The 56856-nt window shown below is 73.6% G+C and carries 45 protein-coding genes, 3 tRNA genes and 3 pseudogenes (2 of these 51 running past the window's edge); 31 read left to right on the plus strand and 20 right to left on the minus strand.

The features are described 5' to 3' along the window. Positions 1 to 1033 carry the 5' portion of an arabinosylfuranosidase ArfA gene (gene arfA, locus AC0VYN_RS28735; RefSeq protein WP_475533299.1) on the minus strand. Its footprint begins 473 nt before the window's first position, so the window shows 1033 of its 1506 coding nt (coding positions 1-1033); the start codon lies at positions 1031 to 1033; its stop codon lies beyond the left edge, outside the window. Between the two features lie 495 nt (positions 1034 to 1528). Between arfA and AC0VYN_RS28740 the strand changes: the two genes are divergently transcribed. The 4 genes from AC0VYN_RS28740 (at position 1529) to AC0VYN_RS28755 (ending at position 5957) form a co-directional block, all read left to right on the plus strand. Next, positions 1529 to 2053, plus strand: a complete 525-nt coding sequence (locus AC0VYN_RS28740) for a toxin (RefSeq protein WP_385466598.1) — start codon at positions 1529 to 1531, stop codon at positions 2051 to 2053. After that, positions 2050 to 3249 carry an MAB_1171c family putative transporter gene (locus tag AC0VYN_RS28745; protein WP_475533300.1) on the plus strand — a complete coding sequence of 400 codons (1200 nt, stop codon included), beginning with the start codon at positions 2050 to 2052 and terminating at the stop codon, positions 3247 to 3249. The genes AC0VYN_RS28740 and AC0VYN_RS28745 overlap by 4 nt, the downstream gene beginning before the upstream one ends. Positions 3250 to 3310: 61 nt before the next feature. After that, positions 3311 to 4498 (plus strand): MAB_1171c family putative transporter, encoded by a 1188-nt coding sequence (locus tag AC0VYN_RS28750; protein WP_475533301.1) that lies wholly within the window; start codon positions 3311 to 3313, stop codon positions 4496 to 4498. Between the two features lie 55 nt (positions 4499 to 4553). Continuing rightward, entirely contained in the window at positions 4554 to 5957 is a 1404-nt protein-coding gene (locus AC0VYN_RS28755) for an NAD(P)/FAD-dependent oxidoreductase (protein ID WP_475533302.1), read from the plus strand. A gap of 20 nt (positions 5958 to 5977) precedes the next feature. Here the strand turns inward: AC0VYN_RS28755 and AC0VYN_RS28760 are convergent, their stop codons facing one another. Continuing rightward, complete coding sequence (locus AC0VYN_RS28760) at positions 5978 to 6826, minus strand: SMP-30/gluconolactonase/LRE family protein (RefSeq protein ID WP_475533303.1); 849 nt, start codon at positions 6824 to 6826, stop codon at positions 5978 to 5980. Beyond that, positions 6823 to 7596, minus strand: a complete 774-nt coding sequence (locus AC0VYN_RS28765) for an IclR family transcriptional regulator (RefSeq protein WP_475533304.1) — start codon at positions 7594 to 7596, stop codon at positions 6823 to 6825. The genes AC0VYN_RS28760 and AC0VYN_RS28765 overlap by 4 nt, the downstream gene beginning before the upstream one ends. 162 nt (positions 7597 to 7758) lie before the next feature. Here AC0VYN_RS28765 and AC0VYN_RS28770 point away from each other — a divergent pair, with 162 nt between their 5' ends. The 3 genes and pseudogenes from AC0VYN_RS28770 (at position 7759) to AC0VYN_RS28780 (ending at position 11265) form a co-directional block, all read left to right on the plus strand. Next, positions 7759 to 8355, plus strand: a complete 597-nt coding sequence (locus AC0VYN_RS28770) for a hypothetical protein (protein ID WP_475533305.1) — start codon at positions 7759 to 7761, stop codon at positions 8353 to 8355. Positions 8356 to 8446: 91 nt separating this feature from the next. Next, on the plus strand, positions 8447 to 9892 hold the full coding sequence (locus tag AC0VYN_RS28775; protein WP_475533306.1) for an acyl-CoA synthetase: 1446 nt from the start codon (positions 8447 to 8449) through the stop codon (positions 9890 to 9892). Next, positions 9885 to 11265 (plus strand): annotated as a pseudogene (locus tag AC0VYN_RS28780) (carboxyl transferase domain-containing protein). The gene AC0VYN_RS28775 and the pseudogene AC0VYN_RS28780 overlap by 8 nt, the downstream one beginning before the upstream one ends. Positions 11266 to 11517: 252 nt before the next feature. On the opposite strand, the gene AC0VYN_RS28785 reads toward AC0VYN_RS28780, so the two are convergent. Next, a complete protein-coding gene (locus tag AC0VYN_RS28785; RefSeq protein WP_475533307.1) occupies positions 11518 to 15129 on the minus strand; it encodes a S8 family serine peptidase in 3612 nt (1203 codons plus the stop codon). A gap of 322 nt (positions 15130 to 15451) precedes the next feature. Here AC0VYN_RS28785 and AC0VYN_RS28790 point away from each other — a divergent pair, with 322 nt between their 5' ends. The 4 genes from AC0VYN_RS28790 (at position 15452) to AC0VYN_RS28805 (ending at position 19056) form a co-directional block, all read left to right on the plus strand. Next, the gene (locus tag AC0VYN_RS28790) at positions 15452 to 16489 is read left to right on the plus strand and encodes a rod shape-determining protein (protein WP_475533308.1); all 1038 of its coding nucleotides are present in this window, start codon (positions 15452 to 15454) and stop codon (positions 16487 to 16489) included. Between the two features lie 21 nt (positions 16490 to 16510). Beyond that, positions 16511 to 17986, plus strand: a complete 1476-nt coding sequence (locus tag AC0VYN_RS28795) for a GAF domain-containing sensor histidine kinase (protein ID WP_475533309.1) — start codon at positions 16511 to 16513, stop codon at positions 17984 to 17986. A gap of 167 nt (positions 17987 to 18153) precedes the next feature. Then, a complete protein-coding gene (locus AC0VYN_RS28800) occupies positions 18154 to 18831 on the plus strand; it encodes an ANTAR domain-containing protein (RefSeq protein ID WP_475533310.1) in 678 nt (225 codons plus the stop codon). Between the two features lie 81 nt (positions 18832 to 18912). Then, on the plus strand, positions 18913 to 19056 hold the full coding sequence (locus tag AC0VYN_RS28805; protein ID WP_385463390.1) for a hypothetical protein: 144 nt from the start codon (positions 18913 to 18915) through the stop codon (positions 19054 to 19056). 35 nt (positions 19057 to 19091) lie between these two features. On the opposite strand, the gene AC0VYN_RS28810 is transcribed toward AC0VYN_RS28805, so the two are convergent. The 3 genes from AC0VYN_RS28810 to AC0VYN_RS28820 form a co-directional block, all read right to left on the minus strand. Beyond that, positions 19092 to 19165 (minus strand) — tRNA-Ile (locus AC0VYN_RS28810). 208 nt (positions 19166 to 19373) lie between these two features. Further along, positions 19374 to 19446: transfer RNA gene (locus tag AC0VYN_RS28815), tRNA-Asn, on the minus strand. Positions 19447 to 19451: 5 nt separating this feature from the next. Further along, positions 19452 to 19524: transfer RNA gene (locus tag AC0VYN_RS28820), tRNA-Asn, on the minus strand. Between the two features lie 147 nt (positions 19525 to 19671). On the opposite strand from AC0VYN_RS28820, the gene AC0VYN_RS28825 reads away from it, so the two are divergent. From AC0VYN_RS28825 to AC0VYN_RS28840, 4 genes are all read left to right on the plus strand, one after another. Beyond that, positions 19672 to 19977 (plus strand): YtxH domain-containing protein, encoded by a 306-nt coding sequence (locus AC0VYN_RS28825; RefSeq protein WP_451685901.1) that lies wholly within the window; start codon positions 19672 to 19674, stop codon positions 19975 to 19977. 59 nt (positions 19978 to 20036) lie between these two features. Continuing rightward, positions 20037 to 21488 carry a xylulokinase gene (locus tag AC0VYN_RS28830; protein WP_475533311.1) on the plus strand — a complete coding sequence of 484 codons (1452 nt, stop codon included), beginning with the start codon at positions 20037 to 20039 and terminating at the stop codon, positions 21486 to 21488. A 138-nt stretch (positions 21489 to 21626) separates the two neighbouring features. Then, entirely contained in the window at positions 21627 to 23360 is a 1734-nt protein-coding gene (locus AC0VYN_RS28835; RefSeq protein WP_475533312.1) for an ABC transporter ATP-binding protein, read from the plus strand. Continuing rightward, positions 23360 to 25291 (plus strand): ABC transporter ATP-binding protein, encoded by a 1932-nt coding sequence (locus tag AC0VYN_RS28840; RefSeq protein ID WP_475533313.1) that lies wholly within the window; start codon positions 23360 to 23362, stop codon positions 25289 to 25291. Before AC0VYN_RS28835 ends, AC0VYN_RS28840 begins: the two co-directional genes overlap by 1 nt. Before the next feature lie 30 nt (positions 25292 to 25321). Here the strand turns inward: AC0VYN_RS28840 and AC0VYN_RS28845 are convergent, their stop codons facing one another. The 5 genes from AC0VYN_RS28845 to AC0VYN_RS28865 form a co-directional block, all read right to left on the minus strand. Then, complete coding sequence (locus tag AC0VYN_RS28845; RefSeq protein ID WP_475533314.1) at positions 25322 to 26554, minus strand: RNA polymerase sigma factor; 1233 nt, start codon at positions 26552 to 26554, stop codon at positions 25322 to 25324. A 95-nt stretch (positions 26555 to 26649) separates the two neighbouring features. Continuing rightward, positions 26650 to 28581: a DNA primase gene (gene dnaG / locus AC0VYN_RS28850; protein WP_475533315.1), complete on the minus strand. Its 1932-nt coding sequence runs from the start codon at positions 28579 to 28581 to the stop codon at positions 26650 to 26652. Positions 28582 to 28610: 29 nt separating this feature from the next. Beyond that, positions 28611 to 29876: an NAD(P)/FAD-dependent oxidoreductase gene (locus AC0VYN_RS28855; RefSeq protein WP_475533316.1), complete on the minus strand. Its 1266-nt coding sequence runs from the start codon at positions 29874 to 29876 to the stop codon at positions 28611 to 28613. A 95-nt stretch (positions 29877 to 29971) separates the two neighbouring features. Then, positions 29972 to 31246, minus strand: a complete 1275-nt coding sequence (locus AC0VYN_RS28860) for a deoxyguanosinetriphosphate triphosphohydrolase (protein WP_475533317.1) — start codon at positions 31244 to 31246, stop codon at positions 29972 to 29974. Between the two features lie 138 nt (positions 31247 to 31384). Continuing rightward, positions 31385 to 32164 carry a sirohydrochlorin chelatase gene (locus AC0VYN_RS28865; protein WP_475537011.1) on the minus strand — a complete coding sequence of 260 codons (780 nt, stop codon included), beginning with the start codon at positions 32162 to 32164 and terminating at the stop codon, positions 31385 to 31387. A gap of 179 nt (positions 32165 to 32343) precedes the next feature. On the opposite strand from AC0VYN_RS28865, the gene AC0VYN_RS28870 reads away from it, so the two are divergent. Beyond that, positions 32344 to 33030 carry a SanA/YdcF family protein gene (locus AC0VYN_RS28870; RefSeq protein WP_475533318.1) on the plus strand — a complete coding sequence of 229 codons (687 nt, stop codon included), beginning with the start codon at positions 32344 to 32346 and terminating at the stop codon, positions 33028 to 33030. Between the two features lie 103 nt (positions 33031 to 33133). Continuing rightward, positions 33134 to 35242 carry a molybdopterin oxidoreductase family protein gene (locus tag AC0VYN_RS28875; protein WP_451685919.1) on the plus strand — a complete coding sequence of 703 codons (2109 nt, stop codon included), beginning with the start codon at positions 33134 to 33136 and terminating at the stop codon, positions 35240 to 35242. Between the two features lie 3 nt (positions 35243 to 35245). Here the strand turns inward: AC0VYN_RS28875 and AC0VYN_RS28880 are convergent, their stop codons facing one another. Further along, positions 35246 to 35674 (minus strand): gamma-glutamylcyclotransferase family protein, encoded by a 429-nt coding sequence (locus tag AC0VYN_RS28880; protein WP_475533319.1) that lies wholly within the window; start codon positions 35672 to 35674, stop codon positions 35246 to 35248. Positions 35675 to 35809: 135 nt separating this feature from the next. Between AC0VYN_RS28880 and AC0VYN_RS28885 the strand changes: the two genes are divergently transcribed. Continuing rightward, positions 35810 to 37453 carry a M4 family metallopeptidase gene (locus AC0VYN_RS28885; RefSeq protein ID WP_475533320.1) on the plus strand — a complete coding sequence of 548 codons (1644 nt, stop codon included), beginning with the start codon at positions 35810 to 35812 and terminating at the stop codon, positions 37451 to 37453. Between the two features lie 176 nt (positions 37454 to 37629). Here the strand turns inward: AC0VYN_RS28885 and AC0VYN_RS28890 are convergent, their stop codons facing one another. Beyond that, complete coding sequence (locus tag AC0VYN_RS28890; protein WP_475533321.1) at positions 37630 to 38214, minus strand: NADPH-dependent FMN reductase; 585 nt, start codon at positions 38212 to 38214, stop codon at positions 37630 to 37632. A 292-nt stretch (positions 38215 to 38506) separates the two neighbouring features. Between AC0VYN_RS28890 and AC0VYN_RS28895 the strand changes: the two genes are divergently transcribed. Continuing rightward, a complete protein-coding gene (locus tag AC0VYN_RS28895; RefSeq protein WP_475533322.1) occupies positions 38507 to 39034 on the plus strand; it encodes a hypothetical protein in 528 nt (175 codons plus the stop codon). Between the two features lie 113 nt (positions 39035 to 39147). Next, on the plus strand, positions 39148 to 39783 hold the full coding sequence (locus tag AC0VYN_RS28900) for a class F sortase (protein WP_475533323.1): 636 nt from the start codon (positions 39148 to 39150) through the stop codon (positions 39781 to 39783). On the opposite strand, the gene AC0VYN_RS28905 is transcribed toward AC0VYN_RS28900, so the two are convergent. After that, entirely contained in the window at positions 39721 to 40110 is a 390-nt protein-coding gene (locus AC0VYN_RS28905) for a winged helix-turn-helix transcriptional regulator (protein WP_386922274.1), read from the minus strand. The two genes, AC0VYN_RS28900 and AC0VYN_RS28905, sit on opposite strands and share 63 nt — an antisense overlap. 107 nt (positions 40111 to 40217) lie before the next feature. Between AC0VYN_RS28905 and AC0VYN_RS28910 the strand changes: the two genes are divergently transcribed. Then, the gene (locus AC0VYN_RS28910; protein ID WP_475533324.1) at positions 40218 to 41108 is read left to right on the plus strand and encodes an NAD(P)-dependent oxidoreductase; all 891 of its coding nucleotides are present in this window, start codon (positions 40218 to 40220) and stop codon (positions 41106 to 41108) included. A 75-nt stretch (positions 41109 to 41183) separates the two neighbouring features. Here the strand turns inward: AC0VYN_RS28910 and AC0VYN_RS28915 are convergent, their stop codons facing one another. After that, complete coding sequence (locus AC0VYN_RS28915) at positions 41184 to 41966, minus strand: sulfite exporter TauE/SafE family protein (RefSeq protein ID WP_475533325.1); 783 nt, start codon at positions 41964 to 41966, stop codon at positions 41184 to 41186. A 198-nt stretch (positions 41967 to 42164) separates the two neighbouring features. Between AC0VYN_RS28915 and AC0VYN_RS28920 the strand changes: the two are divergent. From AC0VYN_RS28920 to AC0VYN_RS28940, 5 genes and pseudogenes are all read left to right on the plus strand, one after another. Continuing rightward, positions 42165 to 43383, plus strand: a pseudogene (locus AC0VYN_RS28920) (NAD(P)/FAD-dependent oxidoreductase). Then, positions 43383 to 45995, plus strand: coding sequence for a nitrite reductase large subunit NirB (gene nirB / locus AC0VYN_RS28925; protein WP_475533326.1), 2613 nt, complete (start codon positions 43383 to 43385; stop codon positions 45993 to 45995). Before AC0VYN_RS28920 ends, nirB begins: the two are co-directional and overlap by 1 nt. Further along, positions 45992 to 46357, plus strand: coding sequence for a nitrite reductase small subunit NirD (gene nirD, locus AC0VYN_RS28930; protein WP_385463451.1), 366 nt, complete (start codon positions 45992 to 45994; stop codon positions 46355 to 46357). The genes nirB and nirD overlap by 4 nt, the downstream gene beginning before the upstream one ends. Before the next feature lie 78 nt (positions 46358 to 46435). Next, on the plus strand, positions 46436 to 46579 hold the full coding sequence (locus AC0VYN_RS28935; RefSeq protein ID WP_475537066.1) for a hypothetical protein: 144 nt from the start codon (positions 46436 to 46438) through the stop codon (positions 46577 to 46579). A 38-nt stretch (positions 46580 to 46617) separates the two neighbouring features. Then, the gene (locus AC0VYN_RS28940; protein ID WP_470534466.1) at positions 46618 to 47709 is read left to right on the plus strand and encodes an IS630 family transposase; all 1092 of its coding nucleotides are present in this window, start codon (positions 46618 to 46620) and stop codon (positions 47707 to 47709) included. Positions 47710 to 47792: 83 nt separating this feature from the next. Here the strand turns inward: AC0VYN_RS28940 and AC0VYN_RS28945 are convergent, their stop codons facing one another. Both AC0VYN_RS28945 and AC0VYN_RS28950 read right to left on the minus strand, forming a co-directional pair. Further along, positions 47793 to 48725: an oxidoreductase gene (locus tag AC0VYN_RS28945; protein WP_475533327.1), complete on the minus strand. Its 933-nt coding sequence runs from the start codon at positions 48723 to 48725 to the stop codon at positions 47793 to 47795. Positions 48726 to 48980: 255 nt separating this feature from the next. Beyond that, the gene (locus AC0VYN_RS28950; RefSeq protein WP_475533328.1) at positions 48981 to 49538 is read right to left on the minus strand and encodes a hypothetical protein; all 558 of its coding nucleotides are present in this window, start codon (positions 49536 to 49538) and stop codon (positions 48981 to 48983) included. A gap of 133 nt (positions 49539 to 49671) precedes the next feature. Between AC0VYN_RS28950 and AC0VYN_RS28955 the strand changes: the two genes are divergently transcribed. Genes AC0VYN_RS28955 through AC0VYN_RS28970 form a run of 4 tightly spaced genes read left to right on the plus strand, consistent with a single transcriptional unit; the run spans position 49672 to position 51708 of the window. Further along, on the plus strand, positions 49672 to 49965 hold the full coding sequence (locus AC0VYN_RS28955; protein ID WP_475533329.1) for a hypothetical protein: 294 nt from the start codon (positions 49672 to 49674) through the stop codon (positions 49963 to 49965). A 57-nt stretch (positions 49966 to 50022) separates the two neighbouring features. After that, entirely contained in the window at positions 50023 to 50277 is a 255-nt protein-coding gene (locus AC0VYN_RS28960) for a hypothetical protein (RefSeq protein WP_475533330.1), read from the plus strand. 13 nt (positions 50278 to 50290) lie between these two features. Continuing rightward, positions 50291 to 51184 (plus strand): MbnB/TglH/ChrH family RiPP precursor modification enzyme, encoded by an 894-nt coding sequence (locus AC0VYN_RS28965; RefSeq protein WP_475533331.1) that lies wholly within the window; start codon positions 50291 to 50293, stop codon positions 51182 to 51184. Further along, entirely contained in the window at positions 51181 to 51708 is a 528-nt protein-coding gene (locus AC0VYN_RS28970; protein WP_475533332.1) for a hypothetical protein, read from the plus strand. Before AC0VYN_RS28965 ends, AC0VYN_RS28970 begins: the two co-directional genes overlap by 4 nt. Positions 51709 to 51768: 60 nt before the next feature. On the opposite strand, the pseudogene AC0VYN_RS28975 reads toward AC0VYN_RS28970, so the two are convergent. Both AC0VYN_RS28975 and ppdK read right to left on the minus strand, forming a co-directional pair. After that, positions 51769 to 51876: pseudogene (locus tag AC0VYN_RS28975) on the minus strand (dehydrogenase); the annotation flags it as partial. A gap of 288 nt (positions 51877 to 52164) precedes the next feature. Further along, entirely contained in the window at positions 52165 to 54912 is a 2748-nt protein-coding gene (gene ppdK, locus AC0VYN_RS28980) for a pyruvate, phosphate dikinase (RefSeq protein ID WP_475533333.1), read from the minus strand. A gap of 518 nt (positions 54913 to 55430) precedes the next feature. On the opposite strand from ppdK, the gene AC0VYN_RS28985 reads away from it, so the two are divergent. After that, positions 55431 to 56856, plus strand: partial view of an alkaline phosphatase family protein gene (locus AC0VYN_RS28985; RefSeq protein ID WP_475533334.1) — the 5' portion only. It continues 455 nt past the right edge of the window; only the first 1426 of its 1881 coding nucleotides appear in the window; the start codon lies at positions 55431 to 55433; the stop codon falls past the right edge of the window.

A 56856-nucleotide genomic window follows, 5' to 3' on the forward strand; every position in this document is an offset into this window, starting at 1 on the left:
CGCGGTCGGCGTGCCGCAGCAGGGCGATCAGCAGCGAGCCGAGGACGACGGCATCGGTGACGCCGTAGCTGTCCTCCAGCAGCCGCGGGGCCTCGGGCCAGTCCAGGGCGCTCACCTCGGACAGGGACCGGGACATGTACCAGACGTTCCACTCGTCGAAGGAGAGGTTGATCCTCTTCTTCGACTTGAGGCGGGCGCCGACGTGGTCGCAGGTGGCGACGACGTTCTCGATGAAGGACTCCATGTCCACGGCGGAGGCCAGGAAGGAGTCGACGTCGCCGTCGAGCGGCTCGTAGTAGGCGTGCAGGGAGATGTGGTCGACGAGGTCGTACGTCTCCTCGAGCACCGTCGCCTCCCACGCGGCGAAGGTCTCCATGGACTGGCCGGAGGACCCGCAGGCGACGAGTTCGACGCCGGGGTCGATCTGGCGCATGGCGCGGGCCGTCTCGGCGGCGATGCGGCCGTACTCCGCGGCGGTCTTGTGGCCGGTCTGCCAGGGGCCGTCCATCTCGTTGCCGAGGCACCAGAGCCTGATGCCGAAGGGGTCCTTGTCGCCGTGCTCGGCGCGCAGGTCCGACAGGGCGGTGCCGGAGGGGTGGTTGGCGTACTCCTGGAGTTCGAGGGCCTCGGCGACGCCCCGGGTGCCGAGGTTGACCGCCATCATCGGTTCGGCCTGGGGGCCGATCCTCCTGAGGAAGGCGATGTACTCGGACAGCCCGAAGCGGTTGGTCTCCGTCGAGCGCCAGGCCAGGTCCAGGCGGCGGGGGCGGTCCTCCACCGGGCCGACGGAGTCCTCCCACTTGTAGCCGGAGACGAAGTTCCCGCCGGGGTAGCGGATGACGGTCACCCCGAGTTCGCGGACCAGTTCGAGCACGTCCTGCCGGAGGCCGTCGGCGTCCGCGGTGGGGTGGCCCGGCTCGTGGATGCCGGTGTAGACGCAGCGGCCGAGGTGCTCCACGAACGAGCCGAAGAGGCGGGGGTCGACCGTGCCGACGGTGAAGGCGGGGTCGAGGGTGAAGCGGGCTGTTCGCATGAGTTCCTTCCGGAGCGGGGTTCGGTCACTGGCCGGCGAGGCCGGTGTTCGCGCGACCGCCGGACCACCCGCCGCGGCCGGGAAGCGCCCGCGGCGCGGACCGGGCCGTCCCGTGCCTCGCCTCGCCTCGCCTCGCCTCGCCTCGCCTCATTGTTCGAGATTTCGGATCATGCTCGTCACTTCGAACGGAACGTAAGGTGGGAGCGCGCCCACGTCAATAAGCCGAGCGGGACTTTCCGTTCGGGCGGCGGAGGTCGTTTCTTATGGAACGACGGTCTCCGGATCGCGGGACGCGGGCGGACCCCGGCGCGTAACCTCGGCAGGGCCGCGGACCGGTCCGCCGGACCCCGGGCCGGGCAGCCGCGGCACCCGCCCGCCGGGCACCGGGACCACCCGGTCGCGGAGGTGGCCGGGCGGACCGGAGTCTTGGCATATTGCAGGGGGGCGGGATCGCGCGGCACCCCCGCGAGCGGAACGGAACCCGGGAGGAGAACGGTGCGCACGAGCAGGCAGATGCGTCGCCTCGCCGACGCGCTCATCGACCCCATCCGGGTACCCGTCCCCGCGGACCCGGAAGCCCTGTTCGACGCGCTCGTCGCGTCCGTCGCCCAGTGGCGGGGCCGCGAGATCGTGGTCCGCCGGGAGACCTTCCCGCCCCACACCGCCAGCGGGCTCTGGCTGGAGGCCGGTACGCACGACGTCGTGGTGGTCGACCGGCGGGCCGCCGTGTGGCACCAGATCGTGATCCTCTGCCACGAGGTGTGGCACATGAGCCGGCACACGCCGCACGCGGACCCGTCCCCGGCCGGGGACGCCCCGCCCCGGCCCGTCGCCGCGCGCACCGACTTCAGCCTGACCGAGGAGCAGGAGGCCGACCGCTTCGGCATGCTGATGGGCCGTCGGCTGCGCGGCTGGCTGGAGGCCCCGCGGGACTCCGTGTACGCGGCGCGGGACGACGACGCCGAGGGACTGGCCGGGCGCATCGGAGCCGCGCTCAACTACCGCGGACCCCACCGGTGAACGGCCTGGCCAACTACATCAGCTGCGCCGTGCTGTGGCTCGGCCTGGCCGCCCGGACCCCCGATCTCGTGCGTCACCGCCACGATCCCTACCTGCGCTCCCTCTGCGCGGTGCTGGGGCTGGCCGGGCTCTGCTTCCTCCTCGGCGCCCCGCCCACCGTCGGCGCCGTCAACCGGCTCAGCGGCATCCCGAACCTGGCCGCGCCGCTCACGTACGCGTCGATCACCGCGTACGGCGCCGCCGCCCTGGTGCTGGTCGTCCACTGGCGGGGCGGGCCCCGGGTGCGCGTCGTCGCCCGCCGCTGGATCCTCGCCCACACGCTCGTCGTCCTCGGCATCGCGGTCACCTTCGCGCTGGGCGACGCGCCCGTGGAGCGCCGGACCGACCTGGACACCTACTACGCGACGACGCCGTACATCGGCCAGATGATCGTGCTGTACCTGGCCGGGCACCTCACCGCGGTCACGGTCACCACGGTGTCGGCGCTGCGCTGGGCCCGGCAGGTGCACGGCCCGCTGCGGGTGGGGCTGACGGTCCTGGGGGCCGGCACGCTGTGCAACGCCGGGTACAGCGTCGCCAAACTGGCGGCGGTGGCCGCGCGCTGGAGCGGGCGGGACTGGGCGGTGCTCGTCACCGGGATCTCCCCGGCGGCGGCCGCGGTGAGCGCCTTCCTGACCGTCGCCGGGATACTGATCCCGCTGGTCGTCCCGCGGGCCGCCGAGTGGCGCCGGGCCGGGCGGGCGTACGCGCGGCTGGCCCCGCTGGAGCGGGTGCTCGACGACGTCCTCACCCGGCGCTCACTGCGGCTGCCCCGGCCCCGTCTGTCCTCCCCCGCGACCCGGCTGGTGTGGCGGCAGACCAGCATCCACAACGCCCTGAGCCACCTCGCCCCGCATCTCGACGGCGCGCTGTACGACCGCACGCACGAGGCCGTGCTGCGGGCCACCGGCGACCGGGAGCGGGCGGAGGCGCACGCGTGGGCGGTGGTGGTGGCCTCGGCGGCACGCGCGAGGGAACTCTGGGACACTCCTGCGGGCAGGACGCACGGCGGCGCCCGCCCCGGCCCGGCCGGCCGGCTGCCCGAGCGGCTGCCCGGACCGGCCGCGCTGGTGTGTGTCGCCGACGCGCTGGCCACCGCCCGTCCCGCCGCCGCGGCCCGGGAACGCGGCGCCGCGGCCACGGCGGGCGGGGCATGAACCGCACGCGAGTGGACCGGGCGCGCCTGAACCGGCCGACGAGGGAGGGAAGTTGTCCGGCATGAGTCTCGTCGTGTATCTGGCGGCCGGGGCGTTCGGGCTGTCCTGCCTGGTGCTGCTGCGCCGGCCGCGCGGGCCGGTCCGCAGCCCGCTGGCCCTGTCCACCTGCGCGGCGATCGTCCTCGGCTCCCTGGTCCTCGTCTGCGCGGCCCCGCTGACCCTCGCCGCCGTCAACGACCTCACCGGCGTACCCAACTTCGGGGCGCCCCTGACGTACGGGATGCTGTCGGCCTACAGCTGCGCGCTGCTCGTGCTGCTGATCAACTGGCGGGGCGGCTCGCGCGCGCGGATCCGGCGCCGGGTGCTGCGCAGCATGGCCGCCTACGGGCTGCTGATCGTCGCGCTCGTCGCCCTGTTCGTGCTCGCCGACGCGCACACGGAACGGCTCACCGACCTCGACACGTACTACGCGAACACCCCGTACATGCGGGAGATGATCCTGCTGTACCTGCTCGGGCACAGCGCCGCGACGCTGGTGATGTGCGCCGTGTGCGTCCGGTGGCTGCGGGAGGTCGACGGGCTGCTGCGGACCGGGCTGCGGCTGATCCTGGTTGGCAGCCTGCTGGACGTGGTCGGTTTCCAGCTCGCCAAGTACACCGCGGTCGTGGCCCGTTGGCAGGGGCACGACCTGGACTTCCTGTCCACGACGCTCGCCCCGCCCATGGCCTCGCTCGGCGCCCTGACCTGCTCGGCGGGGTTCGTGCTGCCGCGGCTGCTGCCGGCGCTCGTCGCCCAGTGGCGGGGGCTGGACGACTACCGCGGGCTCGGCCCGCTGTGGTCGCTGCTGCGGTTCGTGCCGACCGCCCCGAAGCCGCCGGCCTCCTGGTGGCAGCTTCCCCGGGAACGGCTCCAGTGGCGCGAGGTGTCGATCCACGACGCGCTGCTCGCCCTGGCCCCGTACTTCGACGACCGGGTGCGGGAACGGGAACGGGACGCCGCCCTGCGCGCGGGCCGCTCCGCCCACGAGGCGCGGCTGGCCGCCGAGGCGGCGATGCTCGCCGACGCCGCGCGCCGCGCCGCCGAGCGGCAGGCGCCGCTGGACACCCCGAGCGCCTACCGGCTGCACGCCACGGAGGTCCCCGGCCCGGGCGGTCTGGTGGAGCTGGCCCGGGCCCTGGCGGCCTCTCCGGCCGGCGCCACCGTGCGCGAGGGTACGGTGAGGGCCGCCCACGGCTGGACCCACGGCTGAACCCGCCCGGGTCCGGCGGAAGTTGGCCGTGGCCCGGCCGAACCGGAGGAGACCCATGTCCCGTAGAGCTGTCGTCATCGGTGCCGGGCTCGCCGGCATGCTGGCCGCGGCGGCGTTGTCCACCGCGGTGGACGAGGTCGTCGTGCTGGAGCGCGACGAACTGCCCGACGGGCCGGAGCACCGCCGAGGCCTGCCGCAGGGGCGGCACGCCCATCTGCTGATGGCCGGGGGCCTGGCCGCCATGGAGGACCTCGTCCCCGGCGCCGGGATGCGCGAGCGCCTGCTCGCGGCCGGGGCGCACGAGATACCGCTGAGCTCGGGCATGCTGGCGCTGACGCCCGACGGCTGGCTGCGGCGCTGGCGCCACGAGGGCCCCGCCATGATCACGTGCAGCCGGGCGCTGCTGGACTGGTCGGTACGCCGGGCGGTCCTCGAACGGGCCGGGATCGACGTCCGCCGGGCCGTCGTGCGGGAACCGACGGGCGGTTCGCGGCGCGTCACGGGTGTCCGCGTCGCGGCGGCGGACGGCACCGGGGACGAGGTCCTCGACGCCGGCCTCGTCGTCGACGCGAGCGGTCGCGGCTCGCGGCTGCTCACCTGGCTGGACGGCCTCGGCGTGCCCGGCGTCCGGGAGCGGACGGTGGACTCCGGCCTGGTCAACGCCACCCGCGTCTACCGTGTGCCGGAGGGCGCCGGGCGGTTCCCGCTGACGGTCGTGCAGGCCGACCCGTACGTGTCCCGGCCGGGCCGCAGCGGCATGGTCCTGCCCGTCGAGGGCGACCGCTGGATGGTCAGCCTCGCCGGGACGCGGGGCGGCGAGCCCCCGGCGGACCCGGAGGGCTTCCTGCGGTACGCGCTGGAGCTGCCCGACCCGATCGTGGGCCGGCTGGTCTCGGGCGCCGAACCGCTCACCGGGGTGCACGTCAGCCGCAGCACCAGCAACGTGCGGCGCTACGTGGAGAAGGCCCGGCACTGGCCCGAGGGCCTCGTCGTCCTCGGCGACGCGCTGGCCACCTTCAACCCGGCCTACGGGCAGGGCATGTCGGTGGCCGCGCTGGGCGCGCGCGTCCTGGCCGGGGAGGTGCGGCGGGCCGGCCCCACCGCGCCCGGACTCGCCCGCCGCGTGCAGCGCCGGGCGGCCCGGTCGGTCGACGCGGCGTGGGCCATGGCCGTCGGACAGGACGTCAGGTACCCGGACACGCGCGGCGGAAGTCCGAACGCCGCCGACCGTCTCGTCGCCGCGTACACCCGGCGCCTGACGCGGACGGCGGCCGGTTCCCCTCCGGCGGCCGCCGCCCTGTGGGACGTGACCAGCATCCTGGCGGGCCCGTCCCGTGTGCTGCGCCCGGCCGCCCTGCTGGCCGCGCTGGCCGGTCCCCCGCTGCCCCCGGCGACCGAGCCGCCGCTGACCCCGTCCGAACGGGACATCCTGCGCGCCCTGGACCGCACCGGCGCCTGATCCGCCGGGCAGGGCCCCGGTCAGCCGGCGAACGCCGGCTGCCGCAGCCCCCGGCCCGCTCCGGGCACCACCAGCACCGACCCGGCGAGCGGGTGCGGGGCGGTGAGGCCGGTACGGGCCGTGGTGACGTACAGGTCGGTCAGGCCGGCGCCGCCGAACGCGCAGGCCGTGACGAGCGGGACGGGCAGACCGACCACCCGGTCCAGGGCGCCGTCCGGCGTGTAGCGGCGCACCGCCGAACCGCCCCACAGCGCCACCCACACGCAGCCCTCGGCGTCGACGGCGAGCCCGTCCGGGAAGCCGGCGTCCTCCTCGACGGCGGCGAACGGGCGCCGGCCGGAGACCCGGCCGGTGGCGGCGTCGTGGTCGAGGACGTCGATCCGGCGGGTCGGCGAGTCGACGTAGTACATCAGCCGGCCGTCCGGGCTCCAGCCGGTGCCGTTGCTGACCGCCACGTCGTCCAGGACGGTCGTCACGGTGCCGTCGCCCGTGAGGCGGGAGAGCGTGCCGCCGCCGGGGGCCTCGTCGTAGCGCATGGTGCCGGCCCAGAGGCTGCCGTCGGGGGCGACGGCGGCGTCGTTGGCCCGGCGTCCGGGGACGGGGTCGTGGTGCAGCAGGCGGAAGGTCCCGTCGGGGTCGAGGACGCCGATGCCGTCGCGCAGGTTCAGGACGAGCCCGCCCCCGGCCCGCGGCTTGGCCGCGCCCACGTGCTGCCCGGTGGTGCGCACCGTCCTCCGTCCGGAGACGGGGTCGTAGGTGTGCACGCGGCTGCCCAGGATGTCCACCCAGATCAGCCGGCCCGCGTCCGCGTCCCAGGTCGGGCCCTCGCCGAGGGCGGCCTCGGCCCGTACCGCCACCTCGTAGGTCATGCCGGGCTCCGGTGGCCGAGGCGCTCGGACAGGTCGGCGGCGCCCTTCACGGCGAGCTCCTCCAGCTCGGCGCGGCGCTCCTCGCTCCAGCGGATCATGGGCACGGAGATCGACAGCGCGGCGACGACCCTGCCGGTGCGGTCCCGGACCGGGGCGGCCACGCAGGAGACGTCCGGGTTGGACTCGCGGTTCTCCACCGCGGTGCCGCGCTCGCGGATCCCGGCCAGGGCCGCGCGCAGCGACGCCGGGTCGGTGATGCTGTTCGGCGTCATCGCGGTCAGCTCGGCGCCGTCGGGGAAGCGGGCTGCGACCTCGGGCTCGGGCAGGGAGGCCAGCAGCATCTTGCCGACGGACGTGCAGTGGGCGGGCAGCCGGCGCCCGGCCGCCGACACCATGCGCACCGCGTGCGTGGAGTCGACCTTGGCGATGTAGATGACGTCGGTGTCCTCCAGGATCGCCACGTGCACGGTCTCGTCGCAGGTCTCGGCGACGCTCCGGGCGACCTGCTGGCCCTCGGCGGCGAGGTCGAGGTGCTCGGCGTAGCGGGCGCCGAGCTGGTACGGACGCACCCCGAGCCGGTACCGTCCGGGCTGGCCCGCGACGGGGACGATGTACTTGCGGGCGGCGAGGGTGGTGACCAGTTCGTGCACGGTGGTGCGCGGCAGCTGGAGCCTGCGCACGATGTCGGGGGCGGAGAGCGTGCCGTCCCCGTCGAGGAAGAGCTCCAGTATGTCGAGAGCCCGGGTCACGGCGGGTACGAGACGTCCCATGTCCGGCCCCCTCCCTAGGTGTCTCAGGCGCCTGCGGTCGCGATACCCGATGTTCGAGATATCAACAGGCGATCGGAATGGCGAACACAGGCTACTCATACTGCGTTTGCCCCGGCAATGGGCACGCGGGCCCGTCCTGCCCCGGTGCGCGACGATGGGCCCATGCCCTCCGCGAAGCGCCCCGCCGGCCCGTTCACGCCGCTCGACTTCCAGCTCGTGCTGCTGCGCCGCATGGCCGACCACAACCCGGGCCTGGTCGAGGACGCCCGCCGCGAACTGGGGGCCTCGATCGCGGACATGCGGGAGGCCAACCGGCGCTGGCAGGCGATGCTCCGCTCGCCGCGGGCCCGTTCTGCCGCCTCCCGCTACCGCTCGGTGCTGGGCGAGCCCGAGTCGGCGGCCCCGCGCCGCATCGGGGACCTGGAGTGCGAGGCCCGGCTGTGGCGGCTGCCCCTGTGGCCGGACCTGCGCTTCGAGGTGCTCGTGGCCGGCAGGGGCGTCGTCTGGAACGAGTGGCTGGTCCGCGCCCCCGGCGCCCAGGGACCGCCGCTGCGCACGCTGGACGACCTGACCCCGTGGTCCTGCACGGTCGACGAGGCCGCCCGCGCCTTCGCCCCGGCCCGGCCGCTCCAGGGCTCGGCGCCCACCCGGTGGGGGCTCGCCCTCACCGCCCCGGACGCGCACGGGGGGCGGCACGAGGTGGTCGCGGAGTTCACCTGGGGGCTGCTCCAGCGGACGGCGGCCGTGCCGCGGGGGTGACGTGACCGGCGTCAACCTCCCGCCGCGTCGGATCGCGGTGGGGCCGGGGTAGGAACCGGGTGTCCGTTCCCCGAGCCCCCAGGAGCAACGCGTGTCCTCCCTCTTCCCCGCCCTCACCGGCGCCCCGGACGGCCGCGCCGCCCTGCGCTTCGGAGAACGCTCCCTCACCTACGGGGAACTGGCCGCGGCGGCCGGGGCCGTAGGTGAGCGGGTACGGGGCGCCGGGCGGGTGGCCGTGTGGGCGACGCCGGCGCTGGAGACCGCCGTCGCCGTCGTGGGCACCCTGCTCGCCGGCGTCGCCGCCGTGCCGCTCAACCCGAAGTCGGGCGACCAGGAGCTCGGCCACATCCTGTCCGACAGCGGCCCGGCCCTGGTGCTGGCCGCGCCAGGCGACGAACTGCCCGGGCCGCTCGCGGGACTGCCGCGCGTGGACGTCGACGTGCGCGCCGCCGGCCCCGCCCCCGCGGACGACGGCGGTCCCGGGGACGCGGCGCTGATCGTCTACACCTCCGGCACCACCGGCCCGCCCAAGGGCGCCGTCATCCCCCGGCGGGCGCTCGCCGCCACCCTGGACGCGCTCGCCGACGCCTGGCAGTGGACCGGCGACGACGTGCTGGTGCACGGGCTGCCGCTGTTCCACGTGCACGGGCTGGTACTCGGGATCCTCGGACCGCTGCGGCGCGGCGGATCGGTGCGGCACCTCGGCCGGTTCGGCACCGAGGGCGTGGCGCGGGAGCTGAGCGCCGGCGCGACCATGCTGTTCGGGGTGCCGACGATGTACCACCGGGTCGCGGAGGCCCTGCCCGGCGACCCGGAGCTGGCCAAGGCGCTCGCGGGTGCCCGGCTGCTGGTGTCCGGGTCGGCCGCGCTGCCCGTGCACGACCACGAGCGCATCGCCGCCGCGACCGGCCGGCGCGTGATCGAGCGGTACGGCATGACGGAGACCCTGATGAACACGAGCGTCCGCGCGGACGGCGAGCCCCGCGCCGGGACCGTGGGCGTGCCGCTGCCAGGGGTGGAGCTGCGGCTCGTGGAGGAGGACGGCACGCCGATCACGGCGTACGACGGGGAGACCGTCGGCGAGATCCAGGTGCGCGGCCCGAACCTGTTCACGGAGTACCTGGGCAGCCCCGACGCCACCGCCGCCGCCTTCACCGGGGACGGGTTCTTCCGCACCGGCGACATGGCGGTGCGCGATCCCGACGGCTACGTCCGCATCGTCGGCCGCAAGGCCACCGACCTGATCAAGAGCGGCGGGTACAAGATCGGGGCCGGGGAGATCGAGAACGCGCTGCTGGAGCACCCGGGGGTGCGGGAGGCGGCCGTCACCGGGGAACCCGACCCGGACCTCGGCGAGCGGGTCGTGGCCTGGATCGTCCCGGCCGAGGCCCAGGCGCCGCCCACCCTGGAGGAGCTGGCCGCGCACGTCGCCGGCCGGCTCGCCCCGCACAAGCGGCCCCGCGTCCTGCGGTGCCTGGACGCCCTGCCCCGCAACGACATGGGGAAGATCATGAAGCGGGCGCTGGCCCATGACTGACCGGCTCCCGGCCCGCGCGTTCCTCGCCCTCCTCACCGACGACTTCGCCGAGCTTCCCCCGCCCGGGCGGCGACCCGGCGGGCGGCGGCCCGGAACCCGACGGCCCGCTCGGCTGGCCCGGCTACGGCGCCCAGCGCGCCCGCGCCGCCCGGCGCACCGGCGAGACGGAGTCCGTGGTCTGCGGGACCGGGCACGTCGAGGGGGTGCGTGCCGTGCTGCTCGCCTTCGAGTTCGGGTTCCTCGGCGGCTCGCTCGGCCGGCGCACGGGCGACCGGCTGGAGGCGGCGTACGCGTACGCGCGGGAGCACCGGCTGCCGGTCGTGCCGCTGGTCGCCACCGGGGGCAGCCGGATGCAGGAGGGGATGTTCGCGCTGACCCAGCTCCAGCGGGTGGCCCGCCAGTCGGCGCTCACCCGCGAGGCGGGCCTTCCGCAGATCGCCGTGCTGCGGGACCCGGCGACCGGGGGCGGCTGGGCGACGCTGGGCGCGGGCGCCGACGTGGTCCTCGCGCTGCCCGGCGCCCAGGTGGGCTTCGCCGGTTCCCGGGTCCGGCCGCCGGACGCCGACCCGGCGGCGTACACCGCCGAGGCGCAGGTGGCGGCGGGCAGCGCGGACGCCGTCGTGCCCTCCGGGGAGCTGCGCGGGACGCTGGGGCGCTGGCTGCGGCTGCTGACGGCGCCGTCGGACGCCCCGGCGCCGGTGCCCGAGCCGCTGGGCGCGACGGGCCTGCCGGACACGGGGTGGGAGGCGGTCCGGCGGGCCCGGGCGCCCGGCCGGCCGCGCGCCGGGGCCTACCTGGACGCCTACTTCACCCACCGCGTCGCCCTGTCCGGCGACCGCTGCGGCGGCACGGACGCCGGGGGCATGCTGTGCGGCTTCGGCGAGCACGCGGGGCGGACGGTCGCGTACGCCGCCCAGACCGGGGCGGCGACCAGGCCCGCCGGTTTCCGCACCGCCGCCCGGCTGGTCCGGCTCGCGGACCGGCTCGGCATCCCGGTGCTGACCCTGGTGGACACCCCGGGCGCGGCGAACGACGCGGAGGCCGAGCGCCAGGGGGCAGGGGCCGCGATCGCCGACCTGTTCGGTGCCGTGGCCGCGGCCCGGACGCCGGTGACCACGCTGGTGATCGGGGAGGGCGGTTCGGGCGGCGCGCTGGCCCTGGCCGCGCCCGGCAGCACCTGGGCCACGCCGGACAGCTACTTCTCCGTCATCGCGCCGGAGCTCGCCGCGGCCATCCTGAAGCGCGCCCCGGACGAGGTGGAGGCGACGGCCGGCCAACTTCGCCTGCGTCCGCAGGACTTGGCGGAGCTGGGCGTGCTGCGGCTTCGAACAGGGGAGCAGTTGTTCCCTGGAACAGGTGATCGTCGCTCATGAGATCGCACGGGGTTCGTGCGCCCGGAGATACTGACGGTGCGCGAGCGACGGGCTGCAGACCGTAGCCGAGCGCAGGTCCCACACCATGAACAGCGCAAGGAGCTGCACGATCATGAACCTTCTCACCGACATCCTCGCCGGCCTCGTCCACTTCGTCGGCTGGCTGGTCTGACGGTCGGAGAAACCAGGCGGCGCCGCCTCCCCGTCCCAGGGAGGCGGCGCCGTCCGCGTGTCACGGGCGCCCCCGGTGCGTCACCGGACGCCCACGGCCCGCACGATCTCCTGCGTGACCGAGCCGCCGCGGTCGTCACGCGCCGAGGCCCGCAGCGAGACGTGCTCGGCACCGCGCGGCACGTCCAGCGTCCCGTGCCAGGACGCGCCCTTGCCGGTCAGCCGGACCGGCTTCCAGGACTCGCCGTCGTCGTAGGACACCTGGAGCGTCCCGCCGCCGATCGTCCCGGTGTCCGGGGCACCCGCCACGTACTCGGCGCCGAGCCCGACCGACAGCTTCCGCCCGCCGCGCACCTCGCCCGCGAGGTCGGTGTCCACGTCGAAGGACAGGTTGATCAGGGGCAGGAAGGTCCACCGGTCCTCGGGGGTCGCGGCCGACCGGAAGGTCCACTCGGCTCGGCCCCTCGTCCCGAGCGTCCAGCGGTCCGCGTCCAGCGCGGTGTCCGTGACCAGCTTGTACGTGTGCTCGTCGGCGGGCGCGGCATCCACGTAGGCGGCGGACGACGGCCCCTCGTCGACCAGCTCCCCGTCCAGGTACACCGCCGTGGTCTGGGTCATCCCGCTGCCCTCGCTCCACACGTCGCCGAAGCCGGTGTGGTCGGGACCGGAATCCCCCCAGCCGGGGGCGTTGAACTGGAGCCGGTCGCCGGCGCGCTGCTGGCCCCAGCCCAGCCCGGTGCCGAGCCACGGGTGCCAGACGGGCTTGAACCAGTCGAGCACCGGGCGCGTCCCGCCCTCGTACCGCACCAGCCCGCCGCGCTGCTCCAGCGCGCCGTCGGCGGCGTCCACGGACTCGTGCCACAGCTGACCGGGCCCGGTCGAGACGTACTCGGTGCGTTCGGCCGGGTAGTCGATGCGCTCCTTGAAGCCGATACCGATCGGGAAGGTGCCGGTGATGGAGTACCGGAACCCACCCCCGGCCACCGGCTCGGCGGCGTGGTACTTCGTGTGCACGGCGGCCAGGTCACGGGTGCCGGGCTCGTACGTCAGGTCCCGGTCGGGCACCCCGCCGGGGTGTCCCTCGGACAGGTCGTACACGAAGGGCGTGTCGCGCGTGCCGGTCATGTCGACGCGGCCCGCCGCGCGCAGCCGGGCGGCGTCGGCGGCGTTCACCGTGGCGATCGTGAGCGGCCGGTCGGCGTTGTCGTCCGTGCCCCACCACGCCATCAGCCGGCCGGGCGCGTCGTCGGTGACGAACAGCGCCTTGGCGCCCGCGTCCTGGGCGGCCTGGGCGAGGGCGGCCGGTTCGGTGCCCCCGGTGAGCCGGGCGAGGACCGCCTTGCCCTTCGCCCCGGTGACCGGGCCGGCGCCGACGTCGACGAGCGGCAGCCTGGTCCGGCCCTCGGCGAGCGTGCCGCCCGGCTGCACGACGGCCTCGGTGATCCCCTTGGCCTCCAGCATCGGCCTGCCGAGCCGCCACACGGTCCGGTACTCGAAGCCGCCCTGGGCGACCTTCCCGGTGGGCGCCGCGAAGACGCTGTCGTACGTCAGGGGCACCTGCACCGCGCCGAACAGGTCGGAGCCGTTCGCACTGCGGTCGTACTCCATGAGGAGCTGCCGGGTCTCGGTGCGCCGGCCGACGTCCGCGCGGACCTCGCGCAGCTTCCGGCCGTCGAGGGTGATCTCCCGGTCCCGGTCGAGGACGACCTCGGGGGCCGCGAGGAAGCCGAGGCCGAGCGAGTCGGCGCCGTGGCTGCCGCGCACGTCGAGGAAGGAGGTCAGGCTGTACGTCCCCGGGGCGAGCCGCAGCCGGAGGGTGCCGGAGTCGCCGACGTGGGCGGGCACGGTGTCGACGCCCTCGGCCAGCCGCTGGACGGCGAGATCGGCGGCGGTCGCCGCGCCCGCGCGGTCCTTGACGTGGACGGTGAGCGTGTACCGCTCCTCCTCCTTGACCAGCCCGAACGCGGTGTGCGCGACGGGCGTGCCGCCGGTGGAGGCCACGATCTGCCCGCCGGTGTTCCCGACCGGCGCCTTCGCGCCGTCCCCGGTCACCGTGGTGGACGCCGTGCCGTGCGCGGGCACGGTGAGCGTGGTGTCGGCGAGGGCGGCGACGCCGTCGGGCGCCCCCTGCACGGACAGGTCCAGCGCGACGGGGGCGTCGGAGGAGTTGGTGTAGGTGACGGTGCGGGTGACCGGCTCGTTGCCGTCGTAGGGCCAGGAGTGGAAGCCGAGGTCGGCGCTGCCCGTCGCGGTGATCCGCGCGCCGACGGCGTCGGGCACGCTGACCCGGCCCGCGCCGAGCTGGTAGGCGGAGGCGTCGAGCCGCTTCGACGTGGACATCAGCGCGTCCTTGAGCTGCGCGCCGGTCCAGTCGGGGTGTTCCTCGGCGAGCAGGGCGGCCACTCCGGCGACGTGCGGCGTCGCCATCGACGTGCCGTCCATGGAGGTGTAGTCGCCGGTGCCCTCGCTGAGCCGGGACCGGGCGGCGAGGATGCCGACGCCGGGGGCGGACAGGTCGGGCTTGAGCGCGTTGTCCCCGTAGCGGGGGCCGGCGCTGGTGAACCAGGCCGCCCGGTCGGCGGAGTCGACGGCGCCGACGGTCAGCGCCGCGTCGGCGGCACCCGGCGAGCCTATGGAGGAGGGCGCCCCGGTGTTGCCGGCGGCGATCACGAACAGCGCGCCGGTCTCGCGGGAGAGGGTGTCGACGGCCTGCGCCATGGGGTCGGTGCCGTCGCTCGCCTCGGTCGACCCGAGGCTCATCGAGACGATGTCGGCGCCGACGTCCCGGGCGGCCCACTCCATTCCGGCGATGATCTCGGACTCGCTGCCCGAGCCCTGGTCGTTCAGGACCTTGCCGACGGCGAGCGTGGCGCCGGGCGCGACGCCCTTCTCCTTGCCGCCGGAGGCGGCACCGCTGCCGCCGACGGTGGAGGTGACGTGCGTGCCGTGGCCGTGCCGGTCGGCGACCTCCTCCCCCGCGATGAAGCTGCGGCTCCGCGCGATCCGCCCGGCGAGGTCGGGGTGGCCGGCGTCCACGCCGCTGTCCAGCACGGCGACGGTGACGCCCTTGCCGGTCAGCCCGGCCTGCCAGGCCTCGGGGGTGCCGATCTGGGCGTTGCTCTCGGCCATGGCCGCGGTGACCCGGCCGTCGAGCCACACGCCGTCGATGCCGTCCTGCCCGGTGAACGCCCGCCAGAAGGTGCGCCCCTTGTCCGCGTCGACGGCGGCGCCGCGCACGCTGGGCAGCGCCCGCGTCCGCTCGGCGCCGCGCGGGGTGAGGGTCCGCGCGTCCTTCCCGTACGTCACGATCAGCGGCAGCTCGCCGCTCTCGCCGTCGGCGAGGCCCTGGCGCAGCAGCTCGTCGACGTCGAAGAGCCGTTCGTCGAGCCGCCCGGCGCGCAGATAGGGCAGGGCCTCGTCCGGTACGACGCTGATCGCGCCGTTCGCGTTCTGGGTGCGCACGGCGCCGGTGGCGCCCGCCGGCCGTTCGACGGTGACGGTCCGCCGGCCGCCGCCGAGGTCGGTGACGGTCACCCGGTCGCCGGTGACGAGGGTGACGGTACGGGTGGCCGCCTGGATCCGGGGGCCCTGGGGAGCCTCGCGCGCCGTCGCGGCCGGTGCGGCCGGCAACAGTGCCAGCGCAAGCCCGGCCGACAGGAGGGTCGCCACGCGTCTGACTGGTCCTCTGCTCATCCTCGCCTCTCTTCTTGGAGTGCTGCGAAGAGTCTCAGGGGGCATGTGGTGCAAGGGAGTTGTCAGGACGTGGCGGGTTGGCGCCCCGGCAGGTTCCCGCCACGCGACGACGGCACGGCGCGGCGGCACGCGGCGTCCCCGCGCCCCGCCGCCGTACGCCGGAGCCGCGCACCGCCGGCGGGGTGCGCTCCGCCGCCCCCCATTCGGCGGCCCCCCGCCCGGCCCCCTCCGGGCGGCGCCCGCCGCCGCCCGCGCGCACGATGCCTAGAAGACCGGCCACCCCGCCGGACCCGTACGGTCCGCGCTCTCGGGAGGAACTGCCATGACCGCCACTCTGGAGCAGCTGCGCCGCTGCCACTTCGGCGTCGACCTCGGCGCGTCGAGGACCCGGGTCTATGTGAAGGGCACCGGGCTGGTCGTCGACCAGCCGTCCGCCGCCGCGGTCAACACGCGCACCGGCGCGCTCATCGCGGTGGGCGAGCTCGCGGAGAAGATGACCGGCCGCACCCCCGGCTACATCCGGGTCGTACGGCCGGTCTCCGGCGGCACGGTCGTCGACATCGAGATGGCCCAGCGCATGCTGCGCCACCTGCTCGGCGACAGGATCCGCCGGACGCTGCGCCGCAAGCCCCGGCTGCGCGCCGCCGTCTGCACGCCGCACGACGCCGATCCGCTGGCCCAGCGGGCGGCGATCGAGACGCTGGTCGGGCTCGGCGCCCGGCGGGTGGAGCTCGTCGACACCCTGATCGCCGCGGCGGTCGGCTGCGGGCTGCCCGTGGAACAGCCCGAGGCGACGATGATCATGGTGTGCGGGGCGCACTCCACGCAGGTCGCGGTGCTCTCCCTCGGCTCGACCGTCACCGCCGAGCGCATCCCGGTCGGCGGCGAGGCCGTGGACCACGCGATCGTGCAGCTCCTGCGCCACCAGCACGAACTGGTCCTGCCCAGCCAGTCGGTGCGGCCGCTCCAGCTCGCCCTGGCCGGGAACGGGCTCACCCCGCAGGGTCCTACGTCCACCGAGATCCACGGGCGGGACGTGGCGACCGGACTGGCCCGCAGTGTGAAGGTCGACACCGCCGCGGTGCGCAACGCGATCCAGACGCCGCTGACCGCCGTGCTCGACGGCATCGGCAAGGTGCTGCGCGACTGCCCGCCGGACCTGGTCGCGGACCTCGCCGACCGCGGGATCATGATGGTCGGCGGCAGTGCGCTGCTGCCCGGCTTCGACCAGATGCTGCGTGAGGCGACCGGCATGCCGGTGCACATCGCGGAGCGGCCCGACGTGTGCGCCGTCCAGGGGCTCGGCACGATGCTGGAGGGCCGGGTCGAACCGCTGGTGCTGGACCCGCTGGCCGACTGACCCGGCCGGGAGTCCGACGGCATGACCCCGCGGCCCGCGTCACGGCTGAACCGCCTCCTCGACGCCGTCCTCTGCGTCGGCACCGACCTCGACCTGCGCGGCACCCTGCGGAACGTCGTGGACGGCGCCGCCGAACTGACCGGAGCGGCCCGCGCGACCCTGACCCCCGCCGACCCGGACGCGACCGGCCTCCCCGAGATCCGCACCGGCCCCGGGGACGGCGCCGCGGGGACCGGGGACCGGCTCCGGGTGCCGATCCACGTGCGGGACGAGGAGTTCGGCGAGCTGCGGCTGGCCGGGCCGCCCGGCGGCGGTCCGTTCACGGCCGACGACGAGCAGTTGCTGCGGGTCCTCGCCGCGCAGGCCGGCATCGCCATCGGCAACGCCCGGCTGTACGAGACGGCGCGGCAGCGCGAACGCTGGATCGAGGGCGCCGCGGCCGTCACCACCGCGCTGCTCACCGGCGAGAGCGCGGAGGACGCCCTGACGACGGTCGCGGAACGGGCCCGGCTGCTCGCCGGCGCCTCGGCGGGGGTCATCCTCCAGCCGACCGCCGAGGGCGGCATGGAGATCGTGACCGCCTCGGCGCCCGACGACCCGGACGGCATCGTCGGCGCGGTCATCGCCCCGGGCAGCCCCGTCCTGGAGCAGCTCCTCGGCGGCGAGCCGGTGTTCGTCGCGGACTCGGCGACCGACCCGCGCATGACCACGCGCGTGCGGCACCGGTTCGGGCCCAGCATGATGCTGCCGTTGCAGGCGAACGGCCGGCTGATCGGCACGCTGGCGCTGCCCCGCCGCCGCGGCGGCCGCCCCTACACGGACGTCGAACGGCTGCTCGCCACCCAGTTCGCGTCCCAGGCCGCCCTGGCCCTGGTCCTCGCCGACGCCCGGCGCGGCCGGGAGCGCCTCGCGGTCTACGAGGACCGCGACCGCATCGCCCGCGACCTGCACGACCTGGTGGTGCAGCGGCTGTTCGCCACCGGCATGATGCTGGAGTCCACCCTGCGCCGCCCCGGGGCGGACGAGGTCGGCGACCTGCTCGGCCGGGCGGTGGACGAACTGCGGTCCACGGTCCAGGAGGTCCGCACGGCGATCCTCGCGCTCCAGCAGCCCCCGGCCGGACCGCCGGCCGGCCTGCGCGGCCGGGTGCTGCGCGAGACCGCGTCCGCGGCCGCCCGGCTCGGCTTCCCGCCCTCCACCCACTTCAGGGGCCCCGTCGACAGCCGCGTGCCGGACGGGGTCGCCGACGGCCTCCTCGACGCCCTGCGCCGCGCCCTGGCCGCCGCGTCGCGCGGGCACGGCGTCTTGCGCGTCGAGGTCTCCGTCGACGCGACCGCGTCGCTGCCGGACGGCCGCGACGCCGTGCGGCTGACGGTCACGCACGACGGCACGCCCGAGGGGACGTACGGCGCCCCGGTGTCCGGCGGGGACCCCGGCGGCACGGCCCCCGCGGGCGGCACCCCGGTGACGACGGCCACCTGGCAGTCGCCCCTCTGAGCGGGCGGCCCGGCCGGGACCCGCACAGCCTTTACCCGTCCGTGGGCCGGTCATTCCCCGCAACGGGGTGTACCGCCCGCGGACGGGGGGCAGGCGCTCCGGCAGACGGCGGCCGGGTGACGTCGCGGTCGTCGTCGGGCAACAACGAGGACGCACAAGGCGGTGACATGACCTCAGGGGCACCACCACGTCCGGCGGGGAGGCCGGCCGCCCTGGTGATCGACGGCCGAGCGGAGGAGGGCCGAGCGCTGCTCGTCGCGCACGGAGAGCTGGTCCACGGGTGTGCGGACGTCCTGGCCGAGGCCCTGGCCGCACTGCCCGCGGGCATCGACCGGGTCGACCTGGACATGAGCGGCGTGGTCTTCATGGACACGGCCGGACTGCAGTTCCTGGAGCTGCTGCGCGGCTACGGCGACCGGTGGGCGGTGCCGGTGACGGCACGGAACTGGACCGGCCAGCCGCGCAGGATCCTCGAACTGCTCGGCCTGGACACCACCGCTCCCCTGCGCGGCACGCCCCGCCCCTCCACCGCGGAGCCGGTGGGCTCGGCGGTGGCGGCGGAGCGGTCGGAGCGGCTGCACCGGCTCCAGGAGGAGGTGGAGCAGCTCCGCCAGGCCATCGCCTCCCGTCCGGTCATCGACCAGGCGAGGGGCGTCCTGATGGCGCTGCACGCCTGTACGCCGGACGAGGCGTGGCACATCCTGCGGGAGGCCTCGCAGCTGTCCAACACCAAGCTGCGGACGGTGGCCGCGGCGGTGACCGACGGCGCCCGCGACGACGGCCCGCCGCCACCGCCCGAGGTGCGCGCGGCGCTGCGGACGGCCCTGGACCGGGCCGGCCGCTGAGACCGGTCCCGGTGGGCGTGGTACCGACACGGCGGGCGGGGGTACTCGGCGCGGGAGAGCGGCCCGGCAGGAGGTGCCACGATGAGCGAACAGACCCCGTCCCAGGCCGAGGGCGAACGCGACGACGAGCGGACGGACGTCCCGAACCCGTCGCAGACGACCCCGTCCCAGGCCGAGGGCGAACGCGACGACGAGACCGAGGAAGGCGGCGAGGGAGGCCGGTGATCCGGCGTCCCCCGCGCGGGGTGGGTGGTGCTCAGTGGGGCGGGTGGGACTCGAACCCACGGCCGACGGATTATGAGTCCGCTGCTCTAACCGGCTGAGCTACCGCCCCATAACGGCGTGTCGCGTACATGTGTGCGCGCCGTCTGCCGCAGCATAGCCGCTCATACGATCTCCTGCCTCGGCTGGTCGGCTCACCACGGCGCCTTCACGACCTTGGGACACCGCAGCGTGCCGCGCGGTTCCCGTGGCTTCCCGGCAGTTGCGGGAGCAAGCGTCCGGACATGAAAAAGGACCCCGAAGGGTCCTCGTTCATCATGCTCCCCCGACTGGACTCGAACCAGTAACCTGCCGGTTAACAGCCGGCTGCTCTGCCAATTGAGCTACGGAGGACCGAGCTCCCCCGACTGGACTCGAACCAGTAACCTGCCGGTTAACAGCCGGCTGCTCTGCCAATTGAGCTACGGAGGAATGCCTCGTTGCATCGAACGCACCCACCCGGGTATTCGCCAGGGGGCGCGCGCTCGCTGCGACACATACATTAGCGCAAGCAGGGGGGTGCTTCGCCAATCGGTACTCCCCGGCACCTACGGAGCTACGCAAGGGAAGGTGGCCGCCATGCGATACCGGCTCACATTCGTCGTCGGACTCGCCCTCGGATACGTGCTCGGCACGAAGGCCGGGCGGGAGCGTTACGAGCAGTTGAGGAAGTCCGCCCGGCAGGTCGCACAGAACCCGGCCGTCCGCAACACCGCGGAGTCGGCGGCGCAGCAGGGCCGCCACATCGCGGACAAGGCCTACCACGTGATGAGCGACAAGGTCGGCGACCGGATGCCGGACTCGGTGGCCCAGCGGGTGCGTTCGCTGCGCGAGCGCAACGCGGGCGGCAGCGCCTCGGACGACTGGGGCACCAGCAACACCTGAGGCGCGTGCGCGTGACCCCACCCGGTACGGACACCTCCGCCGTGCGGCAGAATTTCCGCATGGGGATAGTCGCCGGGTTGGACAGTGCGCCCGATTTCACTCGTATCGTCGTCTGTGATGCGGACACGGGTGCCGTGCTCCGGCAGGGATACGCGCCGCATCCGGTCGAGAGCCCCGAGGGCGGCGGCCGGCCCTCCGACGTCGACCCGCAGGCCTGGCTGCTGTCCCTCGGGGAGGCCGCCGGCGGCGGGTTGCTGGAGGGCGTGCAGGCCATCGGGGTCTCGGCCCAGGCCAACTCGGTCGTGCCGCTGGACTCGCAGGGCAACACCGTGCGCCCGGCCATGGTGGGCGGCGACAAGCGCTCGCAGGTGGCGGCGGCCGACCTGATCGACGCGCTCGGCGGACGCGAGGAATGGGCGCAGGCGGTGGGCTGCGTGCCCGCAGCGCCGCAGCCGGTGACCAAGCTGCGCTGGCTGGCCAGGTCCGAGCCCGAGGCCGCCGCGCGGACCGCCGTGCTGCTCCAGGCCCACGACTGGCTGGTGTGGCAGCTCCTGGGGCGGCCGGCCCGCCGGACCACCGACCGGGGCGGCGCCTCCGGGACCGGCTACTGGTCGGCGGCGACCGGCGGGTACCGGCCCGATCTGGTCGAGCTGGCGCTCGGGCACCAGGCGATGCTGCCGGAGGTGATCGGCCCGTCCGACGCGGCCGGCACGACGCCGGAGGGCCTGCTGATCTCCGCGGGGACCGGCGAGACGATGGCCGCCGCCTTCGGGCTCGGCATCGGGCTCGGCGACGCGGTCGTCTCCCTCGGCGCCTCCGGGTCCGTCATGGCCGTGCACCCCGAGGCGCTCGTCGACCGGAGCGGCATGATCACCTCCCTGGCCGACGCCACCGGCATGCACCTGCCGGTCGTCACCACCCTGAACGCCGTACGGACCCTGCGCGGCACCGCCGAACTGCTCGGTCTGCCGGACCTGGAGAGCCTGTCCGACCTGGCGATGAAGTCGACGCCGGGCGCGCACGGGCTGGTCCTGCTGCCGTACCTGGAGGGCGAGCGGACACCGAACCTGCCGCACACCGCCGGGACGCTGGCCGGGCTGCGGCGCGAGTCGATGAAGCCCGAGCACCTGGCGCGGGCCGCGTTCGAGGGCATGCTGTGCGGCCTCGCCGACGCCCTGGACGTGCTGCGCGGCCGGGGGGTGGACGTACGGCGGGTGTTCCTGCTGGGGGCGGCGGCGGAGCTGGCGGCCGTGCAGGCGGTGGCACCGGCGCTGTTCGGGGTGCAGGTCGTCGTACCGCAGCCCGCGGACTACGCGGCGACCGGCGCGGCCCGGCAGGCGGCCTGGGCGCTGGGCGTGTCGCAGGGGACGCTGGACCCGCGCACTCCCCCGGCCTGGCAGGGCGCGGTCGCGCAGGTGCTGGAGCCGGGCGAGGAGCTGGCCGTGGGCCAGGCGGTGCGCCAGCAGTACGTGTCGGTGCGGGAGCAGACCCACCCGGGGGCGCTGCGCTAGGCGGCGGTCCGGGGGCGCCCGTGCGGCCGGAAGTACGACGCTGTCGGCTTAATCGGTTGAGGTAACGCGGGTGGAGTGTCCGACGATAGGTGCCAGGGGCGACCGACCGCCCCTGTCGCCGACTCCGAGAGACCCAGCGTGCTCATACGACTCCTGCGGACCTGTCTCAGGCCCTACAAGAAACCCATCGCCCTGCTGGTGGCGCTGCAGTTCCTGCAGACCTGCGCCAGCCTCTACCTGCCGACCCTGAACGCGGACATCATCGACAACGGTGTCGTCAGCGGTGACTCCGGCTACATCCTGGGCTACGGCGCCCTGATGATCGGCATCTCGCTGGTGCAGGTCGTGTGCAACATCGGTGCCGTCTACTACGGCGCCCGTACCGCCTCGGCGCTCGGCCGGGACCTGCGGGGTGCCGTCTTCGACCGGGTGCAGTCCTTCTCCGCGCGGGAGGTCGGCGGCTTCGGCGCGCCCTCGCTGATCACGCGGACGACGAACGACGTGCAGCAGGTCCAGATGCTGGCCCTGATGACGTTCACGCTGATGGTGTCGGCGCCCATCATGTGTGTGGGCGGCATCGTGATGGCGCTGGGCCTGGACGTGCCGCTGTCCGGGGTGCTCGTCGGGGTCGTGCCGGTGCTGGCGGTCTGCGTGACGCTGATCGTGCGGCGGCTGCGGCCCCTGTTCCGGGCCATGCAGGTGCGGCTGGACACGGTGAACCGGGTGCTGCGCGAGCAGATCACCGGCAACCGGGTCATCCGCGCCTTCGTGCGGGACGAGTACGAGCAGCAGCGGTTCCGGAAGGCCAACGCGGACCTGACGGAGGTGGCGCTGGGCACCGGCAACCTGCTCGCGCTGATGTTCCCGGTGGTCATGACGGTGGTGAACCTGTCGTCGATCGCGGTGGTCTGGTTCGGCGCCCACCGGATCGAGAGCGGCGGGATGCAGATCGGTGACCTGACCGCGTTCCTGGCCTACCTGATGCAGATCGTCATGTCCGTGATGATGGCCACCTTCATGTTCATGATGGTGCCGCGCGCCGAGGTGTGCGCCGAGCGGATCCAGGAGGTCCTGGACACGGAGAGCAGCGTGGTGCCGCCCCTCGCGCCGGTCACCGAGCTGCGCCGGCACGGGCACCTGGAGGTCCGCGGTGCCGGGTTCCGGTATCCGGGGGCCGAGGAGCCGGTACTGAAGGGCATCGACCTGGTGGCCCGGCCGGGCGACACGACCGCCGTCATCGGCTCGACCGGCAGCGGCAAGTCCACGCTGCTGGGGCTGGTGCCGCGGCTGTTCGACGCCACGGACGGGGAGGTGCTGGTCGACGGCGTGGACGTGCGGACCGTCGACCCGAAGGTGCTGGCCCGGATCGTGAGCCTGGTGCCGCAGAAGCCGTACCTCTTCGCGGGCACGGTCGCGACCAACCTGCGCTACGGGAATCCGGACGCCACGGACGAGGAGCTGTGGCACGCGCTGGAGGTGGCCCAGGCGAAGGAGTTCGTCGAGCGGCTGGAGGGCGGGCTGGACGCGCCGGTCTCGCAGGGCGGGACCAATGTGTCGGGTGGCCAGCGGCAGCGGCTCGCGATCGCCCGGACGCTGGTGCAGCGCCCGGAGATCTACCTGTTCGACGACTCCTTCTCGGCGCTCGACTACGCCACCGACGCCGCACTGCGCGCCGCGCTGTCGCGGGAGACGGCCGAGGCGACCGTGGTGATCGTGGCGCAGCGGGTGGCGACCATCCGGGACGCCGACCGGATCATCGTGCTGGACGAGGGGCGGGTGGTCGGCGTGGGCCGGCACCACGAGCTGATGGCGGACAACGAGACCTACCGGGAGATCGTGCTCTCCCAGCTCACGGAAGCGGAGGCTGCCTGATGGCGGGGCCCGGGGGGCGCATGATGGCCGGGGGCGGTCCCGACCAGCGGTCGATGGACTTCAAGGGGTCGGGCAAACGGCTCGTCGCCCAGTTCCGGCCGGAGCGCGCGACGATCTACGCGCTGCTGGCCTGTGTGGTGCTCAGCGTCGGTCTCAACGTGGTCGGGCCGAAGATCCTCGGCAGGGCCACCGACCTGGTCTTCGCGGGCATCGTCGGGCGGGACATGCCGTCCGGGGCGACGAAGGAGCAGGTCCTCGCGTCCATGCGGGAGCGCGGTGACGGGGACGTCGCCGACATGCTGCGCGGCACGGACTTCACGCCGGGCGAGGGCATCGACTTCACCTCCGTGGGACACGTGCTGCTGCTGGCGCTGGCGGTGTTCGCCGTGGCCGGGCTGCTGATGGCGGTGGCGACGCGGCTGGTGAACCGGGCGGTGAACCGGACGATGTTCCGGCTGCGCGAGGACGTGCAGACGAAGCTGTCGCGGCTGCCGCTGTCGTACTTCGACAAGCGTCAGCGCGGCGAGGTGCTGTCGCGTGCGACGAACGACATCGACAACATCGGGCAGACGCTCCAGCAGTCGATGGGCCAGCTCATCAACTCGCTGCTGACCATCATCGGCGTGCTGGCGATGATGTTCTACGTGTCCTGGATCCTGGCGCTGGTCGCGCTGGTGACGGTGCCGCTGTCCTTCGTGGTCGCCACGCGGGTCGGCAAGCGGTCGCAGCCGCAGTTCGTGCAGCAGTGGCGCTCGACGGGGCAGCTGAACGCGCACATCGAGGAGATGTACACCGGGCACGCGCTGGTGAAGGTGTTCGGCCGGCAGGAGGAGTCGGCGAAGCAGTTCGCCGAGCACAACGACGCGCTGTACGAGGCCGGGTTCAAGGCGCAGTTCAACAGCGGCGTCATGCAGCCGCTGATGATGTTCGTGTCGAACCTGAACTACGTGCTCGTCGCGGTCGTCGGCGGCCTGCGGGTGGCCTCGGGCTCGCTGTCGATCGGTGACGTGCAGGCCTTCATCCAGTACTCGCGGCAGTTCTCGATGCCGCTGACGCAGGTGGCGTCGATGGCGAACCTGGTGCAGTCGGGCGTGGCGTCGGCGGAGCGGATCTTCGAGCTGCTGGACGCGGAGGAGCAGTCGGCGGACCCGATCCCCGGCGTCCGGCCCGAGGAGCTGCGCGGGCGGGTGGAGCTGGAGCACGTGTCGTTCCGCTACGACCCGGAGAAGCCGCTGATCGAGGACCTGTCGCTGACGGTGGAGCCGGGGCACACGGTCGCCATCGTCGGCCCGACGGGCGCCGGCAAGACCACGCTGGTCAATTTGCTGATGCGGTTCTACGAGGTGTCCGGCGGCCGGATCACCCTGGACGGCGTCGACGTCGCGAAGATGTCCCGGGACGAGCTGCGGGCCGGGATCGGCATGGTGCTCCAGGACACCTGGCTGTTCGGCGGCACCATCGCGGAGAACATCGCGTACGGCGCGTCCCGCGAGGTCACCCGGGGCGAGATCGAGGAGGCGGCGCGGGCGGCGCACGCGGACCGGTTCGTGCGGACGCTGCCCGACGGCTACGACACCGTGATCGACGACGAGGGCACGGGGGTGAGCGCCGGTGAGAAGCAGCTCATCACCATCGCGCGGGCCTTCCTGTCCGACCCGGTGATCCTGGTGCTGGACGAGGCGACGAGTTCGGTGGACACCCGGACCGAGGTGCTGATCCAGAAGGCGATGGCCAAGCTGGCGCACGGGCGGACCTCGTTCGTCATCGCGCACCGGCTCTCCACCATCCGGGACGCGGACACCATCCTCGTCATGGAGAACGGGTCGATCGTCGAGCAGGGCGCGCACGCCGCCCTGCTGGCGGCCGACGGGGCCTACGCGCGGCTGTACAAGGCGCAGTTCGCGCAGGCCGTGGCCGAGGTGGACGGCTGAGCGGGCCGGGGCCCGGCCCACGGGCCCCGGTCAGTCCAGATAGCCCCTGAGCTGGTCCGCGAAGGTGTGGTCGCGGAGCTTGTTGAGGGTCTTGGACTCGATCTGGCGTATCCGCTCCCGGGTCACGCCGAAGATGCGGCCGATCTCCTCCAGGGTGCGGGGGCGGCCGTCGACCAGGCCGTAGCGGAGCTGGACGACCTTGCGCTCGCGTTCGCCGAGGGTGGAGAGCACGGCCTCCAGGTGCTCGCGCAGCAGCAGGAAGGCGGCGGACTCGACGGGGCTGGTGGCGTCGCCGTCCTCGATCAGGTCACCGAGGGCGACGTCGTCCTCCTCGCCGACCGGGGTGTGCAGGGAGACGGGCTCCTGGGCCAGGCGCAGCACCTCGCCGACGCGCTCCGGGGGCAGGTCCAGGTGCGCGGCGACCTCCTGCGGGGTCGGCTCGTGGCCGTGCTCCTGGAGCATGCGGCGCTGGACGCGGACGACCCGGTTGATCAGCTCCACGACGTGGACGGGGACGCGGATGGTGCGGGCCTGGTCGGCCAGCGCGCGGGACATGGCCTGGCGGATCCACCAGGTGGCGTACGTGGAGAACTTGTAGCCGCGGGCGTAGTCGAACTTCTCCACGGCCCGGATCAGGCCCAGGTTCCCCTCCTGGACCAGGTCGAGCATGGTGAGCCCGCGTCCGACGAACCGCTTGGCCACCGACACGACGAGCCGCAGGTTCGCCTCGATCAGGCGGCGCTTGGCGACGCGGCCGAGGACGACGATCCGGTCGAGGTCCAGGGCGAGGCGGCTGTCCAGGTCGGGGGTGAGGCGCAGTTTCTCCTCGGCGAACAGCCCGGCCTCCACGCGGCGCGCGAGCTCGACCTCCTCGGCCGCGGTGAGCAGCGGGATCCGGCCGATCTCGCGCAGGTACTGGCGGAACAGGTCGGCGGAGGGCCCGCCGCTCTCGGTGCGCGTGGGCGCCGGCGGTTCGGACGGCTCCCCGGCGGCCTCCTCGGCCGGCGGCTCCTCGGCGGCCTCGACGGCGTCGGCCTGCGGCTCCTCGGGGCGCGTGGCGTCCGTCCGCGCGTCGGTCTGGGTGAGGGTCCGGGTCTGCACGGGGGCGACCTCCAGGGGGGACGCTGCCGGCGGGGGAGGCAGCGGTGCTTCGGGGGCGGAGCCGGCTCGCTCGCCGCTGTCCGTCCCGTGCGCGGGGAACGCGACCGGGCGGCCTCGGGAACCGTCGGGGACGGGTCGGCCGTGCTCCGAGAAGTCGGGCACCGCCCCAGTGTGGGGTACGACACATCGCCGCCACGAGGGGCGTGCGGTGACTTTTTGCGTCCGGTCCGTGACCGCCTGCTGACCGGCGGGCGCTGCTACAGCGCGGCGGCGCCGTGTTCGCGCAGGGTCTGGTCGTACTGCTGGAGGACCCACAGCTCGTTCTGCACGGCGGCGAGTTCGGCGGGGTCGCCGTGGCCGCCCAGGCGGGTGAGGCGGCCGGTGATGTCGCGGATGCGGCGCTCGACGGCGCGGCGCCGGACGGTGACGAGCTGGGCGCCCGCGTAGACCTCGTCGACGTCCTTCACGCCCCGGTGCAGCATGATCGCCTCGACGGCGAGTTCGGTGACCATGGCGCGGACGGTGTCGTCGGGGGCGGCCTCGCGGACCCGGACCAAATAGTCCTGCGGGTCCTGGACGCCGAACTCGGCGCCGCCCGCCTCCATGATCGCCTGGCGCACGGCCGCGTAGGGCGGGGCGGTGAACTCGTCCACGCCGTACGCGTCGAAGGCCGGGGAGACCAGGTGGGGGCGCTGGAGGGCGAGCTTGAGCAGTTCGCGTTCGGTGGCGAAGACGGGGTTGCGCAGGTTGAGCGCGGGGCCGCGGGGGGCCGGCCCGGTGGCGGCGGCGTACTGCTGCGGGCCGTCACCGCCGCCGCGCTGCGGCCGGTCGGGGGCGGGGCCCCGGCCGCCGCGGTCGCGGGCCCAGCGGGCCAGCTGGGCGACGCGCTTGACGACGAACTGGGTGTCGAGGATGCCGAGCATGCCGGCGAGCTGCACGGCGACCTCGTGCTGGGCGCCACTGTTCTTGATGCGCGCGACCACCGGGGCGGCCTCGTCGAGGGCCGCGGCCCGGCCGGCCGGAGTGTCCAGGTCGTAGCGGGCGACGATCTGGCGCAGCGCGAACTCGAACAGCGGGGTGCGCGGCTCGACCAGGTCGGCGACGGCGTCGTCGCCCTTGGCGAGGCGCAGGTCGCAGGGGTCCATGCCGTCGGGGGCGATGGCGATGTAGGTCTCGGCGGCGAACTTCTGGTCGTCCTCGAAGGCGCGCAGGGCCGCCTTCTGGCCGGCGGCGTCGCCGTCGAAGGTGAAGATCACGCGGGCCGAGCCGTTGTCCATCAGCAGCCGGCGCAGGATCTTGATGTGGTCGCCGCCGAACGCCGTGCCGCAGGTGGCGATGGCGGTGGTGACGCCGGCCAGGTGGCAGGCCATGACGTCGGTGTAGCCCTCGACGACGACCGCGCGGGACGCCTTCGCGATGTCCTTCTTCGCGAGGTCGATGCCGTAGAGGACCTGCGACTTCCGGTAGATCGCGGTGTCGGGGGTGTTGAGGTACTTCGGGCCGTTGTCGGCCTCGTAGAGCTTGCGGGCGCCGAAGCCGACGACGTCGCCGCCGATGTCGCGGATGGGCCACATCAGGCGGCCGCGGAAGCGGTCGATGGGGCCGCGGCGGCCCTCCTGGGCGAGGCCGGAGAGGACCAGCTCCTTGTCGCTGAAGCCCTTGCCGCGCAGGAAGCGGGTGAGGTGGTCCCAGCCCTGCGGGCTGTAGCCGACGCCGAAGTGGACGGCGGCGGACTGGTCGAAGCCGCGGTCGGCGAGGAAGGCCCGGCCGGTGTCGGCCTCGGGGGAGGTCGCGAGCTGTTCCGCGTACCACTCGGCGGCGATCTTGTGCGCCTCGACCAGGCGGATGCGCTCGCCGCGCTGGTGGGCGGGGTTGTAGCCGCCCTCCTCGTAGCGCAGGGTGATGCCGGCCTGTCCGGCCAGGCGCTCGACCGCCTCGGAGAAGGTGAGGTGGTCGATCTTCATCACGAACGTGATGGTGTCGCCGCCCTCCTGGCAGCCGAAGCAGTGGAAGAGACCCTTGCTCGGGCTGACCTGGAAGGACGGCGACTTCTCGTCGTGGAACGGGCACAGCCCCTTCAGGTTGCCGCCGCCCGCGTTGCGCAGCTGGAGGTACTCGGAGACGACGGCGTCGATCGGGACCGCGTCCCGTACCGCCTTCACGTCCTCGTCGTTGATCCGTCCTGCCACGTGTGAATTCTACGGGGACGGAATCGGAGCTACGGAATGAGGCTTTCGAGGGATGCGTGCGGGTCGGCGAGCGCCTCGGTGTCCACCCGGGCCTTCGAGCGGATCAGCCGCTGGATCGGGTCCGTGACGTCCCACACGTTCACGTTCATCCCGGCCAGCACGCGGCCCTCCTTCACCCAGAAGGCGATGAACTCGCGCTTGGCGGCGTCCCCGCGGATCACCACCTGGTCGTACGAGCCCGCCGGCGCCCAGCCGGAGTACTCCATCCCCAGGTCGTACTGGTCGGAGAAGAAGTAGGGCACGCGGTCGTAGGCGACGTCCTTGCCGAGCATCGCGCGGGCCGCGGCGGGGCCGCCGTTGAGGGCGTTGGCCCAGTGCTCCACGCGCAGGCGGGTGTCGAACAGGGCGTGCGGGAAGGAGGCGACGTCGCCGGCCGCGTGGATGTCGGGGTCGGAGGTGCGCAGCCGTTCGTCGACGACGATGCCGCCGCCGTGCGCGCGGTCGGCGATCTCCAGGCCCGCGGCCTGCGCGAGCGAGGTGCGGGGGGCGGCGCCGATCGCGGCGAGCACGTCGTGCGCGGGGTGTTCCTCGCCGTCGTCGGTGCGGGCGGCGAGCACCACGCCGTCCTGGCCGACGATCTCGGTGAGCTGCACGCCGAAGTGGAAGCGGACGCCGTGCGCCTCGTGCAGCTCGGCGAAGACGGAGCCCAGCTCGGGGCCGAGGACGCCGTGCAGCGGGGTGGGCGCCGGCTCGACGACGGTGACCTCGGCGCCGTACTCGCGGGCCGCCGCCGCGACCTCCAGGCCGATCCAGCCGGCGCCGGCGATCACGAGGTGGCCGTTGTCCCGGCCGAGGGAGGCGAGGACGCCCTTGAGGCGCTCGGCGTGGGCGAGGCGGCGCAGGTGGTGGACGCCCGCGAGGCCGGTGCCCGGCACGTCGAGGCGGCGGGGCTCGGCTCCGGTGGCGAGGAGCAGCTTGTCGTACCGGACGAAGGTGCCGTCGTCGCCGTAGTGGACGGTCTTCGCGGCACGGTCGACGGCGACGACGGTCTGGCCGAGGTGCAGCTCGATGTCGTGCTGCGCGTACCAGGCGGGCTCGTGCACGAAGACGCTGTCGCGTTCCTCCTTGCCGAGCAGGTAGCCCTTGGACAGCGGCGGGCGCTCGTAGGGGTGGTCGCGCTCGTCGCTGATGAGGATCACCCGGCCGGTGAAACCCTCCGTGCGGAGTGTCTCGGCCGCCTTGGCGCCCGCCAGGCCTCCTCCGACGATGACGAATGTCTGATCCGCGTCGACCACTTGTTGCCTCCTCGTCAGGGTGCCGCCACAGGCGAGCGTCCCGCACACCGCGTGGCGCGGGAAGGGGGAGTGACCCGATCAGGCCACCGACAGTCTCATGGATGACCCGTCAGGCGGGCGTGAAGCGAGCGGGCCGAGGCGTCCGTGAGGGAGGCGATCTGGTCGACGATCACCCGTTTGCGGGCCCGGTCGTCGCCCGCCCGGTCGAACAGGGCGCGGAACTGGGGGTCGAGGCCGTCGGGGGCGCGGGCGGTGAGCGCCTCGGCCAGTTCGGCGACGACCACGCGCTGGTCGGCGCGCAGCCGGGTCTGTTCGGCGCGCTGCATGACGTAGCGGTTGGCGACGGCCTTGAGGACGGCGCACTCCATGCGGGTCTCGCGGGGGACGACCAGTTCGGCGGCGTAGCGGGTGAGGCGGCCGTCCCCGTACGCGGCCCGCGTGGCGGTCTCGGCGGCGAGGCAGAAGCGGCCGATGAGCTGGCTGGCGGCGTCCTTCAGGCGGGCCTGGGCGACGGCCGAGCCGTCGTAGCCGTGCGGCCACCAGTCCTGGGCGAGGAGGCGGTCGAGGGCGGCGGCCAGTTCGGCGTGGTCGGTGCCGGCCGGGACGTAGCGGCCGACGGCGGCCTCGAAGACGGCCTCGCGCTCGGGGTCGGCGAGCAGGCAGTTCGGGTCGATGTGACCGGCGTGCAGGCCGTCCTCGACGTCGTGCACGGAGTACGCCACGTCGTCGGACCAGTCCATGACCTGCGCCTCGAAGCAGGTGCGGGTGCCGGGGGCGCCCTCGCGCAGCCACTCGAAGACGGGGCGGTCGTCCTCGTACACCCCGAACTTGGGCGACGCCGGGTCGCCGGGGTGGGCGCCGCGGGGCCAGGGGTACTTGGTGGCGGCGTCGAGGGTGGCGCGGGTGAGGTTGAGGCCGACGGAGCCCTCGTCGGTGAAGCGCTTGGGCTCGATGCGGGTGAGCAGCCGGAGGGACTGGGCGTTGCCCTCGAAGCCGCCGCAGTCCTCGGCGAACTCGTTCAGCGCGGTCTCGCCGTTGTGGCCGAAGGGCGGGTGGCCGAGGTCGTGGGAGAGGCAGGCCGCCTCCACCAGGTCCGGGTCGCAGCCGAGGGCTGCGCCGAGCTCGCGGCCGACCTGGGCGCATTCCAGGGAGTGCGTGAGGCGGGTGCGGGGGCTGGCGTCCCACATGGGGTTGCCCTCCCCCGGCGCGACGACCTGGGTCTTGCCGGCGAGGCGGCGCAGGGCGGAGGAGTGCAGGACGCGGGCGCGGTCGCGCTGGAAGGCGGTGCGGCCGGGGCGCTTGTCCGGTTCCGGGGCCCAGCGGGCCACTGACGTGGGGTCGTACGGGGCGGGGGGTGCGGTGCCTTCCATGTCGTGAACAGTAAGGGGAAGGTGTGACAGTCAGGCGCCTTCCCGTCCGCGGGGTTCCGTAGGTGCGCTGCCGCGGGTCGTGTGCGGCCGGTCGCGCCCGCGCGGCGGACCCGCACGTCGGTACGGTCTCGCGCGCCCCTAGGGGGTCGCCGGCGCCCGGCGTTCACAGGCGCTGCCCGCTTTGAGTGCCTCGTCGTAGCGGTGCAGGAGGAGGCGGGCCATGGCCGGGTGGGTGCCCAGGGGGGCCGACGCGATCCACGGGGCCGCCGCCGCGCACTCCGTCGCGAAGCGGCCGGGGGCCGTGAAGCAGGAGGCGACGGCGATGCGGTCGTACCCCCGGGCGGTCAGGGCGCGGACGGCCTCCGGGACCGTCGGCGCGGCCGCCGAGGCGTAGGCGGGGACGACCGGGACACCGAGGCGGGCGGCGAGGAGCGCCGCCGTGCGGGCCGTGTCCGCGCGGGAGGCCGGGGCGCGGGAGCCCGCGGAGGCGAGGACGACGGCGCCGCCCGCCGGAGCGGTGGCGGGCCAGCCGGCCTCGGTCAGGCGGTCGTGGAGGGCGTCCACCAGGAGGGGGTGCGGGCCGAGCGGAGCGGCCACCCGGGTGCGGGCCGGGGAGGCCGCCGCCATCTCGGGGACGTCCCGTCCGACGTGGTGGCCGCGGGTGAGCAGCAGCGGCACGAGGACGGCCTCGCCGTCGCCGAGCGCGGCCAGCGTGTCCGGGAGCAGGGGGGCGTTCAGCTCGATGTGGCCGAGGCGCACCGGCAGGGCGGGGCGCAGGGCGCGGACCCGGTCGAGGAGGGCCCGTACGGTGCTCAGCGCGCGGGGGTCGCGGCTGCCGTGGGCGACGACGACCAGGGCGGGGCCACCGCCGGGGTGCGTCGTGCCCGTCCTGTCCGTGCCGCTCGTCCTGCGCGTCATCGTGGTCGCCGTCATGCACCGAGCGTGGCGGGGGGACGTTGCCTCCCCGTTGCGCCGGCGTCACGGTGATGTGCCGTCGCCTCACACGCTACCGGCCGCCCGGTGTGAGCGGGCGGCGAACCGGACGGCGCCCTCGCACGTCCCTGGGAGCAGGGGACGACCGGGGAGGGAACCGACCGATGCGCCGCTGGAGACCTGGCAGACCGCGCCTTCCGCGCACCCGTACGGGGCAGCGACGGCTGGTCCAGGCGGTGATGGCCGCGTGTGTGCTGGCCCTGCTGCCGTCGACCTGGATGTACGCGGTGGCCGGCGACCGGCTGCGCACCACCGCCGACGTGCCCCGCACGGAGGTCGCGGTCGTCTTCGGTGCCGGGCTGTGGGAGGGCGAGCCGTCGCCGTACCTCGCCCACCGGCTGGACGCGGCGGCGGAGCTGTACCGCGCGGGGCGGATCGAGGTGGTGCTCGTGACCGGGGACAACAGCCGGGAGGAGTACGACGAGCCGGACGCCATGCGCGCGTACCTGGTCCGGCACGGGGTGCCCGACGGGCGGATCGTGAGCGACTACGCGGGCTTCGACACCTGGGACTCCTGCGTCCGCGCGAAGAGGATCTTCGGGGTCGACCGGGCCGTGCTGATCAGCCAGGGCTTCCACATCCGGCGAGCCGTGGCGCTGTGCCAGGAGGCGGGGGTGGCGTCGTACGGCGTCGGGGTCGACGCCGAGCACGACGTGACCTGGTACTACGGGGGCGCGCGGGAGGTCCTCGCGGCGGGCAAGGCGGCGCTGGACGCGGTGTTCGAGCCGGATCCGCGCTTCCTCGGGCCGAAGGAGCCGGGGGTGGCCGAGGCGCTGGCCGCCGGGCGCTGACGCGGCCCTCACCGCGGCCGGAGGGCGGCCGGGAGGTCACCGTCCCGGCGGCGTAACAATCGGCCGCCCGGTCGCGTAACACGGGCGACGCACGCTGGACGGCATGCAGAGCACCCCGACGCCCACGCACTGCCCGTACTGCGCGCTGCAGTGCGGGATGAATCTGACGCCCGCCGCCGACGGGAGCGTCGAGGTGACCGAGCGGGCGGACTTCCCGGTGAACCGGGGCGCGCTGTGCGGCAAGGGCCGGACGGCGCCGGCGGTGCTCGCGTCGGCGGTCCGCCTGACCTCGCCGCTGGTCCGGGACGGTGCCGGCGCGCTGGTGCCGGCGTCGTGGGACGAGGCGCTGGACCGGATCGCCGGGAACCTGGCGCGCACGCGCGAGGAGCACGGCGCGGACGCGCTCGGGGTGTTCGGCGGGGGCGGGCTGACGAACGAGAAGGCGTACGCGCTGGGCAAGTTCGCCCGGGTGGTGCTGGGGACCTCGCAGATCGACTACAACGGGCGGTTCTGCATGTCGTCGGCGGCGGCGGCCGGCACGCGGGCGTTCGGGCTGGACCGGGGGCTGCCGTTCCCGCTGGAGGACATCCCGCGGACCGGGTGCGTGATCCTCGTCGGCTCGAACCCGGCGGAGACGATGCCGCCGTCGATGCGGTACTTCCACGAGCTGCGCGAGAACGGCGGCACGCTGATCGTCGTCGATCCGCGCCGCACGAGGACCGCCGAGCAGGCCGATCTGCACCTGGCGCCGAGGCCGGGCACCGACCTGGCGCTGGCGCTGGGCCTGCTGCACCTGGTCGTCGCCGAGGGGCGGGTCGACGAGCGCTACGTCGAGGAGCGCACGGCGGGCTGGGAGGAGGCGCGGGCGGCGGCGATGGCGCACTGGCCGGAGTACGTGGAGCGGATCACGGGGGTGTCCGTCCCCGAACTGCGGGAGGCGGTTCGGCTGTTCTGCGCGCCTCGGGCGGCGATGGTGCTCACCGCGCGCGGGCCCGAGCAGCAGGCCAAGGGCACGGACACGGTGGGCGCGTGGATCAACCTGTGCCTGGCGACCGGGCGGGCCGGGCGGCCCCTGTCGGGCTACGGCTGCCTGACCGGGCAGGGCAACGGACAGGGCGGACGCGAACACGGGCAGAAGGCCGACCAGTTGCCGGGCTACCGCAAGCTGACCGACCCGGCGGCGCGGCGGCATGTCGCCGGGGTGTGGGGCGTGGACCCGGACTCGCTGCCGGGGCCGGGGCGCAGCGCCTACGAGTTGCTGGACGCGCTGGGCACGGACATCCGGTCGCTGCTGGTGATGGGCTCCAACCCGGTGGTGTCGGCGCCGCGCGCGGCACACGTCGAGGGGCGGCTGCGCTCGCTGGACTTCCTGGCCGTGTGCGACGTGGTGCTGTCGGAGACGGCGGCGCTGGCGGACGTCGTCCTGCCGGTGACGCAGTGGGCGGAGGAGACGGGCACCACGACCAGCCTGGAGGGCCGGGTGCTGCTGCGGCGGCGCGCGGTGACGCCGCCGGACGGGGTGCGCGGCGACCTGGAGGTGCTGCACGGACTGGCCGGGCGGCTCGGGGCGGAGCGGGGTCTGGAGAAGGGCTTCCCGACCGATCCGGAGGAGGTCTTCGAGGAGCTGCGCCGGGCGAGCGCGGGCGGGCCCGCGGACTACTCGGGGATCAGCTACCGGCGGCTCTCCGAGGAGAGCGGCGTGTTCTGGCCGTGTCCGGCGCCCGCGCCGGACACGGCCGGGGCCGAGCCGCACCCGGGCAGCCCCCGCCTCTTCCTGGAGCGCTTCGCCACCGACGACGGCCGGGCCCGCTTCGTCCCCGTCTCGCACCGCCCGAGCGCCGAGGAGCCCGACGACGAGTACCCCGTGCTGCTGACCACGGGGCGGGTCGTGTCGCAGTACCAGTCCGGTGCGCAGACCCGGCGCGTGGCCGAGCTGAACGCCGCCGCGCCCGGACCCTTCGTTGAGCTGCACCCGAGGCTCGCGGCGCGGCTGGGGGCGGCCGAGGGCGATCCGCTGGCCGTCGTCTCCCGGCGGGGCCGGGCGGTGGCACCGGCCCGCATCACCACCGGCATCCGCCCCGACACCGTGTTCATGCCCTTCCACTGGCCCGGCGAGGGCCGCGCCAACACCCTGACCAACCCGGCCCTGGACCCGACCTCGCGGATGCCGGAGTTCAAGGTGTGCGCGGTGCGGGTGGAAACGGTGGCGTAGCACTCACCGGATCCGCCAGTCGCCGCCGGGGACCGGGACGCCGCGCGCCCGCAGCCGGGCGGCGACGGCCGGGGCGGCGACGTACACCCAGGCGCGCACGGACGTCCCGTCGGCGTCCCGGACGACGTCCCTGGCCACGCGGTCGTACAGGTTGCCCGGGTCGCCCGGCACGTACTCCTCCAGCCGGTCGAGGGCGGCCAGCACGTCGTCGTACGCCTCCGGCACAGGGGTGACGAGGTCGCCCCGCACCGTGCCGTCCGGAGCTTCCACGGCCCAGGGGTAGCCCGGGCCGGAGTACAGCGTGGCGCCGGTGAGGCGGGCCGGCTCCACGGCCCGGGTGCGGCCGCCGAGGAAGCGGGCGTGATGGGCGCCGCCGGGACGGAGCGTCCCGTAGACGAAGAAGGGCCGTCGCTCGGTGTCCACGAAGGTCATTCTCTCCCCTCATGATCTCCACGCGAGCGCTATGGACATGACATCCGGCGGGGCCTTGAATCCGATTCAGCACCAGAGCCCCCCATGCGCCACCAGCGCCCCCACGCGCCCGAAGCGCCTGTCCCGAGGAGATCGATGAGCCGAATACGGCGCGTCAGAGGTTCCCTTCCCGTCACGGGCGGCATCGCCGTCACCGCCGCGTCCCTCCTGGTCGCCGCCCTCGTCCCCACCGCGGGTGCCGCCGGCCGGCCGACCCCCGCCGCCGCCCTCGACAACGCGGCGGCGGCCCTCGCGGACCACGCCGCGAGCCTGGGCCTGACGGGGGCCCAGGACACGCGCGCACGTGACGTCGTCGTCGACGAGGACGGCACCCAGCACGTCCGCTACGACCGCACCTACCACGAACTTCCCGTGCTCGGCGGCGACTTCGTCGTCCACCTGTCCCCCGGCGGCGACTACCGCGGCGCCGACCGCGCGACGCGGACGTCCCTCTCCCTGTCCACCGTCACGCCGAAGCTGTCCGCGCCCCGGGCCGCCGGCCTGGCGGCGGACGCGCTGCGCGCCGCCAACCCGGGCGAACTCCTGAAGCGGCTCACCGCCAAGCCCGAGCTGGTCGTCGACGCCCTGCACGGCGCCCCGAAGCTGGCCTGGCGCACGAACGCGGTGGCGCAGGACTCGCTGGGCAACCCGGTCGCGCGCACGGTGCTGACCGACGCGCGCACGGGCTCCCGCATCGACGCCTGGGACACCATCGAGTCGGTCTCGGGCGACGGCCGGTCGCTGTACGGCGGCACGGTGCCGCTGGAGACGACGCAGTCGGGGTCGGCCTACCAGCTCAAGGACGCGACGCGCGGCGGCACGTACACGGGCGACGCGGCGAACCAGAACGACCTGTGCGTCCTGACCATCTGTCTCAGCCGGGCGCCCTCGGCGGTGTTCACCGACGCCGACAACCACTGGGGCACGGGCACGACCGCCGACCGCGCCTCCGCCGCGGTGGACGCGCAGTACGGCACCGACGTGACGTGGGACTACTACCGGAACGTCCACGGGCGGACCGGCATCGCGGGCGACGGCAAGGGCTCCTCCAACCGGGTGCACTACGGCACCCGGTACAACAACGCCTTCTGGGACGACACGTGCTTCTGCATGACGTACGGCGACGGTGACGGGACGACCTTCGGGCCGCTGGTGTCGCTGGACGTCGCCGGGCACGAGATGTCGCACGGGGTGACGTCGTCGACGGCGGCGCTGACGTACTCGGGCGAGTCCGGCGGCCTGAACGAGGCCACCTCCGACATCTTCGGCACGCTGGTGGAGTGGTACGCGGGCAATTCCGCCGACGCCGGTGACTACCTGATCGGCGAGAAGGTCGTCCGCTCCGGCTTCGGGCGCGGCGCCCTGCGCTTCATGGACCGGCCGAGCAGGGACGGCGCCTCGGCGGACTGCTGGAGCGACTCGGTCGGAGATCTCGACGTGCACTACTCGTCCGGCGTCGCGAACCACTTCGCGTACCTGCTGGCCGAGGGCAGCGGCGCACGGACCGTGGGCGGGGTCGCCTACGACTCCCCCACCTGCGACGGCTCCACGGTGACCGGGATCGGCCGGGACAAGCTCGGCGCCATCTGGTACCGGGCGCTGACGGTGCACATGACCTCCTCCACGGACTACGCGGGGGCGCGGGCCGCCACCCTGAGCGCGGCCGAGGAGCTGTACGGCGCCGGCAGCACCGAGTACGCCGCGGTCGGCGCGGCGTGGAGCGCGGTGAACGTGGGCTGACGGCCCATCGGCACCGCACGGCGGCCGGCACCCTTCCCGGGGGGCCGGCCGCCGTGCCGTGCAGGTTCGTTCGAATTGCCGGTGGTCGACGCGGACCTCGCGCGTGACTTCCGGGCGGCGGCCGCCCGGAGGCGGACTGCGCCGGCGCCCGACGGGTCCGCGGGCCGGCCCCGGGGTCAGGCGCCGTAGGGGCTCTTCTCCCTCGCCTCACGCAGGGCCCGGCCCCACCACACCAGTTGGTCCAGCATGGTCTTCGCCGCCGCGTCCGGGCCGGCCGGGTCCCTGAGCGTGCCCGCGTCGTCGAAGGCCGCGCCCGCGTTGTGGAAGGAGACCGTGTCCCGGACCGTCACGGCGTGCAGTTCGGCGAAGACCTGACGCAAATGCTCCACGGCGCGCAGGCCGCCGGCGAGGCCGCCGTAGGAGACGAGGCCGACGGGCTTGGCCCGCCACTCGCCGAAGTGCCAGTCGACGAGGTTCTTCAGGCCCGCCGGGAACGAGTGGTTGTACTCCGGGGTGAGGACGACGAACGCGTCGGCACCCGCCAGTCTCGGGGTGACCCCCGCCAGCGCGGCGGTCGCCTCCGGGGTCCGGGCGAGGTCCGTGGGCAGGTCGGTCGCCGCGACGTCCACGACCTCGGGGACCAGGTCGTCGCGTTCGCGGAGGTGGTCCAGGAGCCAGTCGGCGACGACGGGGCCGAAGCGGCCGTGGCGGTTGCTGCCGACGAGCAGGGTCACGTGCAGGGGAGCGGTCTGTGTGGTCATGCGGAACACCCTGGTACCTCAAGTTTGCTCGAGGTCAAGCCCGTGTCCGCGGCGCCCCGCGGCGGACAGCCCGGTCACCCGTTCACACGCCCGCCGCGCACCCTTCCGGATCTTTTCCGCCGCCGGCCCGGACCGCCGCGGTGACCTGCGGGGACGTGATCATGGACGGGCCCGGCGGGCCCTCCGGTGCCACCCGTTCGCCGCAGTCGCGGGGCGCGCTCGGGAAGCGGGGCGCGTCCGGTGCCACTTTCCTCGGTAGGGCAGGGCCACCGAAGAGCTCGAAGGAGCACCGATGCGACGCACCGCCCGCCTGCTGACCGGTACCGCGCTCGCCGTCGCGGCCGCGGGTCTCGCCACCGCGCCCGCGTACTCCGGCGACGAGGCCACCGGCCGGCTGGAGGTGTACCCCTCCTCGGTCGTGCCCGGCGACGAGGCCGTCGTCACCACCTCGGCGTGCGACGACGACGGCTCCGCGACGGGCGACGCCGACGCGGTGGGCGCGGGCCGGTTCCCGCTGGCGCCGGACACACCCGGGGGCGAGGTGACCGGGCGGTTCGACGTGCCGCCGAGCGCGCAGCCGGGGACGTACGAGATCGTCGCCGTCTGCGCCCGGAGCGGCCGCCGGGTGACGGGCGACCTGGTCGTCACGCTGACCGCCGCCCGCGAGCAGGTGTACCCGCGAGGAAGCGTCAAGACGGGGGTCGGCGGCGCTCTCGGCCCCGATCCCGTGCAGACCGCGGCCGGCGTTGCGGCTCTCGCCGTCGCCGCCGCGGGCGGTACCTGGCTCCTGCATCGCCGGGCGAGAGGCGACGGGATCTGACGGGCACCCTCCGCTGCCCGTCCGCCGGTACCGCACTTCCCCGCCCCCTCCGGGTCCGATGCCCCTCGCGGCCCGGAGGGGGCCGGGGAAACCCCCGAGGGAGAGTGGTCGTCATGCGCAGGGTCGGCAACACCGCGATAGCCGTCGTCACCGCGGCCGCCCTCTGTTCCGGGGCGTATCTCCTCGGCGGCGGCGCGGAGGACGGGGCCCCGCCGCAGCCGTCGGCCGCGCAGGCCGGCTCGGCGCAGGCCGGCTCGGCGCGGGCCCGGGAGGCACCCGCCGCGCCGGCGCTGCCGCCCTCCCCGCCCGACCGCGTGCGCATCCCGGCGATCGGCGTCGACGCCCCGCTGACCGGTCTCGGCCTGACGCCGACGGGCAGCCTGGACGTCCCGCCCGCCGAGCGGACGAACCTCGCCGGCTGGTACGAGGCGGGCACGACGCCCGGCGAGACGGGTACCGCGATCGTCGCCGGGCACGTCGACAACGCCGAGGGGCCCGCCGTCTTCTACCGGCTCGGCGCCCTGGCGAAGGGCGCCGCCATCGAGGTCGACCGGCGCGACGGCGGCGTCGCGGTGTTCACCGTGGACGCGGTGGAGGTGTACGCGGCGACGGACTTCCCCGACGAGCGGGTGTACGGGGCGGCGGACCGGCCCGAGCTGCGCGTCATCACCTGTGGCGGCGGCTACTCACGCGGGACCGGGTACCAGGGGAACGTGGTCGTCTTCGCGCACCTCACCGGCAGCCGGTGAGGCGTTCAGGACGTTCGCCCTGCCCCACGCGCCGAGCGGCGCCAGCGCCTCGTTGAGGGCGACGCCCCGGGCGGTCAGCGAGTACTCGACGCGCGGCGGCACCTCGCCGTACTCCTCGCGGTGCACGATGCCGTCGGCCTCCAGCTCCCGCAGCTGCGCGGCGAGCACCTTCTCCGTCACGCCGGGCAGCTCGCGGCGCAGGGCGCCGAAGCGGCACGTCCCCTCCCCGAGCGCCCACAGGATCAGCACCTTCCACTTGCCGCCGATGACGTCCATCGCCGCGTCGACCCCGCAGACGTACGCCCCCGGCCGCCGTGCCGTCCCCATGCCCGTCCCCCTGTTCCTGTCCGCTGCCTGCATGCTTCCCCCGAGGTAACCACCCACTAAGAAGTGCGTACTTGAGCGGGTCCCGGCCTCGGCGGAGGCTGATCGTCATGACTGACAAGGCATTCGCTCCCCGTATTCCGCTCACCGTCCTCGGCGCCGGCGCCATGGGCGCCGCCCTCGTCCGCGCCTGGCTCGCCGCCGGCCACCCCGTGACCGTCTGGAACCGCACCCCCGCCCGCGCAGAGGCCCTGGCCGCCGACGGCGCGACGGTCGCCCCGAGCGCCGCGGCGGCGGTGGCCGCGAACCGCCTGGTGATCGTCTGCCTGCTGGACGACGCCTCGGTCGGCGAGGCCCTGGACGCGGCCGACCTGACCGGGCGGGACCTGGTGAACCTCACCACCGGGACGCCCGGCGAGGGCCGCGCCCGCGCCGCGTGGGCGACGGCGCGCGGGGCCCGTTTCCTGGACGGCGGGATCATGGCCGTGCCGCCGATGATCGGGGACCCCGGCTCCGGCGGCTACGTCTTCTACAGCGGCTCCCCCGCCCTCTTCGAGGAGCACCGCGACACCCTCGCCGTCCCGGCCGGCACCCGCTTCGTCGGCGAGGACGCGGGCTTCGCGGCGCTGCACGACGTGGCCCTGCTGAGCGCGATGAGCGGCATGTTCGCGGGCATCGTGCACGCCTTCGCGCTGATCCGCCCCGAGGAGATCGCCCCGAAGGACTTCGCGCCGCTGCTGGCGTCGTGGCTGGGCGCGATGTCCGGCTCGGTGCACAAGACCGCCGACCAGCTGGCGAGCGGCGACTACGGCAAGGACGTCGTCTCCAACCTCGCGATGCAGGTGGCGGCCAACGCGACGCTGCTGAGCACGGCCGCGGAACAGGGAGTGAGCGCGGAGCTGCTGACCCCGTACATGGCGCTGCTGGAGCGACGGCTCGCCGGGGGGCACGGGGAGGAGGACACCACCGGCGTGGTGGAGCTGCTGGCCCTGCGCGGTTAGGGCCCGTCGTCCGGATCATGCCGGCCCGCATGGAGGCACCGTCTCTTTCAGCCGGCCTGATCCGAACGACGGACCCTAGGCCAGCCACTGCTCGTAGGCCAGGTTCGCCACCAGGGCGAAGACGACCGTCAGCAGGACGACGCGGACGAAGCCGCTGCCCTTCCTCAGGGCGGTGTGCGCGCCGAACATGCCGCCGGCGAGGTTGAAGACGGCCATCAGGGCGGCGAGCTGCCACAGCACCGCGCCCTGCCAGGCGAAGGTGGCCAGGGCGCCCGCGTTGGTGCAGCAGTTGACGATCTTGGCGGTGGCGGAGGCCGTCACCAGGTCCAGGTGCAGGACGGCGGTGAGCGCCAGGACAAGGAAGGTGCCGGTGCCGGGGCCGATCAGGCCGTCGTAGAAGCCGATGCCGAGGCCCGCGAGGCCGATCGCGGCGAGGACCTGGCGGCGGGTGGCCGGGCCGGCGGCCGGGGCGGTGCCGAAGGCGGGGCGCAGGATCACGAAGGCCGCGACGGCGAGCAGCACCACCATGATCACCGGCTTGAGCACCTCCGTGCTCATGCCGGCGGCGAAGAAGGCCCCGCCGGAGGACCCGGCGAGGGCCGCCAGCCCGATGCGCACGGCCGTGCGGACGTCCACGGGCGCCTTGCGGGCGTAGGTCACCGCAGCGCCCGTGGTGCCGACGATGGCGACCGCCTTGTTGGTGCCCAGGGCGTGCGCGGCGGGGGTCCCGGCGGGCAGGCCGAGCAGCAGCACCGGCAGCAGCAGGAGTCCGCCGCCGCCGACCACGGCGTCGACCCACCCGGCCGCGAGGGCGGCGAGGCACAGCAGAACGACCATGGTCAGCGATATGTCGGGCATGATCGCGACCCTAGGACCGGGATGGATGTGCAGTCCATCGAGATGAGGGACTTCTGAGGTTCCCCGGCGGCCCGCCGGGGGAATTTCGGCGGGCCCGCCGCCCCTCACATCCCTCCCCCGCCCCCGCTGAGGGCAGCGTTCCCGGTGGGAAACAGCGGGGATGCGGCCGGGTAACACCCGCGTCGCACGCTCGTTGCCATGACCTCGAATGCGCGTGTGGTGGTGATCGGCGCCGGGCTCGCGGGTGTGACGCTCGCCCGGCGGCTCGGTGCAGCTCGGCACGCCCGCCCTGGTGGTCGGCGACGAGGAGCACCGCCCGTACAACCGCGTACTGCTCGCGGAGGTGCTCGCCGGCCGGTTCGGACCCGAGGTGACCGCCCTGCCGGCGCCCGCGGAGCTGACCCGCGCCCGGGTCACCGGCATCGACCGGGCCGGGCGGACGGTGCACTGCGCCGACGGCTCGGTGATCGCGTACGGCACGCTGGTCCTGGCCACCGGCTCCAACGCCGTGCTGCCGCCGCTGCGCGGCCTGTTCACCCCGGACCGCGAGCTGCCCGAGGGCGTGCACGCGTTCCGCACCATGGACGACTGCCTGGCCCTGTCCAAGGCGGTGCGGCCCGGAGTGCGGGCGGTCGTCGTCGGCGGGGGCCTGCTCGGGGTGTCCGCCGCCCGCGCGCTGGCCGTGCGCGGCGCGCGGGTCGTCCTCGCCCAGCAGTCCGAGCGACTCATGGAACGCCAGCTCGACCCGGCCGCCGCCGCGCTCGTCCGGCGCCGTCTGGAGGAGCTCGGTGTCGAGGTGCACACCGAGTGCCGGGTCCGGGACGTGCGCTCGGCCGGCGGTGCGGTGCGGTCGGTCGAGATGTCCGACGGGTACGCCCTCGGCACCGACCTGGTGGTCCTGGCCTGCGGGGTCCGGCCCCGGGCCGGTCTCGCGCGGGCGGCCGGACTGGACGTCGCGAAGGGCGTGGTCGTCGACGACGAGCTGCGCACCTCCGACCCGCACATCCGTGCCGTCGGCGACTGCGCCGAGCACGCGGGCACCGTGTACGGACTGGCCGCGCCCGCCCTCGAACAGGCGGGCGCGCTGGCCGCGCTGCTGGCCGGCGACCGCGCCGCCCGCTACACCGGCACCCGGTCCCTGACCCGGCTCACCCTCACCGGGCCGGACGGCCCCCTCGACCTCGCCTCGTTCGGCGAGACCGACCCCCGCCCCGGCGACGACGTCGTGCGGCTCGCCGACGCCACCCGCGGCACCTACCGCAAGGTCGTCGTCCGCGACGACCGGCTGGTCGGCGGGGTCCTGGTCGGCGAACTCGGCACCGTCGGCGCGCTCGCGCGCGCCTGGGAGGGAGCAGAGCCGCTCCCGTCCGACGGCGGCCCCCTGCTCCACCTGCTCACCAACGACGGAGGCTCCTGATGACCGCCACCCCGGGGCCCACCCCCACCATTGTGCTCGTCGGCCACGGCATGGTCGGCCAGCGCTTCCTCGAGGCGCTCGCCGAGCGCGGCCTGACCGCCACGCACCGCGTGGTCGTGCTGTGCGAGGAGCCGCGCCCGGCGTACGACCGGGTGCAGCTCACCTCGTACTTCTCGGGGAAGTCCCCCGAGGACCTGTCGCTGACCGACCCGGACTTCATCGCCCGGCACGGCATCGAACTGCACGTCGGCGACCCGGCCGAGTCCGTCGACCGCGAGGCCCGCCGGGTGACCGCCCGCTCGGGGCTGGCCGTCGACTACGACGTCCTGGTCCTGGCCACCGGCTCCTACCCCTTCGTCCCGCCGGTCCCCGGCAAGGACGCGGAGGGCTGCTTCGTCTACCGCACGATCGAGGATCTCCTCGCCATCGAGGAGTACGCGAAGGACGCGACGACCGGCGCGGTGGTCGGCGGCGGGCTGCTCGGCCTGGAGGCGGCGGGCGCGCTCCAGGGGCTCGGGCTCGTCCCGCACATCGTGGAGTTCGCGCCGCGGCTGATGCCGGTGCAGGTCGACGAGGGCGGCGGCGCCGCGCTGCTGCGCACCATCGAGGGGATGGGCCTGTCCGTCCACACGGGCGTCGGCACGCAGGAGGTCCTGACCGGCGACGACGGCGCCGTCATCGGCATGAAGCTGTCCGACGGCTCCGAGCTCGCCACCGACCTGGTGGTGTTCAGCGCCGGCGTCCGCCCCCGCGACCAGCTGGCCCGCGACTGCGGACTGGCGGTCGGCGAACGCGGCGGCATCGGCGTCGACGAGCAGTGCCGGACCCTCACCGACCCGCACGTCTTCGCGATCGGCGAGTGCGCGCTGGCCGCCGACGGCCGGGTCTACGGGCTGGTGGCCCCGGGGTACGAGCAGGCCGAGACGGCCGCCGCGGCCATCGCCCGGGACGAGGCGGCGTTCACGGGCGCCGACCTGTCCACCAAGCTGAAGCTGCTCGGCGTGGACGTGGCGTCCTTCGGCGACGCCCACGGCACGGCCGAGGGCTGCCTGGACGTCGTCTACTCCGACTCCCGCGCCGGCCTGTACAAGAAGCTGGTCGTCGGCCGCGACGGCACCCTGCTCGGCGGCATCCTGGTCGGCGACGCGGAGGCCTACGGCACGCTGCGCGCCTTCACCGGCTCGGTCCCGCCGGTCCCGCCCGAGTCCCTCGTGCTGCCGGCCGGCGCGGGCGCCCCGGACCGGCTCGGCCCGTCCGCGCTCCCCGACGACGCGGTGATCTGCTCCTGCCACAACGTCACCAAGGGCACGATCCGCGGCGCGGTGACGGAGCACTCCTGCACGACGGTGCCCGAGGTGAAGAAGTGCACCCGGGCCGGCACCGGCTGCGGCTCCTGCGTCAAGGTGCTCGGCCAGCTGGTCACCGCCGAGCTGGAGGCGAGCGGCGTCGAGGTCGACAAGGGCCTGTGCGGCTGCTTCGCGCAGACCCGCGAGGAGCTGTACGAGATCGTCCGCGCCCTGCGGATCACCTCCTACCGGGAACTCCTGGACCGGCACGGCCGCGAGGAGGCCCGGGGCGGCGAGGGCTGCGAGGTCTGCAAGCCGGCGGTCGGCTCGGTCATCGCCTCCCTCGCCCCGGCGATCGGCGCCAGCGGCTACGTCCTGGAGGGCGAGCAGGCGGCCCTGCAGGACACCAACGACCACTTCCTGGCCAACCTCCAGCGCAACGGCTCGTACTCGGTCGTGCCGCGCATCCCCGGCGGCGAGATCGCGCCGGAGAAGCTCATCGTCATCGGCGAGATCGCCCGCGACTTCGGGCTCTACACGAAGATCACCGGCGGTCAGCGCATCGACATGTTCGGCGCCCGGGTCGAGCAGCTGCCGCTGATCTGGGCCCGGCTGGTGGACGCCGGCTTCGAGTCGGGGCACGCGTACGGCAAGTCGCTGCGCACCGTGAAGTCCTGCGTGGGGCGGACCTGGTGCCGCTACGGCGTCCAGGACTCGGTGCGGATGGCGATCGACCTGGAGCTGCGCTACCGGGGGCTCAGGTCCCCGCACAAGCTCAAGTCGGCGGTGTCGGGCTGCGCCCGCGAGTGCGCGGAGGCGCAGTCGAAGGACTTCGGCGTGATCGCCACGTCCAACGGCTGGAACCTCTACGTCGGCGGCAACGGCGGCGCCACCCCGCGCCACGCGGACCTGCTGGCGCAGGACCTCTCCGACGCCGAACTGGTGCGCCTGATCGACCGGTTCCTGATGTTCTACATCCGCACCGCCGACCGGCTGGAGCGCACCTCCACCTGGCTGGAGCGCATCCCCGGCGGCCTGGACCACGTCCGGGACGTGGTGGTGCACGACTCGCTCGGCATCTGCGACGAGCTGGAGTCCCTGATGCGGGCGCACGTGTCCCACTACCGCGACGAGTGGGCCGAGACCGTGAACGACCCCGAGAAGCTGGCCCGGTTCGTGTCCTTCGTCAACGCGCCGGACACGCCCGACCCGGTCGTCGGCTTCGTGCCCGAACGCGACCAGATGAAGCCCGACCTGCCGCTGCTGTCCATCGGCAGGCGACGCCCCTCGGAAGACGACCTCCTGGAAGGAAGCACCCGGCGATGACCCTGGCACCCGAGACCCTGGCACCCGAGACCACCGGCCCGAAGGTCCGGCTGCGGCTGACGGACGACTGGTTCACGGCCTGCGACCTGGGCGCCCTGCTCCCCGGCCGCGGCGTGGCGGCCCTGCTGCCGGACGGCGGGCAGGTGGCCCTGTTCCGCGACCGCGACGGCGGGCTGTACGCCATCGACAACCGCGACCCGTTCACCGGCGCGGCCGTCCTCTCCCGCGGCCTGACCGGCAGTCACCGGGGCCGCCCCTTCGTCGCCTCCCCGCTGCTCAAGCAGCGCTTCGACCTCACGACCGGGCAGTGCCTGGACGACGAGACGGTGCGGGTGGCGACGTACGAGGTACGAGCCGCCTGACCCACTGCGGGCAGACCGCCCGAGCCGCCCCGCGCCGGGGCCCGGCGGCGGGGCCGGTCATGACACCCGGAGGCAGCAGTGGATCGTCGTACCCTCCTGCGCACGGCCGTCGTCGGCGGCTCGGCCCTACGCACCCGGCTGTACTTCTCCAGCCAGCGGGGCGCGAGCGGGAGTTCGTCCGGCGGTGTCACCTACGAGGTGCGCGGGCCGTTCCGGGCCTAGGCTAGTGACCTGAGTCGGAGATTCGTCGTTGGTTGGGTATGAGTCGTCCGGGTCCGAAGATTCCGCCGTTGTCGGTCACTGATGCCCAACGCGATGTGCTGGAGGGCTGGGTGCGTCGTCGCTCGACAGCCCAGTCCCTGGCTCAGCGCTCAAGGATCATTCTGGCGTGCGCCGAGGGGCACTCGATCATGGAAGTGTCACGCCGGCTCGGTGTCACCGCGGACATGGTCCGCACCTGGCGGCGGCGCTTTTTGGAACGTGGTCTGGACGGCTTGTCCGACGAGCCGCGGCCCGGTGTCCCGCGGAAGATCACCGACGCGGACGTCGAGCGGGTCATCGTCAAAACGCTGGAGGAGAAGCCGAAGAACGCCACCCACTGGTCGACCCGGTCGATGGCGGCAGCCACGGGCATGTCGCAGTCGACGGTCTCGCGGATCTGGCGGGCGTTCGCGCTGGCCCCGCACCGGTCACAGACGTTCAAGCTTTCCACCGACCCTTTGTTCATCGACAAGGTCCGTGACGTGGTGGGTCTGTATCTGGATCCGCCGGAGAAAGCCCTGGTCCTGTGTGTGGACGAGAAGTCGCAGATCCAGGCCCTGGACCGGTCCCAGCCCGTGCTGCCGATGGTTCCCGGGGTCCCCGAACGCCGCAGCCACGACTACGTCCGGGCCGGCACCACCACCCTGTTCGCGGCCCTCGAAGTCGCCACCGGCAAGGTCATCGGCTCCCTCCACCGACGGCACCGGGCCGTCGAGTTCAAAAAGTTCCTCACCAAGCTGGACAAGGAAGTACCCGCCGAACTCGACGTGCACCTGATCCTGGACAACTACGTCACCCACAAGACGCCCGCCATCAAACAGTGGCTGCTGGCGCATCCCCGCTTCCACCTGCACTTCACGCCGACGAGTTCGTCCTGGCTGAATCTGGTGGAGCGGTGGTTCGCCGAGCTCACGCAGAAGAAGCTCAAGCGCGGTGTCCACCGCTCCGTCCAGGCCCTCGAACGCGACATCCGAGCATGGCTCGCCGACTGGAACGACAACCCACGGCCGTTCGTCTGGACGAAGACCGCCGACGAGATCCTCGACAAAGTCGCCGCCTACTGCCGACGAATCTCTGACTCAGGTCACTAGGGCCTTTCGTCTGAATCATGCCGGGACGCACCGTCCGTCCCAGCCGGCCTGGTCCGAACGACAGACCCTGGTCCGCACCGCGCTCAGGAACGCAGCGCCTCGTAGGTGACCCCCGTCAGGCGTTCGGAGGCGGACCAGAGCCGCTCCCCCATCGCGTCGTCCCGGGTCCGGGGTGCCCGCCAGGACGGTGCGGGCGCCCCTCGCCACATCGCGAAGGACGGGCCGGTGAAGGAGTCGGGGGCCACGGCGGGCGCGGTGGCCGCGTACAGGACGGGCAGCGCGCCCGCCTCGGCAGGCTGGGCGACGGCCAGGTTGGTGAGCAGCATCAGGCGCTCGGCGACCCGCCGCCCCTCGGCGCGCGGTCCGGCGGTCTGGAGGTTGGTCGCCGCGTACCCGGGGTGGGCGGCGGCGGCCGTCACGCGCGGGCCGCCGTCCCGCGCCGCCAGCCGGCGCGCCAGTTCGTGCGTGAACAGCAGGTTGGCGGACTTCGAGCGGGCGTAGGCCGTCCACCGCCCGTACCGCCGTACGTTGTTGAGGTCGCGCGGGTCGATGTCGGCCAGCGCGTGCAGCATGCTGGAGACGGTGACGACCCGGGCGTCCGGCGCGGCGAGCAGCGCCGGCATCAGCAGTCCGGTCAGGGCGAAGTGCCCCAGGTGGTTGACGCCGAAGTGCGTCTCGAACCCGTCCGCCGTCGTGCCGTGGGGCAGCGCCATCACCCCGGCGTTGTTGACCAGCAGGTCGATCCGCCCGTACGGCAGCGCGCTCGCGAACTTCCGGACGGAGGCGAGGTCACCGAGGTCGAGCCGCGCCGTCTCCGCGTCGGCGTCCGGCACCTCGCCGGTCAGCCGCTCCAGGGCCGCCCGGGCCCGCCCCTCGTCGCGGCAGGCGAGCACGACCCGCGCACCCTTGCGCGCCAGCTCCCGCGCGACCACGTACCCGAGCCCGCTGTTGGCCCCGGTGACGACGGCGGTCCGCCCGTCCTGATCGGGGATGTCGCGCACGCTCCAGCCGGCCATCGACGGCTCCTTCCCGATCTCCCGGACCTCGTCCCACCGTACGCGCAGGCACCCCCGGAACGGAGAGCTACCGTCCGGTCACGTCACGGGTCCTCCATATCGACGCCGCGGGTCCCTCACCTCACTACGTTCGTCACTCCGCGTCGCCCCCGGCCCCGACCCGGGCGCGCATCCGACGGCCCGGCATCCTCGCGCTGACCCGCTTCCAGGAACAGCCACCGACCCTTTCGGCAGGCGGCTCCCCTTCGCGGAGTCTCAGTACGGCGCCATCACGAGGTCGCCGATCACCCGCAGCCCGACCCGGGCCGCGAGCCACGGCGCGCGTGCGGCCTCGACCTGCTTGACGTGGACGAACACCGTGCAGTCGGCGGCGGGTTCCCGCAGGTCGAGGTCGCGGGCACGCACGCACAGGGTGACGAACGCTCCGCGGGTTCCTCCCGCCGCCAGGCCCACCTCGGGAGCCTCGGGCCAGGCGTTGAAGTCCCACCGCACCGACGCCGGGCCGTCACCCACCGCCTCGAGGAACGGCTCCACGGCCCGGGCTGCCCCGGCCCAGCGGCGCAGCCGGACCGGCAGGCAGGCCGCCGGGTCGTCCCCCGTGTCCGAGGCGCCACCGCTCGCCCCCTCCGCCCACCAGTCGGCGTCCGGCAGCACACCCAGCACCTTCGCCAGGGAGCGCGGCGAGGAGATGCGGGCATCGAAGTCGACTTCCAGATCCCTCAGATCGGCGATCCCCAGCAGCCTCTCGACGACCCGCAACCCCTCCGCCAGGTCCGCGGTCCGAAGGATGGGCTGCGCATAGGAGTTGGCCACGACGCCCAGTGTGCCAGCGCGGTCGGCCGCGCACGGCCGGCCGACCCCCGCCCGGGTCCTCCGGGGGCACAGGCGCTCCGCCCGGAATGGCTTCACCCGGGCAGCGATCACTCAAACGCACCTCCCCGGCTGCATGGCGATACCGGAGGTGCTCATCTGGAGAACGAGAGGACGCAGCCCCCAGCGGAAGGAGCCGAAAGTTCGCCTTTTCCTGGAGATACTTCAGCGCTATCCGGGAACTCTGGTCGACCTCCACAACGCAGTTCTCACGGGCGACCAGGACACGGTACTGAAGGCCGCTTCGACCGTGGGCCTCAGCGAAGAGCGCTTCCAGGAGGAAGGCGGCGGGATGTGGGGATGGATCGCCCTGGCTGCGGGGATCACCATCGCCTACGCCGCGTGCACGAAACCACAGCACCCCAAATGAGTTTCCCTGGTCGGCTCAACCGCTCGACCCCATCCCGTACGGAATCGGAGTGGCCACATGGAGCAGCAAACCGGCGCGAGCAACGCGCAGGCAGCACGGAACGTCACAGTCACTTTCAAGCCGGACACCGAACTGGAAGTAGTCCACAAGGCGGTTGAAGACCTGATTCGGAAGCTGAAGCCGTCAGGATGCACAAGGTGCGGCCTGGCGGGTATCGACCTGACTCTCCGTAGCGGTGACCCCGAAATCCACAGCGGCCTGAACGAGCTTCTCCGCGACGACGACGTCATCGGCGTGGATGTACGACTCTAGCTGGAGCCAATTCGTGACCGCACCTGAGTCGCGGAGTCGTCGGCTGCCGGGGATTGCGACCACTTACACCCCCGGCGACCGCAACCTCCTCGAACGACTCCTGCCCTTGGTGGATCACCTGGAAGTGACGCCCGACGCCTTCGTCGACGAAGATTCCGACGGGGCGAGCCTCCGGCTTGACGCTCTGCATGAGCTGAGGGATGTGGCGAGCGACGCCACCGTGATCGTCCACGGGGTCGGACTGTCCCTCGGTTCCTACGACGGCTGGTCGGACGACTACCTCCGCTGCCTCGATCAGCTCGAGGAGACGGTGGACATCGCCTGGCACAGTGAACACCTCGGATACACGAAGGTACACGGCGAGTTTCTTGGCACAATGCTGCCTCTTCCTCGAACGGAAGAGGCGCTTGATCTTGCCGTCGAGCGCGTCACAGCCATTCAAGAGCGTTACCCCGTCCCGTTCCTCCTGGAGAACGTGGTACGCCTGATTCCGGACCATGGCAGCGACTACACGGAGGCAGCATTCCTCAATGAACTGACATCGGCCACTGGGTGCGGACTCCTTCTCGATGTCTACAATCTGGAATGCGACCAGGCGAACAATGGTTTCAGAATCGAAGACTTCCTGAACGAACTCGACCTGTCGGCCGTACGAGAGATTCACGTTGCCGGCGGCGTCGAGCACAGAGGGATGATGCTGGATGTGCATTCACGCCCCATCAAGAAGTCGACGCTCGACCTGGCGAACGAGGTGGCCTACCGGACACCGCTCGTGGAAACCGTCACTTACGAACTTCTGGACGAGGCAGTGCCGATCCTCGGGCCGGACCTGATCGCCTCCGAGCTGGTCCGACTGCGGACAGCGCTGGAGTCCTCACCCCTCGCCGACCTGGCAGTGACCCGATGAAGCTGGCGGAGCTGCAAGTCGGCCTGTTGACCCTGCTGAAACACAGAGAGCAGGAACCGAAGAACGATCACCCGTACTTCCGTAGGGTACGGCTCTCGGGGCGGCTCTCAGTGCTCCAGGAGATTGCAGGGTGGTGGCGGAGTCTTGCGATCGAGAGAACTTGCATTCTGACATCGACCCTGCTCAAGAAGCGCGGAACCTTCGACGAAGTAGCAGGTCGATTCGCCGGCAGGCCGGATGCAACGCCCTACCATCAGCAGCAGGCAGCCGTCTTCCTCGCCGACATGAGTTGCCACAGTGATCCGCTCGTCGCTGCCGTCGCCGGTTTCGAAGGTGCTCTTCTGGCAGTGAAGGCGGGAAGTGCGGCAAACCCTGTCACCATCGACTGGCAGCACGCCCCGTACGCGGTCCTGGAAAGCCTGTTGCTGGGCGCACCGCTTGACGAGGAGAAGCACCGCGGCGCCTATCGGACAGTGGTGGGCCGTGACATCCCAGGGTTGTTCTACGTGGAGCCACTGCGGTAAGGGCTGTCAGCCAGGACGGGTGGGAGGAACGGTGTCGTCCCGCACCGTGCGACCCGCCCGTCACGGAGCCGCAATGTCGAAGCCGCCGTGGGGGCCGTCGGCCGGGAGGGTGGCGAGCCGGATGGCGATCGCGGCGCCCTGCCCGGGCGTCCGCGGTGCGGAGAAGCCCCGTCGTCGGCGCCGCGGGTGACCACGGTGATCGCCTGGCCGCCCGGCAGCCGCTCCCCGGCGGTCGCGTCACTGGCGGGCGTCGCGGGCAGCGTGACCGCGGCGACGCCCCGGCCCGGGTGACGACGGAGCCGAGCGAACGCCGGCTCCCTCCCGGAGGACGACGCACGAAAGGGCGGCACCCCCGCACAAGGGTGCCGCCCCTTCTCGTGATCCGGAGCCGCCGCCGATCGGTGAGGGTGGTCGGGTGACAGACGGCGGCTCCGGGGTCCTGTGCCCCGCGCGGGGTCAGCGGTGGTCGCTGCCCTGCGAGGTGACGGCCGCGCGGCCGGCCTCGAGCCGGGCGACCGGGATGCGGAACGGCGAGCAGGAGACGTAGTCCAGACCCACTTCGTGGAAGAAGTGGACCGACTCCGGGTCGCCGCCGTGCTCACCGCAGACGCCGAGCTTCAGTTCGGGGCGGGTCGCGCGGCCGGCCTTGGCGGCGGCGGCGACGAGCGAGCCGACACCGTCCTTGTCGATCGTCTCGAACGGGGAGACGCCGAAGATGCCCTTCTCCAGGTAGGCCGTGAAGAAGCTGGCCTCCACGTCGTCGCGGCTGAAGCCCCACACGGTCTGCGTCAGGTCGTTGGTGCCGAAGGAGAAGAACTCCGCGGCCTCGGCGATCTGGGCTGCGGTCAGCGCGGCCCGCGGCAGCTCGATCATGGTGCCGATCGACAGCTTGAGCTTCGCGCCGGTGGCCGCCTCGACCTCGGCGATGACCTGGTCGGCCTCGTCGCGGACGAGCTCCAGCTCCTGGACGGTGCCCACCAGCGGGATCATGATCTCGGCGCGCGGGTCGCCCTTGGCCGCCTTGCGCTCGGCGGCGGCCTCGGCGATCGCCCGGACCTGCATGGTGAACAGGCCGGGGATGACCAGGCCGAGGCGGACGCCGCGCAGACCCAGCATCGGGTTCTGCTCGTGCAGCCGGTGCACGGCCTGGAGCAGGCGCAGCTCGTTCTCGTGCGGTTCCTGACGGGACTCGGCGAGGGCGACGCGGACCGACAGCTCGGTGATGTCGGGCAGGAACTCGTGCAGCGGCGGGTCGAGCAGGCGGACGGTGACCGGCAGTCCGTCCATCGACTCGAAGAGCTGGACGAAGTCCTGCTTCTGCAGCGGCAGCAGTTCCTTGAGGGACTCCTCGCGCTCGGCCTCGGTGTCGGCCAGGATCAGCCGCTCGACCAGCTCGCGCCGGTCGCCGAGGAACATGTGCTCGGTGCGGCACAGGCCGATGCCCTGGGCGCCGAAGCGGCGGGCGCGCAGCGCGTCCTCGGCGTTGTCGGCGTTGGCGCGCACCCGCAGCCGGCGCTTGCGGTCGGCGAAGGCCATCATGCGGTGCACGGCCTCGACCAGCTCGTCGGCGTCGTCGGCGCCCGGGTGCATGCGGCCCTCGAAGTACTCCACGACCGGGGAGGGGACCACCGGGACCTCGCCCAGGTAGACCTTGCCGGACGAGCCGTCGATCGAGATCACGTCGCCCTCCTCGACGACGTGCCCGCCGGGCACGGTCATCCGGCGGCGCTTGGTGTCGACCTCCAGCTCCTCCGCGCCGCAGACACAGGTCTTGCCCATGCCGCGCGCGACGACGGCCGCGTGGGAGGTCTTGCCGCCGCGCGAGGTCAGGATGCCCTCGGCGGCGATCATGCCGTCCAGGTCGTCGGGGTTGGTCTCGCGGCGGACGAGGATGACCTTCTCACCGGAACGGGACCACTTCACGGCGGTGTAGGAGTCGAAGACGGCCTTGCCGACCGCCGCGCCCGGCGAGGCCGCGATGCCCCTGCCGACCTTCTCGACCTTGGCGCTCTCGTCGAAGCGCGGGAACATCAGCTGGGCGAGCTGGGCGCCGTTGACGCGGGAGAGCGCCTCGGCCTCGTCGATCAGGCCCTGGTCCACGAGCTGGGTGGCGATGCGGAAGGCCGCGCCCGCGGTGCGCTTGCCGACGCGGGTCTGGAGCATCCACAGCTGGCCGCGCTCGATCGTGAACTCGATGTCGCACAGGTCCAGGTAGTGGTTCTCCAGAGTCTCCATGATCCGCATCAGCTGGTCGTACGACGTCTTGTCGATCCGCTCCAGCTCCGCGAGCGGCACGGTGTTGCGGATGCCCGCGACGACGTCCTCACCCTGGGCGTTCTGCAGGTAGTCGCCGTAGACGCCCTGGTGGCCGGAGGCGGGGTCGCGGGTGAAGGCGACGCCGGTGCCGGAGTCGGGGCCGAGGTTGCCGAAGACCATGGAGCAGACGTTGACGGCGGTGCCGAGGTCGTGCGGGATGCGCTCCTGGCGGCGGTAGAGCTTGGCGCGCTCGCCGTTCCAGGAGTCGAAGACCGCCTTGATGGCGAGGTCCATCTGCTCGCGCGGGTCCTGCGGGAAGTCCCGGCCGGCCTCCTTCTTGACGATCTTCTTGAAGGTGGCGACCAGCTTCTTCAGGTCCGCGGCCTCTAGCTCGGTGTCGACCGTGACCTTCTTGGCCGCCTTGGCCTTCTCCAGCGCCTCCTCGAAGAGGTCGCCGTCGACGCCGAGGACGGTCTTGCCGAACATCTGGATCAGGCGGCGGTAGGAGTCCCACGCGAAGCGGTCGTCGCCGGCCTGCTTGGCCAGGCCCTGCACCGACTTGTCGGAGAGGCCGATGTTGAGGACGGTGTCCATCATGCCGGGCATGGAGAACTTGGCTCCGGAGCGGACCGACACGAGGAGGGGGTCGTCGGCCTGGCCGAGCTTCTTGCCCATCTTCGCCTCGAGGGCGTCGAGGTGCGCGCTCACCTCGTCACGCAGTGCCGCCGGCTCCTCGCCGCTGTCGAGGTAGGTCTTGCAGGCCTCGGTGGTGATGGTGAAGCCGGGAGGGACCGGAAGGCCCAGGTTGGTCATCTCGGCGAGGTTGGCGCCCTTGCCACCGAGGAGGTCCTTGAGGTCCTTGTTGCCCTCGGTGAAGTCGTAGACGAACTTCACGCCCTCAACGCCGGTGCCCTGCTCGGCTACCTGGGGTTCTTTGTTTTCCGACACGGGTCTCGACTCCTCGAGGACGCGGTGGCTGCCCTGACGGCGAGGAATGTACCCAGATCGAAGGCACCTGGGTACGTCCACTTGTGCGTCATGCGCCTGTAACCACTCGTCCGCCAGCGGATTGAAAGTCAAAGCTTGGCAAGCGAGCGGCGGTCTGTGTTTTCACTTCTTGAACGAATGGACTCCCGTCGACCCGGCGTATCGCTCACATGAGCGCCATTCTCTTCGTCTGAGTTCAATCGATGAACGATCATGGGATGGCACTCAGTGCCACCGTTTGGAGAAGTGGACTCGGTCAAGATCCGCTCATCTGAGCAGTGTCGCTATCAGAGGTGGCGAGAATCACGCTGCCACAGCCTGCCGGATTTCACCATGCGGACGTCGTTCCGGGACGCCGTCCGGGGCGCGGCCGCACCGGGCTGAACGCATCCCGGGCGCGGGACGTACATCAGTGCGGCGGACCCGGGCCCCCGCACCGGGTCCGCCGTCCACCGGGTTCCACAGGGAAGGACCTTCGGGTGCCTGTCTTCACGCGCTTCCACCGGCCACCGCACACGGCCGCCGACGCCGCCGGCACAGGCCCGGACCCAGACGCCAGCACCAGCACCAGCACAGCCGCAGGCACAGACACCGGCACCGCGGAGACGGCGGACTCGGCACCGGGAGCCGCCGCGGGGCCCGGCGCCGGAGATACGGCGGTACCCGCGCCCCGCCGCCACCTCGCCGCCCGCCGCGCCCACTGGCGCGCCTGGCGCACCCGCCATCCCGTCCCCGCGCGCGTCCTCCGCCGGACCACCACGGTCCTGGCCGCCGCCCTCGTCCTCGCCGCGCTGCTCCTGCCGAACACCTACATCGCCCTGGAGCCGAACCGCTTCACGCAGATACCCGGCGAGGCGGTCGTCGGCGCCGCCGTCCTGCTGGGCCTGCCGCGGCGGCCCCGGCGGGCCGTGGCCGTGCTGTGCGGCGGGTGCCTCGGCGTGCTGACCCTGCTGAACCTGCTGGACATGGGCTTCGGCGAGTACCTGGGCCGCGGCTTCAACGTCGTGCTCGACTGGGGCCTGCTCGACGACGCCCGCGCGTACGTGGCGGACTCGCTGGGCGGGACGGTGGCGACCCTGGCCGCCCTGGGCGCCGTCGCGCTCTCGCTCGCGCTGCTGGTGTGCACGGTCCTGGCGACGGTCCGCCTGGGCGATCTGCTGGCCGCGCACCGGGACCGGGCGACGCGCGGGGTGCTGGCCGCCGGCGCCGTGTGGATCACCTGCTCGGTCCTCGGTCTGCAGGCCCTCGGCATGCCGCTCGTCTCCGGCCGGGCCGCCCACGCCCTCAGGGCGCAGACCGAGCGGGTGGTGGACACGGTGCGGGACGAGGCGGCCTTCGCCAGGGAGGCGAAGGACGACGCCTTCGGGGCCACGCCCGGCGAGGAGCTGGTGCCGGACCTGCGCGGCAAGGACATGATCTTCGCCTTCATCGAGAGCTACGGCCGCAGCGCGGTCGAGGACCCGGCCATGGCCCCGGGCGTGGACCGGACGCTCGACGCGAGCACGAAGGCGCTGGCGGCGGCGGGCTACCGGGCGAGGAGCGGCTGGCTGACCTCGCCCACGTACGGCGGCGGTAGCTGGCTGGGCCACTCCACCTTCCTGTCCGGCCTGTGGGTGGACAGCCAGCAGCGCTACCGCACGGTGACGTCGGGCGGCCACCGCACGCTGACCGCGATGTTCGGCGACACGGGGGCCTGGGACACGGTCGGCATCATGCCCGGCGTGCAGAAGACCTGGCCGGAGGCCCGCTTCCACGGGCTGGACAAGGTCTACGACGCCCACCGGCTCGGGTACGAGGGGCCGAAGTTCAGCTGGTCGACCATGCCGGACCAGTACGCGCTGGAGGCGTTCCAGCGGCTGGAGCACGGCGGGAAGCGCGCCAAGCCGCTGATGGCCGAGATCATCC

This window comes from Streptomyces sp. 63XJN7_1_ISO-PGPR-S23-121, assembly GCF_056173025.1.

Excerpts from the sequence above, each read along its gene's own strand:
- AC0VYN_RS28900 (WP_475533323.1), top strand. The coding sequence starts at position 39,148 with ATGCGCAGGGTCGGCAACACCGCGATAGCCGTCGTCACCGCGGCCGCC.
- AC0VYN_RS28765 (WP_475533304.1), bottom strand. The coding sequence starts at position 7,596 with ATGGGACGTCTCGTACCCGCCGTGACCCGGGCTCTCGACATACTGGAG.
- AC0VYN_RS28960 (WP_475533330.1), top strand. The coding sequence starts at position 50,023 with ATGGAGCAGCAAACCGGCGCGAGCAACGCGCAGGCAGCACGGAACGTC.
- AC0VYN_RS28880 (WP_475533319.1), bottom strand. The coding sequence starts at position 35,674 with ATGACCTTCGTGGACACCGAGCGACGGCCCTTCTTCGTCTACGGGACG.
- nirB (WP_475533326.1), top strand. The coding sequence starts at position 43,383 with ATGACCGCCACCCCGGGGCCCACCCCCACCATTGTGCTCGTCGGCCAC.
- AC0VYN_RS28795 (WP_475533309.1), top strand. The coding sequence starts at position 16,511 with ATGACCCCGCGGCCCGCGTCACGGCTGAACCGCCTCCTCGACGCCGTC.
- AC0VYN_RS28940 (WP_470534466.1), top strand. The coding sequence starts at position 46,618 with ATGAGTCGTCCGGGTCCGAAGATTCCGCCGTTGTCGGTCACTGATGCC.
- AC0VYN_RS28805 (WP_385463390.1), top strand. The coding sequence starts at position 18,913 with ATGAGCGAACAGACCCCGTCCCAGGCCGAGGGCGAACGCGACGACGAG.
- AC0VYN_RS28870 (WP_475533318.1), top strand. The coding sequence starts at position 32,344 with ATGCGCCGCTGGAGACCTGGCAGACCGCGCCTTCCGCGCACCCGTACG.
- AC0VYN_RS28885 (WP_475533320.1), top strand. The coding sequence starts at position 35,810 with ATGAGCCGAATACGGCGCGTCAGAGGTTCCCTTCCCGTCACGGGCGGC.
- AC0VYN_RS28790 (WP_475533308.1), top strand. The coding sequence starts at position 15,452 with ATGACCGCCACTCTGGAGCAGCTGCGCCGCTGCCACTTCGGCGTCGAC.
- AC0VYN_RS28945 (WP_475533327.1), bottom strand. The coding sequence starts at position 48,725 with ATGGCCGGCTGGAGCGTGCGCGACATCCCCGATCAGGACGGGCGGACC.
- AC0VYN_RS28860 (WP_475533317.1), bottom strand. The coding sequence starts at position 31,246 with ATGGAAGGCACCGCACCCCCCGCCCCGTACGACCCCACGTCAGTGGCC.
- AC0VYN_RS28770 (WP_475533305.1), top strand. The coding sequence starts at position 7,759 with ATGCCCTCCGCGAAGCGCCCCGCCGGCCCGTTCACGCCGCTCGACTTC.
- AC0VYN_RS28750 (WP_475533301.1), top strand. The coding sequence starts at position 3,311 with ATGAGTCTCGTCGTGTATCTGGCGGCCGGGGCGTTCGGGCTGTCCTGC.
- AC0VYN_RS28955 (WP_475533329.1), top strand. The coding sequence starts at position 49,672 with ATGGCGATACCGGAGGTGCTCATCTGGAGAACGAGAGGACGCAGCCCC.
- AC0VYN_RS28840 (WP_475533313.1), top strand. The coding sequence starts at position 23,360 with ATGGCGGGGCCCGGGGGGCGCATGATGGCCGGGGGCGGTCCCGACCAG.
- AC0VYN_RS28890 (WP_475533321.1), bottom strand. The coding sequence starts at position 38,214 with ATGACCACACAGACCGCTCCCCTGCACGTGACCCTGCTCGTCGGCAGC.
- AC0VYN_RS28785 (WP_475533307.1), bottom strand. The coding sequence starts at position 15,129 with ATGAGCAGAGGACCAGTCAGACGCGTGGCGACCCTCCTGTCGGCCGGG.
- AC0VYN_RS28830 (WP_475533311.1), top strand. The coding sequence starts at position 20,037 with ATGGGGATAGTCGCCGGGTTGGACAGTGCGCCCGATTTCACTCGTATC.
- AC0VYN_RS28910 (WP_475533324.1), top strand. The coding sequence starts at position 40,218 with ATGACTGACAAGGCATTCGCTCCCCGTATTCCGCTCACCGTCCTCGGC.
- AC0VYN_RS28865 (WP_475537011.1), bottom strand. The coding sequence starts at position 32,164 with ATGACGCGCAGGACGAGCGGCACGGACAGGACGGGCACGACGCACCCC.
- nirD (WP_385463451.1), top strand. The coding sequence starts at position 45,992 with ATGACCCTGGCACCCGAGACCCTGGCACCCGAGACCACCGGCCCGAAG.
- AC0VYN_RS28915 (WP_475533325.1), bottom strand. The coding sequence starts at position 41,966 with ATGCCCGACATATCGCTGACCATGGTCGTTCTGCTGTGCCTCGCCGCC.
- AC0VYN_RS28800 (WP_475533310.1), top strand. The coding sequence starts at position 18,154 with ATGACCTCAGGGGCACCACCACGTCCGGCGGGGAGGCCGGCCGCCCTG.
- AC0VYN_RS28760 (WP_475533303.1), bottom strand. The coding sequence starts at position 6,826 with ATGACCTACGAGGTGGCGGTACGGGCCGAGGCCGCCCTCGGCGAGGGC.
- AC0VYN_RS28875 (WP_451685919.1), top strand. The coding sequence starts at position 33,134 with ATGCAGAGCACCCCGACGCCCACGCACTGCCCGTACTGCGCGCTGCAG.
- AC0VYN_RS28755 (WP_475533302.1), top strand. The coding sequence starts at position 4,554 with ATGTCCCGTAGAGCTGTCGTCATCGGTGCCGGGCTCGCCGGCATGCTG.
- AC0VYN_RS28825 (WP_451685901.1), top strand. The coding sequence starts at position 19,672 with ATGCGATACCGGCTCACATTCGTCGTCGGACTCGCCCTCGGATACGTG.
- AC0VYN_RS28970 (WP_475533332.1), top strand. The coding sequence starts at position 51,181 with ATGAAGCTGGCGGAGCTGCAAGTCGGCCTGTTGACCCTGCTGAAACAC.
- AC0VYN_RS28895 (WP_475533322.1), top strand. The coding sequence starts at position 38,507 with ATGCGACGCACCGCCCGCCTGCTGACCGGTACCGCGCTCGCCGTCGCG.
- AC0VYN_RS28905 (WP_386922274.1), bottom strand. The coding sequence starts at position 40,110 with ATGGGGACGGCACGGCGGCCGGGGGCGTACGTCTGCGGGGTCGACGCG.